Source organism: bacterium (assembly GCA_035307765.1).
Lineage (GTDB): Bacteria > Sysuimicrobiota > Sysuimicrobiia > Sysuimicrobiales > Segetimicrobiaceae > Segetimicrobium.
In genome coordinates, this window is record DATGHU010000018.1 from 1 (window position 1) to 57671 (window position 57671).

A 57671-nucleotide genomic window follows, 5' to 3' on the forward strand; every position below is an offset into this window, starting at 1 on the left:
CTCTACCAACCCTCCGTGAAGCTCCTCCGCAAGCAGCGCGTGGGCGCCCGGATCTGCCGCCAGTATGATCGCCCGCAAACGCCCTTCGATCGGCTCCTGGCCTCAGGGGTCGGCGACCCGGCCGCCCTCCGCGCCTTGCAGCATCTGCGCGCTCGCCTGGATCCCTTTGCCCTGGCGGCCGCCATCGACCGCAAACTCCAGCGGATCTATCGGCTCGCCAATCGTCGGCACAGCCCCCGCGCGACCCTGCCGCCCCCTGCCGTCAGCGCGCGCTTCACCCCACGCCCCCGTCACTGGAACAACGATTGGCTCTTCCCTGCCCGCCCGCACCGTCGCAGCCGCGCTGGGGCCCCGGTAAGAATTCAAATGACGCGACGATCCCCCTCCCGGTTAGATTCTTAAATGAGTTGACACGGCAAGTGTACTGGTCCAGTAGATCCGAAAGACTTGGCCTCCTCATGTGCGAGTCGGTTGCTGGCGCGCCTGCCAGCGGCGGAGGTACTCGTTCGGCGTGAGGTAGCCGAGCGCCTGGTGTGGGCGAAAGTTGTTATAGGTCTCTTCCCAGCGCCTGAGTAAGGCGTTGTGCTCCGCGAGGGACGCCGGGATCTCCGTGAGACCACAAAACTCTTCCTGGTGCGTCCGGTGCGCCCGCTCCACGTGGCCATTGAGTTGGGGCGAGCGGGGGGGCAGCACGAAGAGGGCGATCCCCCGCTCGGCGCAGGCCGCTTCAAACACCGCCTTAAACTCGGAGCCGCCATCGATCTGGAGGGCCCGGACGGGAAACCCAAAGCGGCCAAACTCGTCGCGGAGCACCCGTTCGGCCGCCCGACTCGTCAACCGCGTGGGGGCGGCCAGCACATCCTTGCGGCTCACGATATCCCGGGCGGTGAAATGGACGCGCCGGAGGCCGGGCAGCACTTCGATCGGGGTCGCGTCGATCTCGACCAGATCCCCCGGCTGCGCGGCGGTGTACCCCCACGGCAGCCGCTGCGCATAGGGCCGGGCGCGCCGGCGGCGCCAGCGGGCCTGTCCGGTCCGGACCACCGCCGGCTCCACGAGCTGGCCGTGAGCCCGCAGCCGCGTCAGCGTCCGGCCGACGGTCGACGCGGAGACCGTCCAGCCCTCGCGCCGCAGGATCACGCCCAATTTCTCCTTGCCCCACCGCGGATACCGTTCGCGCACCGCCCGAATCGCCGCCACAAGAGCCGGGGGCATCTGGGGCTGCCGGACGGCATGCGGCCGACGGGTCCCCCAATCGTCTTCCAGACGCTCCAGCCGACGGGGCGCATAGCGGTGCCACCAGCGGTAGAACGTCGCGGAACTGATCCCGAAGTGGCGGTAGGTCAACTAATTCCGGCCGTGGCTGAGATAGTACTCGATCCAGCGTAACCGCCGCGTGGCCGCACGGGAGACCGGAGGCGCCACCCGCATCCGCTGACCGCCTCGGAGCCGGCTCTGCACGATGTACATGGGGCCAGTATAGCCATGCCCCAGTGGCCGGTAGTGGCGTCCTCGCCGTCCCACCACTCATGTAAGGTCCTCCGGATCTATCTGAACCTGTACAGCAAGGCCGAGGGATAGGAGATAGACTAGCCCCAAACGCTCCCTACCTGTCTCGAGAAGATGGCTGGATATCAAAACATCCGCCTCGTGTTGTGGACAACGAGTGAAAGGGCCGTTGCTTGAACGGCACGAAAGGCTCTTTACAGGCGGGCATTCTACTTGACACTGGGAGATATTTGGATACCTATATCTCCGGAAGAATCTTAAAGTAGGAAACCCCCTCTTGCATCAAGCGACTCGGCCTTCGGCTACATCTCTCCAAGGAATCGCGCCTAAGGGCCAGCTCGCACGCGACTTTCATTAGCCGCAGACCTGATCGCGGGTTGCGATCATGCCCCCGCGTGCCAGCAGCATCGCTGTCGCTGACGACGTCCGCCCAGCGATTGACGTTCGCCTGCCAACGTTGCCCGATGACACTCGCCGGTCGGGGACGCTAGCATGGATCCCCGTCGCCCATCTGGCCAAGCGTTGTGAAGCAACATCAGGTGCTTTCTAGTTTGACTGTAGTTCCATCTTTGCACCAACCATCTTATTGGCTACGGACATCGTACGCGCAGGGCAACTATTTGACTTCGATGCTCGTCACGCCCGAGGCGTGATCTCAGTCACAGTGCTCACACGGTTTTGCCTCTGGTCAAGCACTCGCAAGCGGCGGGCTGACTGCCCGGTGGCACACCAGAGTCGCTCACTCGTAGGTGCCACAGCCGCCTCCGGGCGCCGCGGCCTGCGGGACCGTAAGGCCGCCAAAAACCGCATCTTTGATGAGCCACTTGTCATTGACCTGAGAGAGAGTGGCCGTGGTCGCCTCCTCTGCTTTTACTTCCATCGTCGTTAAGTCGACGTAGTAGGATTCGAAGTACAGATGGGCTTGCGTGCCTTGGACATTAACGCGGATCGTTGGTGAAAATGTCAGCGCTATCCAGTGATCTGTCGTGAAGGCTCCGTAACGCGTCGCAAACCAGCCTCGGATCTGACTCTTGCCCCTGTATCGATAGATATCGCCGACGGAGAGTGTTGCGCCGTCAGCCCAGATGGACATCATCAGATCCAGATTCTTGGTACTCGCAGCGCGATCGAAGGTGGCCTGCACGTCACAAATCTGCGCAACATGCCCAAGATCTGTCCGAGCAGCAGCAACCCCGAGGAGAGGTACGCTCACTACGGGATCACCACGCGCTACTACCGGGTCCATCAAGGTTGCTGACACGCTAATCGCCGCAACCGTCGCAAAGAACAATACCGTTACATACCGACTCATCTTTGTCCGCCTCCTCGCCCGTCACGAGCCGGGTATGAGTGTGTGATGAACGCCGGCTCGCGCCCTGACCGCGCCGCGCCAAACGGATTGAATACGGCGATAGTCTGAATAATGGCGTTTGGGAACCACCCTAAGATACGAAACGCGACGCCTCGGTCCTCATACACGAGCCAATAGGCGGTCACTTGAGGATACCGAGGATCCTCGTAGATCCGGGCCGGTCTGCCAAACGTTCGCAAAACCGGCCCAGCGAATAGACCAACCTGAATCTTGTCGGAAATGAGACAGCCGCCACCCCAGTTAGTCTGAAGCGACATCGCACGTCCGGACGGGTCGTAGGTGGCGCTGACCGGACATAGCGCTGTGCGGTTGACCGCATCAATCACAGGCCGACTCATCCCGACGAGTGCACGACCAATCCGTAGGCTTGGCACAATGAATTGCGGGTTTTGGCCCGGTGATAGTGTCGCGCCAGCGGGGGTTGATACTACAAGCGCAAGGATGAAGCTCACCAGAAGACGCATCTGCGCGCACCCCCCTTCCGTGCTCCCCTCTGAGACTAAGGGACGCCGGGAGGCGCGCCATCCTGGAGACCCTATATAGGATGTGGGTTCTTGCGAGAAGTACGAGAAGCTAACGATCGCTCGTTGAGGTATGAGGTGACGGCGAAGGAATGCGTAATCCGTGCTCGACCGCCCAGGCGGCGATCTGTGCCCGCGAGTTGAATCCCAGCTTGTTGAGAATATGCTGCACGTGAGCCTCCGCCGTACCCTCGGTGATCGAGAGATGAGCGGCGATCACTCGATTTGTCTTCCCTTCGGCGATGAGGGCCACCACCTCTCGCTCGCGGGGGGCAAGAACGCCGCGACGAGTTGATTCCATTTTCAGATGCCCTGGGGATCTTAGCGACTGTGTTTTCTCTGCCCCAACCGCGTATTCGATCGCGGCATCGAGGCCCATCCTTCGGCCCTCTGCCCAGTGACTCTCAAACAATTCCTCGCCTAGTGCCACTCGCGCGGCGGCCTTTTGCCGTTCGTCATCAGCTGGGTCGAGGCGCCAACGTATCAGGTGAGGCCCGAGTGATGCCTCCGCGGCACCGAACAACTTGGCCGCCCTTTGATAGTCTTTTTGGGAAGATGCCAGGCGGGCCAGGCCATATAAGGGAACCGCGAGACGTGGCTTATCTCCGACCTCCTGTCGTAGCGTGATGCATTCCCGGTACAATCTCATTGCGCGCCCTACGTGTCCCTTGGCCGACGCTACATCCGCTAATCCGCAGAGCAGAGTCGTTATATGGTATTTGTCGCCCACCTGCTGCGCCATTTCCAACGCCTCATCCAGAAGTGCTGTGGCTTTGTCGTAGTCACCTCGTCTTCGCGCAATGGTTCCGAGGCTGTCTAGCAGATAGGAAAGCGTGTGCGTACTGCCGGCTTCTCGGCAAAGGGACAGGCTTTCTTGGAGGAGTTTCATTGCACGGCCATCGTCGCCCTGAAGAAGCGCGCCGTCACCCGCGCACATGAGTGACCAGCCGATTCCCCAAGTATCGCGCGCCGCCCGGAAATGAGCCACACTTTCTTCGAACATTTCGGTCGCCCGAGCGAAATCGCCCTGCCCTTCCAGCACGTGCGCCAGATGATGGAGCGCGTAAGCAGTCCCTGGGGGATCTTGCAATTGTCGAAACAAGACAAGAGCGTCCTGAAGCAGCCCCTTCCCGGTAACGTCACCTAAACGCCACGCAAACATCCCGGCCCCGCAAAGCGCCCACGCACGTTCAGGCAGCAGCGGTGCGCGGGTGGCGGCGAGCGCTCCTTCCAGCCATTCGCGGCCCTCCGCAAAATAGCCGCGCATAAACCAAAACTGATGTAGGGTGACCGCCAACCGAAGCCGCACGTCAGGATCCGCGGCGTCAATTTTACCAAACCCCAACGCTACACGAAGGTTATCATGCTCTTTCTCTAGCCGCTCCAGCCATGTGATTTGTCCCGGACCGTGTAACTCGCTATTGGCCCGCTCCGCGAAACGGAGGTACCAGTCTCGATGCCGTCGCTGCACCTCGGTTTCTTCTCCCGATTCTGTGAGACGATCGTGGCTATATTGGCGAATAGTTTCCAGCAATCGATACCGTGCAATGCGACCACGCGTTTCCGCAGTCACAAGAGACTTATCCACCAATTGCGTCAGCAGGTCCAGGATGTTCGAGGCTTCGACGCCACCACCCGTGCAGATCGCTTCAGCCGCCTCCAACGCCCACCCGCCAGAAAACACGGAGAGGCGACAAAGAACCGCCCGCTCTGGTTCGGAGAGCAGATCGTAGCTCCAGTCCATGGTTGCGCGCAAGGTCTGCTGGCGGGGCAGGGTCTGTCTCGTCCCCGCCGTGAGCAGCCGGAAGCGATCGTGCAGCCGCGCCGCGATCTGCTCGACCGAGAGCATCCGTACTCGGGCCGCTGCAAACTCGATGGCGAGCGGCATGCCGTCCAGCCGCACGCAAATCTCAATGATGGCCGGAGCGCTGCGCTCTGTCACAGCAAACCTGGGTTGACTGAACGTCGCTCGCTCGGTGAAGAGCCGAATAGCATCGTACTCGGTGAGTTGCGCTGGAGATAGCGGGCGCTGAACATCGGGGTGGCGGAGCGGCGGGACGCGGTATGTCAACTCGCCCTCACCCCCCAATGCTTCCCGGCTTGTCGCCAATATTCGAGTAGTGGCGCACGCCCGCAACACAGTCTCAATCAGGCGTTGGCACGCTGCCCGGAGGTGTTCACAGTTATCCAGGAGCAGAAGTACAGTTTTGGTCCGCAGGAAGCTTGTCAGAGTTTCGATCAACGGGCGTTTGGGCTGCTCAGGAACGTCGAGCGCCGAAGCCACAGCCTTTGGAATGAACGCAGGGTCCGAAAGGGAAGCCAACTCGACGAACCACGCGCCATCAGGGTATTGCTCAACGAGATCGGCCGCGACCTGGAGAGCCAGTCGCGTCTTGCCGCACCCACCTGATCCTGTCAGCGTGAGCAGACGCGTCGTGCCGAGCAATCGTTTGATCTCCGCGGTTTCCTGCTCGCGGCCGATGAAGCTAGTGAGCTGGGTCGGGAGGTTGTGACCATGCTGGACAGGTGGCGGGGGCATAGACACATCACGCCGACTGGGCTTCGGCTGCTTCTCTGTCGACTTCTTCGCGACCCGCCTCTTGGGCCGACGAGCCATTCGTCAGCCTCCGTGAACCAAGAATCACCCTCAACGTTGGACTTTGCGCTTCGGCAGATAGGCAGCGCGGTCCTTGCAAGTCTACGCGACCACGATTAGAGCGTGCGACCTGGCGGGTCGTGTTGACCTGTTGACCTCAGAAGTAGTAATGTCTGACTATATTATCGAGACTTTTCGTCAGGGTTTTGTGTCCCCTTATCTCCTAATCCCCGGTCTTGGTGCCTGCAGGCTGTACTGCTGTACTACAGTACCTGGCTTGAGGGTGTGTGACAGCCTTCTGGCAAACCCGGCAGACATGGGTGCCCCTGCGCTTTCGCTCCTCCAGATAGAGGAAGCAGCCCCCGAGATCATCCTCGGGACATGCGATGTACCATTGTCGAAGTGATTCCGGGTCCGGGCTACCGCTAAAGCGGACAGCGCTGTTTTGTGACTGGGCCGTGGTGTGGCACGCCTCACGCGGATGCGCTCGACCGTCTTTAGATCGAGCCCAACCTTTCTAGCGATCTCTCTCGGTGAGAGGTCCCGCAGCGCGGGCAGAACCTGGGCTTCGAACGAATCGCGGCGAGGGTCACGGTACTCTGTGAGCACTTTGTCCGAATCATGGACAAGCCCAAAGTCACGCTCCTCCAAGTAATTGGATTAGGAGATGGGAGGTCTCGAAAACTCCTATCCGTCACGTGCGATTGAGAGCCGCACGGGAACATCCCCGAGCTGGACAACTGGCGAGTTGATCCCGGAAGGGAAACTCGCTCTCCTCGAAACGGAGCGCCGTTCATTCCAGCGCTTGAACTACGGCTCAAACAGATCCCCCGCTAAATACTTCAGCCCGGTGTCGACGGCAACGGTCGCAACGACGCGCCCCGGCCCGAGCTCCTGGGCCAATTGGAGTGCCCCCGCGACATTCATCCCCGTCGAGGTTCCGGCAAAAATGCCTTCGTCTCGTGCCAACCGTCGCGCTGTGCGTCGTGCCTCCGACTCGTCAATTCCTCGTGCTTCGTCATAGTAGTGGGCATCGAGGAGAGGCGGGAGAAACCCGGCCCCAGCGCCCTCGATCCTGTGCGACCCAGCGATCCCTGTCGAGATGACCGCGGAGGTGGCTGGCTCAAGAGCGACAATTCGCGTCGGGCTGCCCGACGTGCGCAGAGCTCTGGCGACCCCCATCAGCATTCCCGCCGTACCTACGCCACCGCAAAAGGCGTGAATCGGGCCTCCGACCTGCCTCAAGAGTTCCTGTCCTATCTTTTCATAGCCCTTGCGCGAATCGCCGTTGTGGAACTGGTCGGTCCAATAGACGTTATCCGAGGCCCCGAGGTCCTTAGCCCTACTGATCATGCTCTGGATCAAGTCCTTGGTAATTTTCCCCCCCTCACTCCGGACGATTTCCAGGTCTGCGCCGAACGCTCGCATTGTCTGGAGTTTCTCTCGGGCAAAGGCGTCGGAGGAAACCGCCTTGAATGGGTATCCCTTCACCGCGCAAACCAAGGCCAACGAGGAACCAGTACTCCCGCCCGTGGCTTCCACGACCGTCATCCCCTGGTGGAGATCGCCTCTCGCCTCGGCCTCCTCAATCATCGCCAACGCCAAGCGGTCCTTGTAGGACCCCGTCGGGCTAAAGAATTCAAGTTTCACCAGGACTTGGGCACTATTTGGCGGCACGATCTTATTCAGGGGGACGACCGGTGTATTGCCAATCGCGTCGAGAACCGATGGGCGCGCGTTTGGGTGTCGATCCGTCATCAGAGATGGCCTCCTTGAGATTCTGCAGGCAAGCTTCTTCTCCAAATGGCAACAGTGCCCTTTCAACTCCTCCCATGCGTCGTGATTGCAGCCGGCAAATCACGCCACTGAATCCAAACAAGCCGGAAAGGATTTGAGCCGTGGCCGGAACTCTTCTGGGAGCGTTGCGTTTCCCATGACGATGGGGGGGTGTGCCGATCTATCTCAAGCAAGATTGGGGATCAGTGACTCGGAACTCTCCGAAGCATGCCGATCCGACTAAGTCCCGATCGCGCGACCTCTACGGTCCGCCGCCAGCATCATCCTTGGTCATATGCCCGACGCAAGCCCTCGATGTCAATCTTGTTCATTTGAAGCATAGCCTTCATGACGTTCTTTGACTTCTCAGCATTCTTGTCCCGCATCATCGCGCCCAACACAGAAGGGATGATTTGCCACGACAGCCCATATTTGTCTCTCAACCAGCCGCATCGTTGCTTTTCACCGCCCTCAGAAAGCTTCTCCCAGAGCCCGTCGACTTCTGCTTGCGTCTCACAGTTCACGAAAAATGATATGGCCGGCGAGAAGGTAAACTGCGGTCCACCGTTCAGTGCGGAAAATTCCTGCCCATCGAGCTGGAATGTCGCGGCCATGACCGTGCCCTTCGGCCCCGGTCCTGCCTCACCATATCGAGTCAGGCTCGTGATCTTTGAGTTTTTGAAAATAGAAACATAGAAGTTCACCGCCTCTTCGGCGTTGCCGTCAAACCAGAGGAACGGGGTAATTTTTTGCATGCGGCTCTCCCCCTTTACCGTTCGGACTGACAGCTGTATTTGACCAGGGCGGGCAGAGCGCCCACGAACACGGATTAAGGCTGGTTGGGGAATTCACACCTCAGAAGAACTTCCATAGTCCGTACACGAAATAGTCAGCCATCACCCGCGTCAGGTAGAGAATGATCTTCATGAGAATGTAGCTGAGTATCAACAGCCCCAAGAAGAACTTGACCCTGAACCGCAATTCGGAAGCAAGACCCTTCATTTGACTCATGAAGCGGGGCCGCTAAACTCCCGCTTCGTGCCCCGCGCTTCGTCGCGGCCGGGCCATTGAGAGAGGCATGGGAGGACCACCCCGACCGCCGTTACGCATGAAGGTCCCGCGGTTGGTGCTCCGCCGGACGCAAGCGTGGCCCGTCATGCCTATTTGTGCAGTTCCGAGATCTTTGACCCCACGAGGGTCAGATTGTACATGAGACCCTTCTGCCCCACCACAAACCCGACGATAGGCTCATTGAACTTCGTGGTATCGATGGACGCTTGCGCCCCCAGATTGACCGGGCACGTCACAGCCTGATGAAGCCATGCTGCCTCTTCGCGCCGTCTTGATAGCCACCGGCGATCTGACCGCTGCTGTTGATCCCCGCCGCCTCCACTCCGGCGGCGTTAGAGATGTCAATCGGCGTTAACGCTCCTCCGTCAAACTCAAACGCATGCTCCTTTCCAGATGGATCGACACTGTACCCCACAATCTGTACGGTGTTGTTGATCCCGAGGAGCTCGGTTCCGGCGGCGCCGGCGATGTCGATCGTTCTGAACGTGCCGGCGGAGAGTAGGAACCCGTGCTCCCTGCGCGATGGGTCCGTGAAATACCCGACGATGTCGCCTTTGGCATTGATCCCCATGGCTTCCGTTCCTGTGGCGCTGGGGACGTTGATGGGGCTAAAAGTTCCCCCGACCAACACAAAGCCGTGCCGCCTACCGTCATCATACCATCCTACGACATCGCCGTGATCGTTGATCCCGTGGGCGAGGGTCTGAACGGCCCCGGGGAAGTCGATCGTGCTGAAGGCACCGCCGCTCTGAGCGAACCCGTGTGCTCCCTTCGCGTCCGAATAGGCCCCCACGACGCGGCCGCCGTTGTTGATCCCGAAAGCCGCCTCTCTCAAGGTGGGGCCGGGAACCGGAACGGTGCTGAAGACTCCCTGGGTGAGCACAAACCCCCGCCACTTCCCCGAGTTGTCGATAGTGAATCCGACCACCTGGTTCGCGTCGTTGAGCCCGGTCACGATCGTATCCCTGGCATTGGGAACGTCGATTTGAATAACGGGACGGGACACGGCCGATGAAGCCGTCCGCATACCGGATCCGGTCAGGCACAGCGCCAGGAGCAACGATCCTAGCGCCAGACCGCCGCGTCCACCCAGAATCCTGATGCCGTTCGTGGTCATTGACGGCGCCTCCCGCGCCTCGTCGTCGAGGCGTCGGATGTACAAGCTGCTCTCTCTTGGGATGCCCGCAGGGGCAAATTTTCCGAACTTGGGCGGCGGACTCCTGCATCCGGACGGCGATCCGGCCGGCGGGGGTCCGCGCACCCCCGCCGGCCAGAGGAACGCTGGCCCTCCAACGGATGGACGGCACCCACCAACGTTGCGGCGACGGGAATGGACCACGCCGGCGCGCGTGGTGATGTCCTCACCACTCCCCGACTTGGGTATATTTCTACTGGCGGCTTGGGAACCGGTTGGCCTTCACCGATTCCTACTTTGTGCATCCTGCTCAGCGACACTTTGGGTGCCAGGATAGGATCAACGGGGGCGAATTAATTCGCCCGGGGCCACCTCAGTGGGTTCTAAACCCACCCCCGGCCGCCTAGCCCTCACCGCTCGCCTGTTCCTGCCGACACCTCCACTTCCCGCTCTCGGCCCGCTGTCCCGCCTCTGTGGCAGCGGAGACGCTGCGCCGGCGAGCACTGCGCAACTCGAGATCTTTCCCCGTTCCGTCCGAGGCAGGACTCTTCGAGCCGGCGGTCCAACCCCTCGACCATGATCGTCGGCGCCGCGGAGCCCCGCGGGAGGCCCGCGGGGCGGGTGCAGCTGGAACCCCTGGTTGCGGTCGTTCTCTGGGGCGGGATCTACGCGGGGGCTAAGCTTGGGTTGGCGGAAATCCCGACCCTGACCTTCACCTACCTCCGGGTCCTGCTGGCTACGTTGGTTTTCGCCGCAACCGTCCGTGGGTGGACCGCCCTCATCCGGCCGACTGTATGGAAACCCCTCCTCGGGGCCGGTCTGGCGCAAACGGCATTCCAACTCATGCTGATCGCCGGCCTGCGGCGGACGACCGCCGGGACCAGCGCGATCCTGCTTGCCGCGGCCCCGCTCCTGACCGTGGGATGGCTCGGGATCACCGGTCGGGAGGGGATCGCGGGGCGCCAGTGGGCCAGCCTGCTCGTCGGGTTCGTCGGCGTGGCACTCGTCGTCCGGGGAGGAATGAGCGGGCTGGACCGAGTGCACGTGGCCGGAGATGTGCTCGCGCTCGGCGCGGCCGGCGCGTGGGTGTGGTACAGCCTCGCGATCGGTCCCGTGGTCGGTGAGCTCGGCGCGATGCGCGCGACCGGGGGTGCGATGGCGGTCGCGGCGGTATTCCTCACCCCGGTCGCGCTCGCGGGAACCGGCCACCTTCGATGGCAGGCGGTCACGTGGCCGGCGTGGGCGGGCCTCGTGTACAGCGCGACCGCGGGGATGGTCGTCGCGATGGCGTTATGGAGCAGATCGGTCCGGCGGTTGGGACCGCGCCAGACCATGGTGTACGTCTATCTTGAGCCGGTCTCCGCCGTCGCGATCGCCGCCGTGCTGCTCGGCGAAACCCTGACCCCGATCCAGATCCCGGGGACGCTCCTGACGTTTGCCGGCGTATGGCTGGCGTCGAGCTAGCCGCGCCGCCCGCAGCCCGATCGGAGGACTCCTGACACGGCCGCATCGAAGGATGCGCTGCGCGGTCGCACGGGATCTGAGCCAGAGCGGAGGAAGCCGATCATGCCGCACGTTGCCCCCGGAGTCTACAACATCACGGCCACGCCGCTCGATCCGTCCGGCGAACTGGACCTTGCCGGACTGCGCAGGCTGGTGGACTTCCAGGTGGCGCTCGGGGTCACCGGCCTGAGCATCCTCGGGAACCTGGGTGAGGTCCGCTACCTGACCGACGCGGAGCGGGACGCGGTGGTCGACACGACGATCGCGCAGGTCGCCGGGCGGGCACCGGTGATCGTCGGGATGGGGTTCAGCGGGCCGCAGCCACGCTGCGGCGATGGTGGCGCTGCCGGCTGGCGTCCGGGGGCAAGAGGCGATCGTGGACCACTATCGCCGCGTCGGCGAAGGCATGCCGCTCCCCATCGTCGTCTACGATGAGCCGGTGTCAAGCGGGGTGGCGATGCCCCCGGCCCTGCTCGCCCGCATCGTCGAGACCGTCCCGACGGCAGCGGTGATCAAGTTGGAGGACCCTCCGACGCCGGCGAAGCTCACGCAGATCCGTCGGCTCCTCGGGGACAGGGCCCAGATCTTCGGCGGACTTGGGGGGACGTTCTTCCTCGAGGAACTGGGGCGCGGGGCGGTCGGGACGATGACCGGGTTTGCCTACGCCGAGATTTTGGTAACGATCTACGCTCGGTTTACGAGCGGAGATACACCCGGCGCCCGGTCGGTGTTCGAACGCTACCTTCCCCCTCATCCGCTACGAGGCTCAGCCCGGGATCGGGCTCGCCCTACGGAAGGAGATCCTCCGCCGCCGTGGGGCGCTGCGGACGGCTGTGGTGCGGCCCCCGGCCCAGCCGCTGGACCCGGAGACGCTGACCGAGCTCGACGCCACCCTGGCCTCGGTGGGACTCGCCGGCAAAGACCCGGTGCTCAACGTCCGCTGAGCCGCGTTTGCCCCGACGTCGATAGAGGCCCCGGCCCCCCTTACCTCGCCCCACGAATCTTCCAGACGAAGACCGAGCCGAGGGTGACGTAGACGATCGCCAGGGCGAACGCGACAGAGTAGCCGAGATTTGACCCACCGCGGTTGAAGGCGTCGATCACCGGCCCGGCCAGGATCGGCGCCACCACCTGCGGCAGCGTGTTGGCGATCGCCCAAATCCCGAGATCCTTTGCCGCGGACCGGGTCGGCGGCAGCACGTCGATCGCCAGCGCCCAGTCCACGCTCGTATACGCGCCGTAGCCAACCCCAAACAGAACGGCGATCACCTTGAGGGCGGAAAGCGGCGGCTGCATCAGGAGCCCGAGGCTGGTCAGGGCAAGGAAGAAGCCGGCCGTCGAGACGATCCCCTTCCGCCCAATCCGATCCGAGAGCACCCCGGCGGCAAGGGCCACGAGCGTTGCGGCCGCGATGGTGATCGCGCTGAGGACGCTCGTGGTGCGCGCGGCCTCCCGCACCGACAGATGTAGCGTGTCCTTCACAAAGAACTGAAGGAAGCTGATCAACGTGTAAAACCCGAGCATCACGAGCCCCCGTGTCAGGAACAGCCACCCGAAGTCCGGATAGCGCCGCGGGTCGATCCAGAAGGAGCGGAGGAAATCGGGCAGCCGTATCGGCGGGGCGGCGGGCAGCCGTTCTTCTCGGATCTGCGAGGCCATCATCGCCGTGCACACCAACAACACACCGATGTCGATGCCGTACACCAGGGGAGTCTGTCCACGCCCGACGAGATCCCCGGCGACCAATACCGCCGAGATGGTGCCGATCATCATCATGAACCCCATCACCCCGGACGTCATCCCCCGCTGCGAGGGAGGGATCTTGTCCGGGATGAGCCCGTTGAACGCCCCTCCCGCGAAGTTCGTCGCGGTCTGGACGATTACCACGGCGCCGACGTACCAGGCGTAGCCGGTCGCGTAGCGCATCGCCAAAAGGCCCAGACAGCTGACGAGCGTACCGGCGATGACGAACGGCCGCCGCCGCCCCATCGACAGCGTGGAGCGGTCGCTCAGCGCCCCGGAGATCGGCGAGATCACCATCGCCATCACCGCGCCGGCGGCGAACAACGCCCCTAGGTAAGCGCCCTTCTGCGCCTCGGGGACGAAGCGGAGGACCTCCGCCGGGATGACCACGGTGAGCAGCGCCCCCCAGTGGAAGCTGATCGCGAACCAGTACAGGCCCAGCCAGCCGACCTCCACGGGGCGGACGAGGCGGGTGGGGGGTCCGGCGCCTGCCACGGGGATCATCTAGACGTCTTCGTCGGCCTTCTCCGCCACGGTCTCGCGAATCTCTCGCCGGAGGACCTTCCCGATGGCGCTCTTCGGAAGCTCGGTGACGATCTCGATCCGGCGCGGCACCTTGAACGACGCGAGGCGGCTCCGGCAAAACTCGACCAACTCGCGCCGTACCTGCTTGGGATCGTCGGTGACGCCGTCCTTCAGCACGACCTGCGCCACGAGGAGCTCACCCCGCACCTTGTGCGTGACGCCGGTGACCGCCGCTTCCTTGACTTTGGGGTGTTCGTGGAGCAGTTCTTCAATCTCCCGCGGATATACCTTGAGTCCGCCGACGTTGACGAGATCCTTCTTGCGGTCGATGATGAAGAAGTACCCCTCCTCGTCCATGCGGGCGATGTCGCCCGTATGCAGCCAGCCGCCCCGCAGCGTTTCGGCGGTCTCCTGCGGAGCGTTCCAGTACCCCCGCATCACCTGAGGGCCGCGGATGACCAGCTCCCCGCTCTCGCCCAGCGGGAGCTCGCGCTCCCCGGTATCGAGGTCGACGATCCGCGCCTCGGTGTCCGGCAGCGGCAGACCGATGCTGCCCACCTTGTGCTGTCCGTACACCGGGTTGACGTGGGTCCCGGGCGAGGCCTCACTCAGCCCGTACCCTTCCAGCACCGTGGCTCCGGTCAGCCGTTCGAACTCGGCCTGCACCTCGCCCGACAGCGGTGCCGACCCACTGACGCAGACCTTGATCGAATGGAGGTTGTACCGCTGGACGTCCTTCAGGTGATTGATCGCCAGGTACATCGCCGGCACACCGGGGAAGATCGTCGGTCGGTGGCGTGCGATCATCGCGGCGACCACCCGAGTGTCGAACAAACCCATGACGACACAAATCACGGTCGAAGCCACACTGATCGCGGTGTTGAGCGCGACCGTCAGCCCGTAAACGTGAAAGAACGGCGCGACCCCGAGGAACCGCTCTTTGCCCTCCTCAAGCGTCGTCAGCCAATGCCGCATCTGGGTGCAGTTCGTCACAAGGTTGCGGTGGGTGAGCATCGCCCCCTTGGGCGTCCCGGTCGTGCCGCCGGTGTACTGGAGGACCGCCAGATCGTCCGGGGCCACTCGGACCCCGGGCGCGCGGGGGGATGCGCTCCGAAGAAGCGACACGAGCCGAAGTCCCTCCCCCGGGTTGGCGGTACCGCGCAGTTTGTACCAGGCCAACTGCTTCCACGGAAATGGGAAGAAGTCATAGGGCTCAGTCACAATCAGGGACTCGATTCGAGTTTCGGCCATCACCTCGGTCAACCCGGGGACGAACCGCGAGAGCGTGAGGATGATCTTCGCCCCGGAGTTCCCGAGCACCGTGGCGAGGTCGCGGGACTTGTAGAGCGGGTTGATGGGGACGACGACGGCGCCCGCCTTGAGTGCCCCGTAGAAACCGACGACAAACTGGGGGAAATTGGGGAGCTGGATGGCCACACGGTCGCCGGGCTTGACTCCGAGCCAGAGCAGCGCGTTCGCGAACCGGTTGGCAAGCTGGTCGACCCGACGGTAGGTGAACACCGAGGAAAAGGTCGGCGCCGCGAGGAGGATTGCGGCGTGGCGCGGGGACCGCCGGGCGTGCTCCTCGAGAAAATGGTGCACCGGCACCTTCGGATACGATAGGGTCGCCGGCACCCCCGCCTCATAGCTCCGCAGCCAGATGCGGTCCATCGCCCTCCTCCTGTTCGCCTTGCTCACCCAGCCCCGCCATTCCACCCACGGGCGCCGCGGCGGCGCCCCGTTCGCGCCGAGGAAACGAAGAGAACGGGCCCTCTCGGGAAACACAGGTGCCGCGATGAGCACCGGTACCGAAGAGTCCGGGCGGGGAAGAGCGGACCGCCCTATGCTCCCCTCCACTCTGCCGGGAGCTCAGTGAGGACCACCCGAATGCCGGATTCGTCCGCCGGCTCGGCCCCCGGCGGGGCGTTGGCTCAGCCATTCGGTGGATGCCCCCGCCCCCCTGCTGTCGGGTTTCTCGCCTGCCCGGTTGCCGGGTGGCGGCATGGGCGGCGCTCAGGTCCGCCGACCCGGGACCGGAGGAAGGGCGTGCTTAGTCCGGGGATCGATGCCGTCACCCCGGGAAACTGTTCTCGATTCTCATTTTCCCAGGATGCCGCGGGCTCCGTGGCGCGTCTTGGCTCTGCGGGGTATCATTCAGTAGATCTGCTTTCTCAACTCCTCGGGTTTCAGCACAGTGACCATCCCCCGATGGCGGCGGACCCATCCCTGCCGGGCGAAGATCCCCAGGCACTTGTTGATGCTCTCCCGGGTACCGCCCACCAACTCTGCCAATTCCTCCTGGGTCAGCTTGGGGGCGCTGAGGCGTCCATCCGGGCCCTCGATCTTCGCCCCGGCGAATTGGAGGAGTACCTTGGCCAGCCGGGCGGGGATGTCCAGAAAGACGGCATCGTGCACCTGGTCAGTTGTCCGCCGCAGACGGCGGGCGAGAACAGACAGCAGGCTGGCGGTCGCGCGAGGGTGTTCCTCGAGAAACCGGAGCAGATGGTCCCGATCGAGCGCCCCGAGTTTGCAGTCCACTCTGGCCACCGCCGTGGCGGAGCGGGGCTCACCATCCAAGAGGCTGAGCTCGCCAAAGAACGCCCCCTGCCCGAGCAGCGCGAGGGTGGCTTCCTTCCCCCTCCCCGACATAACGGTCAGCTTTACCTCGCCCGTTTCGATGAGGTAGAGGGTCGTCCCCGGGTCGCCTTGGTGAAAGATGATGGACCCCTTGGGATAGCGACGAAGGCGGATGAACGTGGAGAGGGCGTCGAGTTCGCTCCGGGAAAACTCGGCAAAGAGAGGAACTTGTGCCAGAAGGCTTGGCATACTCCCCCCCTTGTCCGTTAGTATACACCCGGCGGGCGCGGGGCTGCGCCGCCGGACCTTTGCAAGGGAGCGCGGGCGACCGGCGTGCGGAAGCATCGGTAACGCGCGCTCCCGGCCCGAACACTCGGGGCCGGGAGCGGCGGTGGTGGCGTGGGATTCGAAGGCAGGACTAGGCGAGGTGAATCACGACCATCTTCAGCTCGGTCATCTCCTGCACCGCGTACTTCGGCCCCTCCTTGCCGAAGCCGCTGTCCTTGAGCCCGCCGTAGGGCATCAGGTCCGCCCGCCACTGCGGGCCCCAGTTGACGTGGAGGTTACCGGATTCGACCTGCTGCACGAACTTCATCGCCCAATCAATATTCTGCGTGAAGATCCCCGCAGACAGGCCGTAGTTCGTGTCGTTCGCCATCGCGATCGCTTCGTCGATGGTGCCGACGGGGGTGACCGCGACCGTCGGGCCGAACACCTCGCTCCTGGATACGCGCATCTCGGGCTTGACGTCCGCCAGCACCGTGGGCGCGTAAATCGCCCCGTGACGCTCTCCACCCGTGACGAGCTTGGCCCCCGATGCCACGGCCTCGCGCACCCATTCGTCGACCCGCTGCGCGTCCCGCTCGCGCACCATCGGTCCCATCTTCGTCTTCTCGTCGAGGGGATTCCCGGTCGCCAGCGCGGCCACTTTTGGCTTGAGCGCGTTCAGAAGGTCGTTGTAGATCGGTTTGAGTGGAAGGATCCGCTGCGCGCTGATGCAGACCTGGCCGGCGTTGCTGAACCCGGTCGCGGCCACCGCGGCCGCGACCTTCTCGATGTCGGCATCGGGCATCACGATCAGCGGCGAGTTACTGCCCAATTCCATCGTCACCTTTTTCAGACCGGCCACCTGGCAGATCCGCTCGCCGACATCTCGGCTCCCGGTGAACGTGATCTTGCGCACCCGCGGGTCCCGGCAGAGCGCCTCGCCGACCTCCCCGCCGCTCCCGGTGATGCACTGAATACCCTCGGGGGGCGTGCCGGCCTCGAGCATGATCTGGGTGAGCTTGAGCGCGCTGAGCGGCGTGTCGGTCGCGGGCTTCACGATCACGCTGTTGCCGGCGGCGAGCGCCGGGCCCACCTTGTGGCAGACCAGGTGGAGGGGGAAATTAAAGGGACTGATTCCCAGGACAACCCCGCACGGGACCCGGACGGTGAACCCGAACTTCTGCTGGGTGACCCCCGGTGCGCCGTCCAGCGCGATCGTCTCGCCGTATTGACGCTTCGCTTCCTCGGCCGACAGGGCGATGATCTCGGTGGCGCGCGAGACTTCGAACCGCGCCTCCCCGATGATCTTGCCTTCCTCAAGGGTAATCGTGCGCGCGAGATCCTCGGTGCGTTGGGCCATCAGGTCCGCGGCCTTCCGCAGGATCTGGTAGCGCTCGTATCCGGTCAGCCGCCGCATCGCGCGCGCGCCGCGGGTCGCGGTGGCCAGCGCCCGCTCGATGTCGTCCGCGTCGGCCTTGGGGACGGTGTCGACCTGGGAACCGTCGAACGGATTGGTCACGGCGATCGTTTTGGGCTTGTCGACCCATTCGGTCCCGACGTACATCTTCATAGGCGTCCCACCTCCATCTGAATCTCCCCCGAGCGTCGCGATCCCTCTGACGAGTCAGCCTACGGACTATCCCTAGCGTACTCTCTGGGACGGAGGAACTCCAGGAGAAATTCTCGCGCGAATCGGTCGCCGCGAAGGAACCTCTGTTCGAGTGTCGCCGGCAGGGCACGGCCGCTCCGCGCGTAAGTTATTTAGCCGATGGAAACCCAAAGGCGGGGCCGGCGCATCCGCCGGGCACGGGTGTCCAAGGAGGAGGCGTGGGAATGCGGGTTGCGGTGATGGGTGCCGGGGGAACGGGGGGGTTCTACGGAGGCCTCCTGGCGCGGGCGGGGGAGGACGTCACGTTCATCGCCAGGGGGGCGCACCTGGAAGCGATCCGCGCCAGCGGCCTCGTGGTGAAGTCCCGGCTCGCGGGCGATTTCACCGTCCGCGCCAGCGCCACGGACGACCCCAAGGACATCCCGCCGGTCGACCTTGTCCTGTTCTGCGTGAAGACGTACGACACCGAGTCCGCGGCGGCGCTGATTCGGCCGATCGTCGGTCCGGACACCGTGATCCTGTCCGTGCAAAATGGAATCGACAACGACGAGCGGATCACGCGGGTGGTCGGGCGAGGGACGGCGATCTCCGCCGCGGCCCAAGTCAACGCCCACGTCGAAGCGCCGGGCGTGGTTGGGCAGCCGGCCGGGCCGGGAAGGCTCATCTTCGGAGCCAACGCGGGGGGTCTTGGCGCGCGGGTCGAGCACCTCTTCCAGCGGTTTGTGAAGGCCGGGGTCGCCGCCGAACTCCAGCCCGACATCAACACCGTCCTGTGGAGCAAGTTCCTGTTCATCTGCGGGTTCAGCGGCGTGACCGCGCTGACCCGGCTGACGATTGGCCCGATTCTGGCGTGCGAGGAGACCCGCGAGCTGTTCCGGGGGGCGATGCTTGAGGTTGAGGCGCTGGCCCTGGCGTCGGGCGTCGCACTGCCCAAGGGCATCCCCGACCAATCGATCAAGTTTTCCGGCAACCTGGAGCCCTGGGCCAAAGGGTCGATGGCGCACGACCTGTCGCTGGGGCGGCGCATTGAGGTGGAGAGCCTGAACGGAACCGTGGTCAGGCTCGGGCGGGCCCGCAAGATGATCACCCCGATCAACTTCGCGATCTATGCGGCCCTCAAACCTTTCGTGGACGGGCCTCCCCCGGATCCCAGACCACAGGCGTGAGGGGGCCGGGCTAGTCCTCCCAGGCGCCGAGGAGGCGGCGCAGCACCAGCAGCTGCCCCAGATGGTACGCGTTGTGGTCCGCCACCAGCAGGAGCTCGTGCAGCAGGGTCGGCCCGTCGGGGTCGGCCGGCACCCTGGCCAGGAGATCCGTCGCGGGAGCCGCGGCCATCGCTTCGAGCGTCTTGAGGTCGGCCTCGAACCCCCGCACGCTCTTGGCCCAACTTCCTCTGGCCGGCGGTGCCGCGGCCGGCCAGTAGCCGCCGGGCCACGGCGGCGAAACGTGATCGGGATTTCGGATATATTCGAGGATGTCCCATTGGCAGATCCGCAGGTGCTCGAGTTGCTGCCACGGGCTGTAGGGGGCGCCCCGCGGCTTCTTCCCCTGCAGCCCCTCCGGCATCTTGGCGAACGCCTTCTTAAACCCGACGTGCGCGTGGCCGCCGCGCAGCAACCACACCACCTCTTCACGCAGCGCCGCCTGGCTCGCCATAGCGATCTCCCCTCCTCGCGGATCGAGTTGGCGTTCCTTGTTTAGGTGTGTGCCTCACGCCCGGCCCGCGATCCGGGACACCAGCGCCCGCTCCTCCTCGCCGAACCACGGAGGCCCGCCCGCCGCGGCGTTTTCTGTCATCCGCCCGGGCGAGGAGGTGGCGGGAATCGCCACGTGGCAGCGCGGGTCGCTGAGAACCCACTTCAGCAGGGCCTGGGCCCACGTCTCGACTCCGAAGGGCCGGAGGAGCCTCAGCTCCGCAGCGGTCGGCGGGTGGCGCATCAGCCCGCCCTCAGCGAACGGGCGCATGACCACGACCCCGAGCCCGAGATCGGCGGCCAGGGGGAGGATCTCGCGCTCCACCTCGCGCTGCAGGGGATTGTACGGCACCTGGATCGCGGCGACGCGCCCGGTCCGCATCACCTGGCCCAACTCACCGAACGCCGCGGCGTTCCAATGGGTGGCGCCGATCGCGGCAACCAGACCCTCGTCCCGCAGCCGTTCCAGCATCGAGAGGTGCTCGCGCCACAATACCAGATTGTGGACCTGGTACAGGTCGACGCGGTCCCCGAACAAGGCGAGCGCACGCTCGGCCTGGTTCCGCCCCTCCGCTGGCGTCTGCGCCCAGATCTTCGTCGCGATCAGCGCCGCGGCGCGGCGTCCCCGTAGGGCGCTTCCCAGCACCCGCTCAGCCTCCCCATACATCGGCGAGCTGTCGATAAAACCGGCGCCGACGGCAAGCGCTTCGTCGACGATGGCATGCGATCGCCGCTCGGGCTCCTCCCCGCGGACGTCGAACGTCCGCCACGTGCCCATGCCGACCGCCGGGACCCGCAGGCCCGTCTTCCCGAGCACCCGATGCTCCATCGACGGCACGGCCGCCATGTCTACCCCGTCCTACCCGGCCGCCCGCGGCGCGCCGGGACGGAAATGTGACCCCCTTCGCCCGAACGCGCCGCGGCGCGGACCTTGCCGGCGAGGTGACGGTGCGGGTCGATCCCGTGGGGGACCAGCCAGTGGTGGGCCCAGTGCTCCAAGTGCTTGACGGCATCCTCAAGCGACCTGCCCTTCTCCGTCAGCGTGTAGGTCACGTGGATGGGGGTGCCGGTTTCCACGCTCCTCTCGATGAGGCCCGCCTCTCCGAGCTCGCGGAGACGCTGGACGAGCGCGCGCGCGGAGATCGCCGGCACCGCGCGCTCCAGCTGCGAGAAGCGCAGCGGCCCCGCCAGCATCGCGCGCAGAACCGCCCCTGTCCAGCGGCGGCCGATGAGCTCGGCCGCGCGTTGGAAGTATGGACAAAATCCGTCGGCGGGTCTCATCGTCCGTCGGGAGTGTGCTTCCCCGCAAAGACCCGATCCACCCACGCTGCCAGGACGTCGAGAAAGGCCGGATCGATCGTGTGCGGGACCGGCGACTCGTGGTAGAGGACCTCGGCCCCCGCCCGCTCCAGGAGCTCGCGCGCCCTCCGGGCAAATTCGACCGAGATGATCGGGTCGTGGGCACCGTGGGCGATCGCCACCGGCGGGAGCGGGCGGCCGAAGTCGAGCTCGAAGCCCGCCACGGTGGGGATGAACCCGCTCAGGGCGACGACCGCGGCCGGCCGGGGCAGGCTCGCGCCGAGCCCGAGCGCGTAGCTCATGACCGCCCCTTGGGAGAACCCACCGACCACGGTGCGCTCGGGGGGAATTCCCGTCTCCTTGGCAAAGGCGTCGAGCCACGCGCTGACGCGGCGATACGTCGCGTGGAAGGTCTGCGGTTCGGGGTACCCGACCCGGCCGACCGCATACCAGTGCGCCCCCCCGGGTGGGAGGGCCAGCGGCCCGCGGAGCGTAACCCCCAGCAGGCGCCGCTTGGGGTCGAGCGCGTCGAGGAGAGGATAGAGGTCATTCTCATCGGCGCCGCGCCCGTGGATGAGCACGAGGGCTCCTTGGGGCTCCGATGCCGGAGGCCGAAGACGGTGCACCAGAGTGCGGTCCGTGGACGTGTTCACCGCGCCACCTCCTCGCCCTTCGATCCCGCCGGCCTCCGCAGGCTCGGCAGCGGCGTCAGGGTCCGCTCCAGCTCCGCACGCAGGTGCTCGAACTTCGGCGGCAGGGCGAGCGACTCGCCGAGGTGCTCGGATGGCTCGTCGGTCGCGAATCCGGGACCGATCGTCGCGATCTCGAACAGGACGCCGCTTGGTTCCCGAAAGTAGATCGAGCGGAAGTAGTACCGATCGATGATCGGGGTGGGCCGACTCCCCCCCCGCGTCACCTGCTCGCGCCAAGCCTGGTGGTCGTCCATCATTGAGGCCCAGGCGACGTGATGGACCGTGCCCGCCCCTCCGATTCCAGACGCGCCGGCGCGGTCGTACGCATAGATCGCCCCGCGCCGCTGCCCCCTCACCTCGTAGCCATCAACACCTTGGACAAAGCCGAGCGTCTGCTCGAGGAATCTGTGGCTCCGCTCCGGATCGCCCGCATAGGCGCGGACGCCGTCGAAACCCTGGAGCGCGAGGGGGGAGGGAATCTCCGGATGCCGGGCCATCAGCGGCGCATCCGCGGTTTCGGCGACACGGATCTCGAGCCCCAGGCCCTCCGGGTCCTCGAAGCTGAGGCCCCCCGCCGTCCGACCGACCGCGGTGCCCTCACGGCGGAGACGCTCCTCCCAGAAGGTCAGAGCTTCGGGCGATGCGACGCGCCAGACGATCCGGTGCACCATCCCCGCCCCGGTGCGGCCGCGTTCGGCGCCCGGGTACTCGAAAAAAGTGAGATCGGCGCCGGCGCTCCCTTTCTCGTCGGCATAGAAGAGGTGATAGACGGTCGGGTCGTCCTGGTTGACCGTCTTCTTCACCAGACGCAGTCCGAGCACGCGGGTGTAGAAGTCAACGTTCCTCGGCGCGTCGCCCGTGATCGCGGTGATGTGATGGATGCCTTCAAGCTTCATCCGCCTGCCTCCATTATGGGTTCGGACTAATAACCTAATACGGTTTAGTAACCTAATTTATTCCCCGGGAGAACCACCCCGCGCGGAGCACCGGGGGCAAGGAGCGATCCGTCGGCTCCAGTCCAAGCGTTTCTCCTCGAATCGCTTCGGACCTGGCGAGGCCGGGGGGACGGGTCCGCTCTCGGACACCTCGGGTGCCAAGCGTCCCGTCGGCTGTGGCCCCGCCTCGCAGGAGGTGGACGCGTGAGCGTTGAGGCAGGACTCGTTCCTCAGCCGAGCGAACTGGCTCGTGTGGAGTTGGAACTGCGTTCGTTCCATGTGCACACGGCGGATTGGGGCGACCACCTCGCGCTGATCGATGGGCATTTGCGGGTCCCTCGCGCCGCTCTCGTGACACTCGTGCTGCAGGACCCCCGCCTGGTGAGTGTCGATCCTGTCTGGGTGCGGGCGGGGGAGCACACCCGGGTCATCCACGTCCTCGACGCGGTGGAACCGTGCGTCAAGCCCGAACCGACGACGGCCTTTCCGGGCTTTCTCGGACCACCGGACGTGGCCGGCACCGGTCGCACCGACCGCCTCACCGGAATCGCCGTGCTGACGGCCGCCGACATCCCCGATCAGGCAGACAGTCAGGGGCCGAAGGAAGCCATCCTCGACATGTGGGGGCCCGGGGGGACCTACCACCCATTCTCGGGTTTGACCAACCTCGTCTTACAGTTCGCCTGTCACGAGAGGGTAAGCATCGCGGAAGCGGTCGCGGCCGGCCGCCTGGCCGCAATCCGCGTCGCGTCCTATCTAGCCGGCGCGGCACACACCGCGAACCCCGATCACGTCGAGCGGTTGGCGTTGGCGCCCCGAGCCCCGGATCTCCCGGGGGTCGTCTATGTCTGCCTGGCCATGCGCGAGGGCGAGGTGCACGGGACCTATCTGTACGGGAAGCTGGTGGAGAGCCTCCCGGCGCTGCTGCACCCGAACGAGGTGTTGGACGGGGCCGTGGTCAGCGGAGACTACTGGATCGCCTGCCATCGCGTCCCGACGTATTACTATCAGAACGATCCGGTGATCCGGGCGCTGTACGCACGGGACGGCCGGGAGATCGCCTTTCTGGGCGTGCTCGTCTGCCGCTGCCTGATCCCCGCGCAGGCCGAAAAGCATCGCCAGGCGGCTCAGACCGCAAAGGTGGCGCGGATGCTCGGCGCGGCCGGCGCGGTGGTGACGATGTCCAACGGCGGCCACGCCTACGCCGATCAGATGCTGATCTGCCAGCACCTCGAGCGGGCGGGGATCCGCACGGCAATCTCGGTGGACGAGTACGCCGACCGGGACGGTTCGGACTTTCCTCTGGTGACCGTCGTGCCGGAAGCTGTGGCCATCGTCAGCAACGGCAACCAGGAGCAGGTGGTGGATCTTCCGGCTGCCGAGCGGGTGATCGGCGGCCGCGACTTCCGCGCGGGCAACACGTACGAGGCCGCGTTCAGTCGTCGGCCGGACGAACCGCTTTCGGTGGCCCTACGCCAAGTCTACTGCGCAACGAGCCAGAGCGGCTTCGGACGCTTGCGCTGCGTAGCGTATTAAACGCAGCGGAACCCGCCGGCACGGTCCACCGGCGGTCGATGAGGGACAAGGGGGAACACGGATGCGCATCGTCCACTACCTCAACCAATTCTTCGCCGGACGGGGCGGCGAAAGCGAGGCCATCCTGCCGCCGGGGATGCTGCCCGGCCCTGTGGGACCGGGCCGGTTGCTGAAATCGCACCTGGACGGAGACGCGGAGATCGTCGCGACCCTCTACTGCGGTGACAACTACGCGACGGAGCGGGAGGCGGAAGCCGGCAAGAAGCTCGCCGAATTCCTGGCCGAGGCGAAGGCGGACGTCCTCGTGGCGGGTCCGGCGTTCTCCTCGGGTCGTTACGGGCTCGCGTGTGGCCTGGCCTGCAGGTTGGCCGCGACCCTCGGGATTCCGGCGGTCGCCGCCATGCATCCCGAGAACCCGGCCGTCGAGATCTACCACCGCGAGGTGCTGATCGTGCCGACCGCGGCCGACGCCGTCGGCATGGACGAGGCCCTCAGAGCCCTCGCCCGTTTCGCGGCCCGTTTGGGCAATGGCATCGAACTCGGACCCGCGGACAAGGAAGGCTACCTTCCCCGCACCCGCCGGAATGTCTTCGACGGGGACACCGGCGCCGAACGGATGGTGGCGATGTTGTGCGATCGTCTGGGGGGGCGGGCCTTTCAAACCGAGTTGCCGCTCCCGGCCATCGATCCCGTGCCCCCGGCTCCGCCCATACCTGATCTGAGGACGATCAAGTTGGCCGTCGTGACCACCGGGGGGGTCGTTCCCCCCGGCAACCCGGACCACCTTGAGTCGTGGCGGGCCAGCCGCTGGGCGAAGTACCCCCTGGACTCCGTCGAGAGTTTTACCTGCGTGCACGGCGGTTTCGACAATCGGTTCATCCGCGACGATCCCCGGCGCGTCGTGCCGGTCGACGCGCTGCGGGAATTGGAAGCGGAGGGGCGGATCGGCTCCCTCCACCCCGAACTCTTCGTGACCGTCGGCAACGTCGAACCGGTGGAGCGAGCGCGCCGCTTCGGACGCGAGATCGCCGCGGAACTACGCGCCGCCGAGGTGCAGGCGGTGGTGCTGACGGCGACCTGAGGGACCTGCAATCGTTGCGGGGCAACGATCGCAAAAGAGATAGAGCGAACCGGCATCCCCACGGTCGTCGTTTCGGCTTTGCCGGTCATTCCACTGGCCGCGGGGGTGTATCGAGTCGTGGCGGGCAAGGCGGTGCCGCACCTGATGGGTGATCCCCTGCTGTCCCGCGACGCCGAGCGCGCCTATCGCCGGTCGCTGACTGAGTTGGCGCTGACGGCCCTGACACGCAAGGTGGACGCCCCGACGTTGGTCGCCGCCGACGTGTGAACGGATAACACGCCGGGGTGGACGAGAGATCCGTAGCCGCTGTCGTCAGGTTCGGCACCAACGGTGTGTGATGAGGCGGGGGTCAAATAGCCGACGTTTTGTTGGCGGAGGGTGCTCTATTCTCTCGCTATTTGAACTCCTCAGAGTGCGGGTCACGTTGACCCTTCCCAAGTAGATTAGGGGCCGCCGGCGGACGCCGAAGTGTCCGAGCGCTCTACCCTGCTCCCATCATTCTAGCCTCCCGTTCGTCTGACACCACAAATAGAGGGTTCCTCCCCAACTACCAGTATAGGGACTGAAGATAATCTCGCATAACCTCGGACCTCAAGCGCAATCCTGACGACATGTCGGGCGTAAGGGGAAAGGATGTGGAGTCAACGTCGAGGAGGATACGCCAGGTCACAGAAGAGATTGTCCACACCAAGATCCGATATCTTAAGGAGCACACGGGACATGGCCCCGAAGGTATCGGACGTACGCAATAGACGACATGATCTCATCCGCTTGTTCAAAGTCCTGACGAAAGTGGAATACGAGCAAGCACAAACCCCTGAAGGCGAGAGGGCGATCAAAGAGAGCCGTGCGCGGATGACTCAGGACCTCCGGCCCTCCTTTGAACAGCTCTTCAAGGATTTAGGTGGGGGCGAACGTGGTCAGCATGCACACCGATGTCAGCACAAAGACGGGTGAGCGCCTCACCGTGTTCGTGTTCGACCGCAAGTTAACAGATCTGCCGGAGTAGCCGAACGATGCCCTGTGGACATTCTTTTTCACAATACACTTACGCTCGACCGCTAGCGCGCCTTTAGGCGGCTGGTATGCGGGGCAGCCGCGTCGTTGACCCTGACTGCTGCCCCACCTTACCAGCCGCATGCCGGGTGGGGCCACTCCCGTCTCCACCCGGGGCCACCGAGAGGTATGCTCAGAGACTTGTGAGTATCTCAAGCCTCCCCCTCCAGCCAAGATTCTGTTTATGCCCACTTTTTGAATAGTTAGACTGTCGAAGTTCGGACAATGTTCGGAGAAGACTCTTGCACGTCAAGACATACGGCTGGAGTTCGAAGTCGAGGCATCCCCGTCTTTTTGCTGGCGGAGGGGGAGGGATTTGAACCCCCGATGGCCTTGCGGCCATAGCGGTTTTCGAGACCGCCCGATTCAGCCAGGCTCTCGCACCCCTCCGCGCAGGCCATCCCCTATTCTACTTCCCGAGGAGTTTACTGCCTAGGACCGCTCGGTGAGGAGAGGGAGGCATCTCTGTAAGGCCCCCCTCCCGCTCCGCAGGAAGGAATGTGGCTCTCCCGCTGGAATTCCGCGATCACTGTACATCGTGTTTCGGGAAGGGCTTCGCGTGCGACGCGACGGCATCGGGCAATCGTGGTCTCGCCCCCCTGAATCTTCGAATCGGGTTGGGCACCTTCTCTCTTCTGAGTGGCTGGGCCGAAGTCACGCACTTTGCCGGGGGCGCGGTGTGCCGACGCCGCCCGCTGCGGAAATTCCACGGCCTGGAGATTTGTGATGGTAGCCATGCCCCTCCGGCAGGCCCCCGCACGGGGTAAGGCACGCGTCACCTACGGTATCAAACTGGATACGGTTGGATCGGCCGTTCTCCCCTCAGCGACCATGGGCCATTCCGAGCCCATGAACTATGCCTGACGCGTCGGCCCAACCGCTCCACGATTGGCAGAACTTCTACCTCCTAATCGGCGGAGCGTCTGCAACCCTGGTCGGTCTGATGTTTGTCGCGATCTCGGTTGGCGCCGGGCTGTTTGCCAAGCGAGCCACCCCGGGGCTCCGGGCGTTCGTCAGCCCAACGCTCATCCATTTCGTCTACGTCCTGGTAACCGCGTCGGTGGTTCTGATTCCGACCGTGACACAAATGGTGCTCGGCGGCCTGCTCGTGGTCGTCGGCCTGATCAGTTTCGGGGTTACGCTCAGCAGGTTGCCGTTCTTGCATCAGCAGTTCCGCAAGGAAGAGATCGATAAAACAGATTGGGTCTGGTATTTCGTCGTTCCTTCAGTCGGTTATCTCCTCTATGTCGGAACCGGCGTTGGACTGCTCAAGGACATCAAACAGGCTCTCGATGGACTGGCGTGGGCCAGCATCTTGCTTCTCGTGACCGGCATCCGAAACGCGTGGGACTTGGTCGTCTGGATGGTGCTGAGCAAAAACGACATCCCCACCGATCAACGTAGCGGGGAACCCCTCGGTCAAGGTGCCAGTGGAGCGACCCCCGAACGCCAAGTCGATCCGGCGGCTCAGGCCCCGAAGGAACCCAAAGAACGCCCCGCCAGCCGCGCACTCCCTCCGTCGCACCAAGCCGATGTCGCCCGTGCTCTCCAGGAGGCGGGGCTCAATCCCAGTACGTTCACTTGGGCGCTCCAACCTAATCGACACGCCCTGATCGGCCCGCTCATTTCCGCTTTGGTCCACACGCCGACCGGTTGTTTCTTCAGATTTGAGTTCGCCGACGATGCTCGCGGGGAAAATCGCGTTTCTGTGTTCGTCCCCGGCAAGGGGACACCCGAGGTCACGCAACGGGCGGGGTCCTGGGAAGAGCAACTGGGGCAAATTCGCACATGGCTGAATTCCCTGAGCAACGCCCGGAGGTAGGGACGCTTCGTTTCTCGCCACCCTGGAACGATGGTTCCGATGGCATGTCGGAGAAGAACCGAAGGACCCCTTCCGGTCGAGAACCCCGGCCAAGTGGAGCGGGAACCCAAGGCAAAAGACTCGCCGCGTGACCTTCCCACATCCGCGGGCCCAACCGAACAACACCGATGGGAGGACCTCCACCTGAGTGGGTACCCCCTGTCCGGCACGTTCCACCACCTTCATCCACGTGTCACTCTCCGCCCCATGGGAGGGCTGAGCGCAACGAGCCCGGGGAGGAGAGGGCAACGACGGCATAAAAGCGTACACAGTAACACTTTGGACTCGCCTGGGGCTAGGCATCATCGCGGTGCGAAGAGGGGGCAAGATGATGAAGCGCGGATTCGTACGACCGTCTCTGATCCTTGCACTCGCGTTCGTGGTCGGACTGACGCTGGTCGGCGTCCCCCGAGGGGGGCAGGCGGCAGCCCCGACATCGCTCAAGATCGCTGTGGGAATCGACGCGGACACGCTCGATCCCGAGGGACAGACCACCACCACCGTGGCGAACATGGTGGAATACATGTTCGACTCCCTGTTGTGGCCCAACGACGAACGATCGGGCGTTCAGCCGGGGCAGCCTCAGTACACGAAGCTCGTGCCGATGCTCGCCACCTCCTGGACGGTGAGCAAGGACGGGCTCACCTATTCGTTCAAGCTGCGGCAGGGGGTGAAATTCCACGACGGGACCGACTTCAACGCTGAGGCGTTGAAGTTCAACATCGAGCGGTGGGTGGACCCGGCCGTCCGCAACCCCAACCGATACTACTTCACCGACATCGACCTGACCAAAATCGAGATCCCGGACCCCTATTCGATCACCCTGCACCTCAAACAGCCCAGCCCGACACTGCTCGAGCGCCTGGCCGCCGGCCCCGGCGAGATCCTTTCGCCGACGGCGGTGAAGAAAATCGGGAACGACAAAATTCCGCTCGGACCGGTGGACGCCGGCACCGGGCCGTATCGGTTCAAGGAATGGGTTCACGGCGACCACATCACGCTGGTGAAGAACCCCAACTACTGGGGCAGAAAACCGACCTTCGACGAGGTCACGTTCCGGATCGTCCCGAACGCCGGCACCCGCGAGGCGATGCTGCGCGCCGGCGACGTCCAAATGGCGTTTGAACCCCCGGCCCCCGACGTCCCCAGCTTGCGCAAGGATGCGAACCTCACCGTGGTCCAAGGGCCGAGCGACCGGGATGTCTTCATTGGCCTCAACACTCAATGGGGACCGTTTAAGAACGTCAAGGTCCGCCAAGCGATGAACTACGCGGTGAACAAAAAGGCAATCATCCAGAGCATCCTGTTCGGCCTGGGGACGGTGCTTGAGTCGCCGACGACCCCATTCCTCTTCGGGTACTCGAAGGTCGAAGCGGGCGGGTGGCCGTTCAACCCGGTAAAGGCCAAGCAGCTCTTCGCCGAAGCGGGCTTTCCCAACGGGTTCGCGACAACGTTCTTCACCCCCACCGGCCGGTACATCCAAGATTACCAGGTCGCGCAAGGCGTGGCGGCTCAATTGGCCAACGTCGGCATCAAGGCGACCATCACCACCACCGATTGGCCGACGTACGTTCAGACGATCCTGACCCCCCTCGACCGCACGCCGTTGCAGATGTTCGTCTTGGGGTGGGCCACGCAGTACCTCGACGCCGACGGTGAGTTGTTCGGGCAGTTCTACTCCGCGCAGTGGCCGCCCAAGGGGCTGGCGCCGATGTTCTACAAGGACCCCAAAGTGGACGAGCTCTTGCTGTCGGGGCAGACGACCGTCGATCCGAAGAAGCGGGAGTCGGACTACAAAGTGGCGCAGGAGATGATCTGGAACGACGCCCCGTGGATCTTCCTGTGGAGCCAGGACTTCTACGTGGTGACGAGCAGCCACCTCCAAGGCGTGACCACCACGCCGAACGAGAAGTGGGCGGCGATCTACGCGACCTGGAAGTAGCGAGCCCCTCCGAGCGAGCGACGGGGCGGCGGGAACAGTTCCCCGCCGCCCCGCACCATCCGTAAAGCCGTGCTGACACCCGGTCCCGAACCCATGTCCCCCGCCCCGCCGGTGGAGCTCACGGGCCCGGCACTCGCGTTCGACGAAGTCAGCCGCCACTTCACCGTCCCAGGAGGGACGATGTATCCCGCCCTGGAGCGGGTTTCCTTCACCGTCACGCGCGGAGAGTTTCTCGCGATCGTCGGGCCGACCGGATGCGGCAAGTCCACCATCCTGAACCTGGCAGCTGGGCTGCTCCGCCCGACGAGTGGACGGGTGTTGAGCTTCGGCGCACCGCTCCTGCGGATCAACCGGCACGCCGCGTACCTCTTTCAGCAGGACGTCCTGCTCCCGTGGAAAACCGCGCTGGAAAACGTGATGCTCGGCCCCCTCCTCCACCGCTGGCCGCGGCGACGCGCGGCCGATGAAGCCCGGCGGTGGCTCGTCCGCGTGGGGCTCGGGGGGTTCGAGTCCCGCTACCCGCACCAACTCTCCGGCGGGATGCGCAAGCGGGTGGCGCTCGCGCAGAGTCTGATCGTCGGGCCCTCGATCCTCCTGATGGACGAACCGTTCAGCGCGCTCGACGTCCACACCCGTGAACTGATGGAGAACGACCTGCTGGCCCTGTGGCAGGAAGAACGGAAGACGATCGTCTTCGTCACCCACGACCTGGAAGAGGCGATCGCCCTCAGCGACCGGGTGCTGGTCCTCGCCGCCGGGCCGGGGTCGGGGGTCATCGGGGCGCACCCGGTCGCGCTCCCCCGCCCGCGGGACGTGACCGAGGTGCGCCTGCACCACGACTTCCGCGAAATCTACCGGACGATTTGGGGGCAGCTCCGCGGGGAGGTCCTCCGGGCCTACGCCGCCCAAGGCCGATCGCCCGCCGCGGAGGAGGAGGCGTGATCTCCCGCCGCTTCCGGCTGCTGCCGTATCAGCTCGGCCTTCTGGTGGGGTTGGTCCTGACGTGGCAGGTCACCACCCGAAAGGGGGGGTGGGTGGATCCGTTCTTCTTCAGCCGCCCGTCGGAGATCGCCGCGCGGGTGACGCAGTGGTTCGCGACCGGGTCGATCTACCGGCATCTCTGGACCACCGCCCTGGAAACCGTGCTGGCCTTCCTCGTCGGCGCCGGGCTCGGGGTGGCCTTCGGCTTCGTGCTCGCCCGCAACCGTGCGCTGGCGGGAGTCTTTGACCCGTACCTGAAGATCGCCAACGCCATGCCGCGGGTGGTGCTGGCGCCGATCTTCACCCTGTGGTTCGGGCTCGGGGTGCTGTCGAAAGTGGCCTTTGGCGTGACCTTGGTCTTCTTCATCGTCTTCTTCAACACGTACCAGGGCATCCGGGAGGTTGATGCCAACCTCCTAAACAACACCCGGATGCTCGGCGCGACGGAGCGGGACCTGACCCGGCACGTCCTGCTGCCCTCCGCGCTGGTGTGGATCCTCAGCAGCCTGCACACCAGCGTGGGCCTGGCACTGGTGGGGGCGGTCGTCGGCGAGTACCTCGGCTCGGGGCGCGGGCTCGGCTACGTCATCTCGCAGGCCGAGGGGACGTTCGATACGACCGGGGTGTTCGCGGGAATGACCGTCCTCGCCGTGTTCACCGTCGTCGTGGATCTCATGGTCACCTGGGTGGAGCGGCGGTTGCTGGCCTGGAAGCCGGGGACCGTCACCGCGGAGCGGGCCTAGCCGGGGGAGGACGCCCGGGCGAACGCGGGCGGGTTACGCCAGGTGGGCTCGCTTGGCGACGGCGAGGATTGTGTCGAGCATGGGGCGGAGTGGGGCACGCACCCTAGACGCCGCGGCGGCACAGGCGGCCCCGATCAGGATCCCGGCCGCGACGTCCGACGGGTAGTGCACTCCCACGACCACCCGCGCCGCCCCGATTAGTGCCGCCCCCAGCAGCCCGAGCATGCCCCAGCCGCCCTGCCCGCCCAAAAGGAGCATGACCGAGACCGCACCCGCCACGGCGGTGTGATCGCTCGGGAACGACGCGTCGCGCGGAGGTGAGGGGACGAGCACATGGGCGGGGAGCACGAGAAATGGCCGCGGTCGAGGAAAGGCGGCGTTCACCACCAGGTTGACGCCCACGGCCAGGACCGCCGCCAGCAGGGCGAGCAGGAGCGTCCCGCGCCGCTCGTCGGCGTTCCGGCCGCCCCGCCACAGCCATACCCCAATCGCTGCGTAGAGCGCGAGTCCGAACCGGGCCACCAAGACCGCACCCGGGCCGACGCCCGGGATGCTCGCCGGAAGCGCGTTGAGGAAGGCAAATCCCATTTGATCCATGAGCCTGGGAGGGACTATCTTCGATTCGGAGCGGGGCCTCCTCCTCCACCGCGCCTGGAAGGAGGCCCGCCGCCTCCGCCCGTATCTTTCCGGGGATGGGGACCTGCTGCCCGCGTGACGGAATCCGGAGGTGCAGGATGCGCAGAGAACTCGCCTTGATCGGAACGATCGGCGTGCTGCTTCTGGCCCTGGCCGGGAGCGGCAGCGCCCAGGTGGAAACCCCGAAGCTCACGGTGGCCGTCGGGGGACAGCCCCTGTACATCTATCTGCCGCTGACCCTGGCGCTACAGTTAGGGTACTTCAAAGAAGCGGGTGTGGATGTTGACATCGTGGATGTGGCCGGCGGCGCGAAGGCGCTCGAGGCGCTGCTGGGCGGCAGCGCGAGTGCCACCTGTGGATTTGTCGATCACACCATCGAGATGCAGGCCCAGGGGAAGAACATCAAGATGTTCGTTCTTTATGATCGGTACCCGGGCCTCGTCCTCGGCGTGACGAAAGCGGGCCAGACGAGAGGCATCAAGAGCATCGCCGACCTCAAGGGGGCCAAGATCGGGGTGACGGCTCCGGGGAGCAGTACCCAGTTCTTCGCGGAATATCTGCTGGCAAAGTACGGGATCCCGGTGGACCAGGAATCCTACATCGGGATCGGCACCGCCACAACCGCGGTGGCGGCGGCGCGGCGCGGGGTGGTTGACGCGCTCGTCAACGTCGATCCGACGATGACGATCCTGACTCAAAGCGGCGACGCGCTGATCCTGGCGGATACGCGGACCACCCTCGGCACCCTCAGGGTCTTCGGGGGGCCCTACCCCGCCGGCGGGCTGTACGCCAGCCCGACCTTCATCGAGCGGAACCCCAAAACGATCGAGGCGCTCACCGTCGCGTCGGTCAAAGCGCTCCACTGGATCAAGACGCACACGTCCGAGCAGATCGCCGATGAGATGCCCGCGCAATTCTACCAGTCGGAGAAAGCCCTCTACGTCGCCTCCCTCAAGGAAAACCTGGAGATGTTCTCCCCGGACGGCCGGATCCCGCTGGTCGGCCTGCAGACGATCGTCAAAGTGCTGTCGAAATTTGACAAGGTGTGGTGGCCAACGCCGGCAAGATCAATCCCCCCGACGCGTTCACGAACGCATTCGTGGACGAGGCCCACAAGATGCTGAAGTTCTAACGCCGCCGTCGATGCCAGGGCCGGCGCGCGAGCGCCTCGCCGAAATGGCCCGGCAGGCCGGCACCGAGCTGCCGCTGGCCGAGGGAGCGCTCCTCATCGCCGCAGAGGAGTATCCCTCGCTCGATGCGGCGCGCTACCTCGCGCTCCTGGACGCGCTGGCTCAGGAGGTCCGCGGGCTGGTGAGCCCCGGGGGCGATTCGGCGACCCGGATCCGGGGACTCTGCGAAGGGCTGTTCAAAAACCTTGGGTTCCGCGGCAACGCCGAAGAGTACGACGACCCCCGGAACAGCTTCCTCAACGACGTGCTGGACCGCCGGCTCGGCATCCCCATCTCGCTCGCGGTCGTCACCCTCGAGGTCGGCTGGCGCCTCCGCCTTCCGCTCTACGGCGTCGGCATGCCCGGACACTTTCTCGTCGGGTGCGAGGCCCCCGGCGAGCCGCTGTATGTCGATGCGTTTCACGGAACGATGCTGACGGCATCGGGGTGCGAGCACCTCTTCCGCCGGATGATGGCAGGAGGCCATTCCTTCCGCGAGGAGTACCTGACCCCCACCCCGGCACGGTACATCCTGGTCCGGATGCTGCGGAATTTGAAGGGGATCTACCTGCAGCGGGAAGATTTGGACCGGGCCGCCGCCGCGATCGAGCGGATCTTGCTCCTCGCCCCGGATCTTGGGGGGGACGTCCGAGACCTTGGGTTGATCCACTACCGGCAGGGGATGCTCGTGGAGGCGCGGGAGCTCCTCGAGCGCTATCTTCGGTCCGCGCCCGGGGACGCCGCGGACCGGAGGACTACGGAAGGATACCTGGCTCAGATTCGCGGGTTGCTTGGCCGCCTCAACTAACCGCCCGTGCCCCGGGGACCCTCGGTCGGCCCCGAACGTTCCCCCGCCCTTACCACCACAAGGCGGTCGAGGGACCGTAGAGATCCCTCAGCCCCCGGGGGGTGAAGGTCCGTTTCTGCTCCTTGAAGGACAGGTACTCCGCATGCATGCGCCGGTGCCGCTGATCTGACGTGCGCAGACGCCGGTGCGGCATCTTGATCAGCGCGCGCTCCACTTCCCACACGTTGTGCCGGCTCAACCGCCAGTCGCAGCGAACCAACTCGGTCAGGTCGCCGAGACCGTAGCCAACGATCCTCCCGGTCTCGTTCACGTAGGGGTCGACGTAGCTCATCACCAGATCCCGGATCGTCCTGAACACCGGCGGACGCCCGAAGAGCCCCGGATCGCGGGAGCTGGCGACCGCGCCCCACCGCCTCCCCCGCCGGAACACGAAAAGTTCGTGATCCAGGTCGTCCTGGGATTCAAGATCCACCACCAGCGGTGGGTAGCCGTACCGCTCAAGGATCATCGCCGCCGTCAGCAGCGCCTCGAGGCAGTGGGCCTCCCAATGACGGACCACTCCTCGGAAGGTCCGCAACGTCTCCCCGTGCCGCTCCCAGTTGTAGGGCACTGAACGGACCAGGGCCTGCACCTGACGCGGGGTGCGGTGGGCGCGAACAACCTTTCGTTCCTTGGGGGTGAAGGCCTGCCAGTTGGGCGTGCCGAGGGACATTATCCGAGAACGCGTCCGGGGGGCGGAGCGGCACGGCGTCGGGGCGGCGCCACGAAGGTGCGATGGCGGTCAGCGCTCCGCGCGCGACCCGATGGGCGGCGCACCGCGGCTAGCGTGGCCGCTCGTGCATACCGCCGGCGGCCGCTCGGCGCTGTGATGTCCCGCGCCCGCCCGCGGTTTTCCGCTGACCCTGGGCGAGTTCGACGCTGCGCTTGAGGGCCTCCATAAGATCGATGACCTTTCCCGGTGCCGCGGCCGGGGGGGCTTCGACGGCTTGGCCCTCAGCCTTGGACTTCAGCATCGCCAGCAATTTTTCGCGGTACTCGTCCCGGAACTCCTCGATGTGGAACTCCATCGCCAAATTGTCCACGAGTTGGACCGCCATCTTGCGCTCGTTGGGATGGACCTTCGTCTGCACCGGGAACTCGTCGAGGGCCGAGAGTGCCCGCACCTCGTCGGAGTAGAAGAGGGTGGCCATTACCATGGCTCCCTGATAGGGGCGCAGCGCCACCGGGTACTCTTTATCGCGAATCACGACCTGGCCCACCGCGACGCGGTTGACTTCCTCGAGCGCTTCTCGCAGCAGGAGAAACGCCTTGGCGCCCCCATCATCGGGGGCGACGTAGTAGGAGCGCTCGTAGTAGAGCGGATCGATCTCCTTCAGTTCTACGAATCCGGAGATGTTGACGCTGTGACTGGTATCCAGCGGGATGCCCTCGAGTTCCTCATCGGCAACGGTCACGAACTTTCCCTTGCTGACCTCAAACCCCCGCACGACATCCTTCCACTCGATCACACGATCGTGGTGGGGACAGTACCGTTGGTTCTTGATAGGGGTCAGACACTCGCTGTGGAGCAGCCGGAAGCGCACGTCCTTTTGCTCCGTGGCGGTGTACAGCTTGACGGGAAAGGTGACGAGTCCGAAGCTGATGTGCCCTCTCCAGTACGGCCGCACGTGGATTCCCTCCGTTGCGATCGGCTGAGCAATCGGGTCAAGCGACTGCCGCGCGGAACCCCCCCGCCCGACGGTAAAACGGATTGTATACCGATTGGGAGCTCTCCCGCAAGACGCGGCGAAACGGTAGGCGCACACACGTTCGATAACGATGCTCGAGCCGTCTCCACTCGCGGCCGCAAATCATTTAGGTAGGAGGGTGGCGCTCAGCGCGATGGATCGAAATCCGTAGAGCGGAATTTGAGTGGGGACGGTGGGATGCAGTGGGATAAAGCGGACGCGGTATTGGGCATGTCCTGCGCGGGACGCGGCGCCGCCCGTCAACTTTTGCCGAAAAGGGCTAGCGTGAAACCCGAGGGCCGACGGCCGCTTCGGCCTGGAGCCCCATGAGGTCGGCGAGGTGCAGGTCCGCCACGACGTCGTTGGGCTTGACAGCGCGTAGCGCCTCAAACGCCTGCTCATGATACCCGACCGCTTCCTGATATTTCCCCCCCCGGCTCGCCAGCCGGGCCAATTCGTGATAGATCGTCACCAACTCCGGCATCATCCCCGACGCTCGGCACTGTTGCGCCGCCAAGAGCATCTCCCCCTCCGCGCGCGCCAGTTCTCCCGCTTCAGCCGCCAGGATCCCCACCACGATTCGCGCCCGCGCCGCCTCGTCCGGGAGTCCCACCGCTGCGCTTCGCGCGATCGCCTGCCCCGCAGTCGACGCCGCCCGCCCCCGGTCCCCGGTCACGAAATACGCCCGCGCCAGTTCCGTCAGCGTCCGGCATTCTCCGACCCCATCCCCCAGTCGCTGTTTGATCGCCAGGCTCACCCCGAAATGCTCCAACGCCTCGGACGCCCGCCCGGTTTGCAGCATGAGGATCCCCAAGCTGTTTCGCACGTAGGCAACGTCCTGCAGATCCTCGTACTGCTCGAACAGCGCCCTCGCCCGCTCGTACAAGCCGAGCGCCCCCGAGAGATCACCGTTCGTGCTCAGCACATTTCCCAGTCCCATCAACGCTTCCCCCACCCGCTCCGGGTGGGCCGCCCCTTCGAACAGCGCCTGCGCCTCCGTATACGCCGCCACCGCGTCGTCCATGTGCCCCATTCGCCCCAGCACCGTCCCCAAAAACAGGTGGATCTCCCCCGCCAGCACCGGCTCAGCGCCCGCCAGCCGCGGGAGCACCCCGACTGCCTCCTTATATAGCCGCACCGCCTGAGGAAAGTGGCTCCCCCGGTGCTCCACCGTCGCCAACCCGTGCAGGGCGCGGCACTCCACCCCGGCGTCCTCCGCCGCCCGCGCCGCGGCCAGCGCGCGCTCGAGGTGCCGGCGAGCTTCTTCCAGCCGCCGCAGTCCCAACTCCGCCTCCCCCAGCCCCACCGTCGCCTGCCGCGCCATCCCCACGTGCCGGCACGCCCCCGCCAGCTCCGCCAACTCGGTGAACACTGCCCGAGCGGATTCGTACTGACGGCGCGCCAGCTCACCCCGCCCGCGACTCGCCAGCACCTCCAGCGCCTTCCCCGACACCGCATCCTGGCCGTCCAGAAACGCCGAAACCGGCTGCCCCAGCCGCTCCGCCAGCCGCACCAGGGTTTCCACCGACGGCTTCGCCCGGTCGTGCTCCAATAAGCTGATGAACCCTTTGGTCAACCACGGCGCCCCCAGCGCCTCCTGGGTCAGCCCCGCCGCCGTCCGCGCCCGCTTCAATCGCTGCCCCAACGTCAGTCTGGGCATCGGAGTCCTCCGTCACCATTGCTGGGTTTATAGCGCTCAACTCAGCCTGGAATTCATTAACTATCCCCGGGGAACTTCCTGCTTCCCTTCGCGGCCCGCGGCCTCTGCCAAGATAAACAGACGGCGGAGAGCGCGTACCGCCCTCCGCCGTTTGTTCCGCTCTGACGTGGAAGGAAAGGGTAACGACCCTACGGTGTCGGCGGGTGGTACCCGGCCGGCCACACGACGAACGCGCCGGTCTGCCCGCGGGACGCGTGGTTGTAGAGAGCGCAGATGAAGCCGTATTGTCCGCGGCCCTTCGCGACGAAGGTCAGCTCGCCCTTCTGGCCGGGCTCGAGCTCAACGTACTTGGTGCCGTCTTTCGTCACGCCTTGCTTGGCCTGTCCGGACACCGAGAAGTCCACGGTGGACAGATAGGGCGAATCGAACGAGTGCGGACGCTCGGGATCGATGTTCTCGAGCTGCAGGACGACCGTCTCCCCTTCGTTGACGAAGAACAAGTTCGGGTCAAACTTGTACGAGCTCAAGGCGATCTTGATCACGTGCCGAGCCTGCGCCGGCGATCCGACGCTCAGGCCGAAGAGCAACATCATCACGACCGCTGCGGCTGCCGAAAGTCGTAGCCTCACCGTTTTCCCTCCCTCTGAGCGGATCAACACCTGCCGACGGAGGCCACTATACTATGGATCGGTAAAGAACGTGTAAAATCCTGAACGCGCGGGGCACGCTGCGGGCACCCGGCGTCAGATCCGGACGGGGTCGGTCACCCGCTCGTCGGGCGCCGGAGTCTGCTCCGCGCTTTCGGCAAACCAGGCGATCGTCCGTGCCAACCCTGCCGCCAACGGCACGCGCGGATCGAAGCCGAGCACCCGGCCGGCCTTCGCCAGATCGGGGCGGCGGCGCTTCGGGTCGTCCTGGGGCAGCGGGCGGAACACCATGGGGGATCGGCCCCCGGTCATCCTCTGGATCGTTTGGGCCAGTTCGAGGAGGGTGCACTCGGCCTCGGACCCGAGGTTGACGATCTGGCCGGCGAGATCCGGGTAGGCCGCGAGCCGGTAGACGCCCTCCACAAGATCGTCGATGTAACAGAAACTCCGGGTTTGGGAGCCGTCTCCGAAGACCTCGATCGGCCGACCGGCGAGCCCCGCGCTCACGAACGCCGGGATCGCCCTCCCGTCGTTCCTCCGCATGCGGGGCCCATAGGTGTTGAAGATGCGGACGATCCGCACATCGAGCCCATGCACTCGATGGTACGCCATCGTCACCGCTTCTCCGAACCGCTTCGCCTCGTCATAGACGCTGCGCGGCCCGACCGGGTTGACGTTCCCCCAGTACTCTTCGCGCTGTGGATGCTCGAGCGGATCTCCATAGACCTCCGAAGTGGACGCGAGCAGATACCGGGCACCCTGCGCTCGAGCGAGGCCCAGCGTGTGGAACGACCCCAACGAGTCCGCCTTCATCGTGTGGATGGGATGCGCCAGATAGTCGACCGGGCTCGCCGGGGAGGCGAAATGCATGATGAGATCCACCCGGCCGGTGACCGCAACGGGCTGGGTCACATCGCCCGGCACCAGGCGAAATGCCGGATTCGAGACCAGGTGGCTCACGTTGCGCCGGGCACCGGTGAGAAAGCTGTCGATCGCGGTGACCTCATACCCCTCCGCCAGCAGCCGCTCGCAGAGATGGGAGCCGAGGAACCCGGCGCCGCCGGTGATCAGCGCGTGCCCGCGGGTCATTGTCCGTGCCTGACGGATCGGGTTGCATGCATCCTGCCCCTGATTCGGCCCCCCGCAATCGGCCCCCTCCCCTCGCCCACCCGGCCGGGGTCTCATGTTCGGCGACGTCGGGGGATGGGGATGAAAAGGAAGACCCGAATGCCTGAGGCCAGACTGCCCGCGCGCCCCCACCTCGAGGATGAGGAGGGCCGTCCGCGCAGCCGTGGGTCAGGGGGTGAGAAACTCGGTGACGGGGACAAAAACAATCCCGGCGCGGCGAAATTCCGGGAGAAGGCGGGCGACCACCTCGGGGGCTCCCGTCGTGATGTGGGCCCCGGCCACCACCGCGCCCTGCCGCCTGGCCGTCTCGATCAGGGCGCGCACCTTCCGTTCGATGTCGACGGGAGGGTCGTCGAGGTAGGTCGTGACCAGCACCGTCCGCACTCCGAGACCTCTCGCTACGTCCGATGCTACGGAGTCCGCTGTCGTTCGGTTCTCCTGAAACCACAGCCCGTGCGCCTTGATGGTCCGGAGCACCACGGCCATAACGCGGCGGTCGGCCGTCGCCAACGATCCCGCGTGACTGCTGACCCCGACGACACCAGGGGTGCTGGCCAGGTCATCGTCAACCACGCGCGCGATCTGCGCATCGGACATGCGCACCTCCACGACCCCGCTCACCGGCCCCACATCCGCGGGGTGTCGCGCCTCGAGCGGAAGATGCAGCAGGGGGGTCAGGCCGTGCGCCGCCGCGTCGCGGACGATTCTGGCCGAGTAGCGCTCGTGCGGGAAGATGCCGAGCCCAAAAGGCTCGTGCATCGCATAGATCGGGGCCAGCTGCGCGACGCTCGCCCCCGCGTGCTCGAAAACGATGGCCACGCGTGGAGGCGTCGCCGGGGCGGCGGGATGCACCGCCCAGAGGGCGCACGCCGCCACAAGAACAGCTCGACAGAACCACGGGAATGCGCGCATCACCTGAATATTATACTATGGAGCGAGAGACCGCTCGGGAGGGACGGATGAGCGTCGAAGCCCGACAGGCCCTGGAGCTCAGGGTCGGGCGCATCGTGAGGGCCGAGCCGCACGACCAGGCTCGAACGCCCGCCTACAAGCTCTGGATCGACTTCGGCGCATCCGGGGTCAAAGCGTCGAGCGCCCGGCTCACCGAGCTCTACACCGTCCAGGATCTCATCGGACGGCAGGTCATCGCGGCCGTCAACCTCGGCCCGCGCCGCATCGGCGGGTTCATCTCCGAGGTCCTCGTGCTGGGCGTTCCAGATGAGGCGGGGCGCGTGGTGCTTCTCGCCGTCGAGCGCGACGTCCCGGTGAACGGCAGGGTCTTCTAGCTATCGGCCAGTTTGGCCGCAAGACCCGGATAGACGACGAATCGGGGATGCCGTAGCGTAGGAAGCGGGAGGAGAGCCGATGGGACGAAACCTGCAGGTGACCAGCAGCGCGGGCACCAGCCCCCAGGACCGCCAGTGGCAATCGGTCCTGGACCGGGATCCGACCGCGGACCGTGCGTTCGTGTACGCCGTGCGATCCACGAGAATCTACTGCCGCCCGACCTGCGCGGCCCGCAAGCCCCGCCGGGATCAGGTGGTGTGTTTCCCCACCTCGGTGGCGGCGGAACGGGCGGGATACCGTCCCTGCCGACGGTGCCGCCCAGGAGACGCGGCCGCCGGCGTCCCGAACGTCGATGCGGTGCGGCGCGCGTGCTCGTGCATCGACGAGCGACTGGAGGATAGGATCTCGATGGCCGAGATCGGGGGGCAGGTCGGGCTGACCCCGCACGGGCTGACCCGGGCGTTCAAGCGGGTGCTCGGGATCACGCCCCGTCAGTACGCCGACACCCGCCGTCTGATGTGGTTGAAGGGGCGACTTCGAGAGGGGGAGACCGTGACGCGAGCGCTATACGATGCGGGGTACGGATCCAGCAGCCGCCTGTACGAGCGGGCACCCGACCGGCTCGGCATGACCCCGGGGACTTACCGCCGGGGCGGGCAGGGGATGCGGATCGGGTACACGATCACCGACTCTCCGCTGGGCCGCCTGCTGGTAGCGGCGACCGAGCGCGGCGTCTGCGCCGTGTACTTGGGGGATCTCGACCGGGGCCTCGAGACCGCGCTCGCTGAGGAATACCCGGGTGCGGAGATACGCCGGGAGCACGGCGATGCCGACCGCTGGGTCGGCGCTCTGGTGCGGCATCTGGAAGGCCGCCAGCCCCACCTCGACCTTCCGGTGGATATCCGGGCCACGGCGTTCCAATCGCGGGTGTGGGAGGAGTTGCGGGCGATCCCCTACGGCAGCACACGCACCTACGGCGAGATCGCGCGCCGCCTCGGAGAACCGGGGGCGGCGCGCGCGGTGGGGCGGGCGTGCGCGACGAATCCCATTTCGTTGCTGGTGCCCTGCCATCGGGCCGTACGCGGAGACGGTGGACTCGGCGGTTATCGCTGGGGACTCGGGCGGAAGGAACGCCTGCTCGCGCGCGAGCGCGATTTCGCCGGCCCCGCCCCAGGGCACAAGGAAGAGGTCAGGACGCACTCCTGATCGTGTAAACGGAGTACGGGTCCCCCTTCCGCAGGCACTGCTCGCGCTGCATGGATCGGCCGAAGAGCGCTTCCAACCAACGGTGCACCGTGTCACAGACCTGGGGGTGCGCCGCCGCGAGGCGCATCACCGGACAGTTATGCTCGTACAACCGCGTTCCCCCGCGGCTCCGCTCGAGCCGGGGGAGGAACCCTCGCTCGGTCAAGATCTCCATCACCCGCTCCATGCGCGTCCGCCCCGTCAGTCCTTCCAGGCGCGGGAGATCCCGGGCGATCCATCGATCGCCGATTCGCCTCAACACGGCGTCGAGGCGGCCCGTTCCTTCGCGCTCGAGCTCGGCGAGAACGGATCCGGCGAACTCTTCGTAGGATTTGGGGAAGACCGCTTCGGTCGCGGGGGTCGCGACGTAGACGACGCTGGGCCGCCGGCTGCCGGGGCGCAACCCGCTGCGCGCCACCAGCCCGCGTGTCTGCAGCACCGCGAGGTGGCTGGTGACCGCCGTCCGGGTCAGCCTGAGACCACGAGCCAGGTCCTGAACGGTCTGGCCCCCGCGAATTCGCAGCATCTCAATGATCCGGAGCCTGGTCTCCTGCATCTCCCCCTTATCCTATCGCCCGCCGCGATGGCCTGTCAATTACATCAATAATAACCGAACTATTGACATCATCAGAGCCCCGGTGCTATCGTGGGGCCGATCGGCATCGCGAGACACCGGAGGTGTAGAGATGCAAAAGCTCGCGCCCACCGCGACGGCTCTCATTCTGGCCGCCGCGCTACTCGCTCCGCCCGTCGGGGCACAGGGGACGCCCTCGATCACGATCCTCTCGCCCAAGGACCGGACGACCGTCGCCGGCTCCCAGCTCGTCATACAGACCACCGTCAAGAATTTCGCCCTCGACCCCGTCGCCATCGGCACGGCTCCCAAAGCCGGCGAAGGCCATTGGCACCTCTACGTCGACGGAAAGCTCGCGGGGCTCTCCGCCGACGGGGTGATCTCGATCCCGAACGACGCCTACCCGACGCTTACGGCGGGCTCGCACGTCATCAAAGTGGACCTGCACAACAACAACCACACCTCCGTCGAGGGAGCCAAGGGCGACCAGATTACCGTGCGGGTCGCCAAAACGCTGTCCGCGATGGCGATGGGGGGCCACCCCGGCGTAAAGTTCCTCTGGCCGACCGACGGCGCGACCGTGCCCGCGCACACGATCGTGCGGGTATCGGTTACTGGACTCAAACTCGACCCCGTCGCCGTCGGCACGGCCCCCAAGGCCGGCGAAGGCCATTGGCACCTCTACGTCGACGGAAAGCTCGCGGGGCTCTCCGCCTCGAGCGTCGCGGACGCGACCCTCACGCCGGGATCCCACGTGTTAAAGGTCAGCCTGCATAATAACGACCATACGCCCGTGGCGGGCGCGTCGAGCAGCGAGATCACGGTGCACGTGAAGTAAGCAGTGAGCGCCCGCGTCACGGCGACCCTCGGGTTCGCCGCTGCGGTCGGCCTGGTGGTGGCCGCGGTCGGGCAGAGCACACCCCCGACCGCGGCGGCCCCCGGGCGCGTCACCATCTCGATCATCCAGCGAGTCCCGACAAAGCCGCCGACGTGGGGGTTCGTCCCGGCGTCGATCACCATCCCGCCAGGGACCATCGTCACCTGGAGGAATGTGAAGGGCAACAGCGAGTTCCACACATCCACATCGTACGAGGACGTGTGGAACTCCCCGGTGCTCAACCCCGGCGAGAGCTGGTCGCTGACCTTCACCAAGCTCGGCCGGTTCCGCTACCACTGCACCCCCCACCCCTGGATGACGGGGGTCATCACGGTCGCAGCGGGGGCGCCCCTTCCCCCGCCGGGCCCCAAGTAGCACGCCGCCTCTCGCCGGCTCCGACCCCGCCCTCTTCCCCCGGCCGTCGTCTAAGCCGTGAAGGTTCTGGGCAAGATTTTGATGGGAAGAAGAATCGGGCACCGGAGAGAGATCGCGCTATGCAGGGTCGATCCACGTTCATCGGACGGTTCGCCTTCGTCAGCCTCGCGGTGACGCTGCTCATCGCGTGGGGGTTCGGGTGGCTGCTCAGCCGTTGGATGATCCACACCGCCTTTGACGACACCGTGCGGGGGACGGCGGAGACGGTCTCCACAGCGATCACCCCGCAGATCGCCCCCGAGGACCTCGTCGATCCAACCCCGGCCAGCGTGGCGGCATGGGCGCGGCGGCTGCGCCAGGTGATCGGCGGGGACATCGCCCGGGTCAAGGTCTGGAACGCCGAGGGCCAAATCGTGTACTCGGACAACCCCGCGCTCGTCGGCCGGATCTTCCCGCTGTCAACGGAAGACCAGCTGCGCGAAACGCTGACAACGGGGCGCCCCACCAGCGACCTCAGCGTGCTGGCCAGGGCGGAGAATGAGCGCGAGCGGACCTCCGGGCGCCTCCTAGAAATTTACGCGCCGGTCACGCTTGCGGGCGGCGTCAAGCCCGTCGGGGCTTACGAAGTGTACCGCCAAGCCGCACCGCTCATCGCGAGGATCGGGGCCATCAAGCAGTTTGTCTGGCGAACCTCAGCCGCCGCGTTCGGGCTGCTCTTCGCCTCGCTGTTCTTCATCGTGAACGCCGCGAGCCGCCCGATCATTCGTCGACAAGAGGACCTGCGCCACGCATTCGTCGGCACCGTTCGCGCCCTGGTGAGCGCGGTGGAATTCAAGGACGCCCACACGGCGAGCCACTCCATTCTGGTCGCCGAGTACGCAACGATGACGGCGCGCGCGCTCGGGCTGAGCGACGAGACCTGCGAGGACATCCGGATGGCGGCGTACCTGCACGACCTCGGGAAGATCGGCGTCCCGGATAGCGTGCAGCGGAAACCGTCGGCGCTGACCCAGGAGGAAGGACGGCAGATCCGCCGTCATCCCGCGATCGCCGCGAACATCATCGAAGCCGTCCCGTTCTCCCAACGGATCAAACTGGCGGTCCGGCACAGCCACGAACGTTGGGACGGCGCCGGGTATCCGGACGGCCTTGAGGGCGACGAGATCCCGATCGAGGCCAGGATCCTCGGTGTCGCCGATGCTTTCGAGGCGATGACCTCCCACAGACCCTACCGACGCCCCGTGGATTCGACCTCGGCGATGGACGAGCTGACGAGCCACGCCGGCACCCAGTTCGACCCCCGCGTCGTCGACGCGTTCCTGCGCGCACTCGGAATGCAGCGGGACGGAGAGCCGGTTCGCGGCCCGCTCCCCGCCCGCCACCCGCACCCCAGCTCCGCGGTCTAAAGGCTCCGGCGTGCCGCGGCCGCCCGCGCTTGTGCGCCCGTCTTCGATCTGCTACGATGATCGCACCGTGGAAATGACCTGCGACCTCAGCCAACGCCCGCGCGAGTGCATCTGTCCTCCGCGGAGGTAACGCGCCTCCGCATCCAATCGTCATCCCGCAGTTCGACAATTGAGGAGGGTTTCGATGAGGACGGCAGAGCCTCGCCTTGGCGTTGTCTTTGAACATCCCGTATGGTTCACCCCGCTCTTCGCAGAGCTGGATCGACGGGAGATTCCGTACGACAGCATCGATGTGAGCGCCCACGGTTTCGATCCCGGCGTGCGCGCGCTCCCCTGGTCAATGGCGCTCAACCGCATGAGCCCATCGGCGTATCTGCGCGGCCACGGACAGGCGATCACGTACACCCGCGAGTACCTTCGCTACCTCGAGGCGGCCGGCGTCGACGTGGTCAACGGCGCCGCGGCCTTCGAATTGGAAACCTCAAAGGTCTCGCAGCTCTTGCGGCTCGCCGCCCTGGGGCTCCCCACGCCCCGGTCGCGGGTCATCAACGATACGTCCCTTTTGCCCGCGGCGGCGGAGGGACTGCGCTATCCGGTGATCGTCAAGCCCAACATCGGCGGCAGCGGCGCCGGCATGCAGCGGTTTGAGACCCCCGAGGCGCTCCGCGCCGCGGCGGCCGACCGCACCCTTACCTTGGGCGTCGACCACACCGCACTGGTCCAGGAGTTTCTGCCCGCTCGCGGGGGACACATCGTCCGCGTCGAGTTCCTCGACGGCCGGTTTCTGTACGCGATCAAGATCTACCCGACACTCGCCGCCGGGTTCAATCTGTGCCCGGCCGATATCTGCCATCCGGACGGCCGCGTCGTCGCGGCCGGGGCAGACCTGTGTCCCGTCGACCTCCCCAAGGTCGCGCTCCGGGTCGAAGGCTGCACGCCGCCGGCCGAGGTCATCGGCGACGTCCTTGCGATCGCAAGGGCATCCGGCCTGGACCTCGGGGGGGTCGAATATCTCGTCGACGATCGCGATGGACGCGTGTACTACTATGACATCAACGCGCTGTCGAACTTCGTCACCGACGCGGTGCGCCTCGTGGGCTTCGACCCCTATGCGGTGTTGGCGGACTACCTTGTCGCCCGCGGCCGGCTCCGAGAGCCCGCTCGGCTTCGCTCGTAGCTGCGCCCGGCGGAGCCGGGGGGCGCATCAGCCGGCGACGAGACCGGGGAGCCGCCTGCGGATGATCCGCTCGGCCTCGGCGACGATCTCGCGGACGATCTGGGCGGCGGGGATGATCGAGGTGATCAGCCCCGCCGTCTGCCCCATCTGCAGGTTGGACTCGTCGGGGTCGCCCCGATCCCGCGCCGAGAGGAGTTGACGGCCGATCTCGTAGCGCCGCTGGCGCACTTCCCACTCCCGGCCCGCCCAGCGCTCGATGAACCGGTTGCGGGCGACGCGCGACATCGCGCCGGGCCAGACCCGGCCCGAAGCAATGTCCGCGATTTCGGTGAGCATCGTGTTGTGCCCGTCGCTATCGAGGATGGCCTGCTTGTAGGCCTGAGCGATGGGCGCCTCGGGCGTGGCCAGGAACCTCGTCCCCAGCAGCACCCCCTCTGCGCCGAGCGCCAGCGCCGCGGCGAGGCCGGCCCCGTCCGCAACCCCGCCCGCGGCCAGCACCGGGACCGGGTCGACGGCGCGGACAACCTGCGGGACGAGGGCGATCGTGCCCATCCACCCGACGTGGCCGCCCCCTTCCGTTCCTTGAGCGACGATGATATCCGCTCCGGCCTCGACCGCCCGGACCGCCTCGGGCACGCCCGACACCATATGCATTACCAACGACCCGGCGTCATGCGCGCGACCGAAAAACGGGCGGAGGTCCTGATCCGACCAGGGCCACGCCGTCGACACGACCCGCGGCCGGGCCTCGAGGGTGGCGGCAAACCGGTCCTCTGTCGCGAACGCGAGCAGATGATTCAGCCCGAACGGCCCCGGGGTCAGCTCCCGGATCCGGCCGACGCCGGCCCGCTGCTGGTCCGGAGGGAGGAAGGTAACGCCCAGGGTTCCCAGCCCACCGGCGCCGGTGACCGCGGCGACGAGAGCGGGGTTCGTCCCCGACGCCATCCCGCCGAGAACCACAGGGTGGTCGATCTTCAACGCTTCGCAGATCCTGGTCCGCAACATTTAGGGCTCCTCCTCCATCGACCGGGGCGGCGTTCGGGGTCAGGGGGCCGCGAACAGCTCCTGCCCCCCGAGATCGTTGAGCCGCAACTGCGGTACGTCCGACGAGATCGTCAGCGCCGCGCCTTGATGTTCTCCCGCACCGAAGAGGACGAGGCCCGTTGCCCCGCTGCGGGCGACAAACAGTCCCAACCGCTCCTTCTCCGTCCCATCGTAGAGCCTCAGCACAGAGGCGCCGTCCCGGGTCATCCCTATGCGCAGGCGGTGGTGACCCGCCCCATCCACGATCTCGAGCCCCTGACCACGCAGCACCCGCCGATACGTGGTGAGTTCTTTGAGGGTAAGCACGAGCACGCTCAACAGGATCGCCGCGAGCACCCAGGCGGCGGTCGACAGCTTCATCAACCGCTCCAGCTTCCGGACGCGGATCTGCAGGGCACCAATCGCCTCGCCCTCCATGGGAGGACACCTCCTTGCCGCACTGCCGGCAGGAGATGCCCCTTCGCCCGGCGCCCCGCAAATCCTCCGGTGCGGGTATCTGCGGCGACAGCGGGAGTTACCCTAGAGTTCCAGGAATTGTACAGGGGGTGGGTCCCCGCCGCGATCGGGGGCTTGCCGTGGTGAGGTTCGGGAGGCCTGCCGATGCGGATCACGAGGGTCGACGTCTTCGGCTACGATCTGCACTACGTGCACGGCCGCTACGTCATGTCCGCCGGCCGCGCCGTCGACGCGCTCCCGAGCACCGTGGTGCGGGTGGCCACCGATAACGGGCTCAATGGCTGGGGGGAGGTCTGTCCGCTGGGCCCCACCTATCTCCCGGCGTTCGCGGCGGGGGCGCGCGCCGCACTGCGGGAACTCGCTCCTGCGGTCATCGGGTGCGACCCCAGCAACCTGGGGCTGATCAACGATCGGTTGGACGCCGCCCTGCGCGGCCACGGATACGCAAAAAGCCCGATTGACATCGCCTGCTGGGACCTGTTTGGCCGATCGGCGGGGGCGCCCGTCGCCGCGCTCCTGGGCGGTCAGCGGCAGCCCCGCTATCCGCTGTACATCGCGGTGCCGCTGGGGCCGGCGGGCGAAATGGCGGGCTACGTGCGGGCGCGGCGAGCGGAAGGGATTCACGCCTTCCAGCTCAAGATCGGCGGGGACCCGCACGTCGATCGAGACCGCGTCGAGGCCGTGCTCGGGGTGACCGACTCCGCGGACATCGTGATCGCCGACGCGAACGGCGGCTGGGCGCTCCAGGACGCGGTGGTCGCCGCCCGCCTGCTCGACCCGTTCCAGCGAATCTACCTCGAGCAGCCGTGCGCCACGCTCGAGGAGTGCCTCGCCGTGCGCCAGCATACCACCCTGCCGTTCATCCTCGATGAGGTCGTCACCGACGTTCCCTCGCTTCTCCGCGCCGTCCGGGCCGGGGGGATGGAAGCGATCAACCTGAAGATCAGCAAGGTCGGTGGGTTGACCAAGGCGCGGCTGATCCGCGATCTGGCTCAGGCCCTCGGGGTACGGATGACCATCGAGGACACCTGGGGCGGGGATGTTGTCACCGCGGCGATCAGCCATCTCGCCGGCAGCACCCGCCCCGAGATGCTGTTCACCGTGTCGTTCATGAACGACTGGGTGCGGGAACACATCGCCGGGCACAGGCCCCGATCGCAGGATGGAATCGGGACGACGCCGGACGCCCCCGGATTGGGCGTTGAGGTCGACGCCGCGGCACTGGGGACGCCGCTGTTCAGCTGTCCCGCATGACGGACGACACCAGGCGAGCGGTCGGGCCCCGCCCCGCGTGGCGCGCCAGATCCCATCACATCATCCACCGCCGCACCTGGCGGCAGTTCTTCCAGCGAATGGGACCGGGGATCGTGTCGGGGGCCGCGGACAACGATCCGGCGGGAGTCGTGACCTACATCCAAGTCGGCGCGACCACGGGAGTGGGCCTGCTCTGGCTCATGTTCCTCGCGACGCCGATGCTCTACTATCTCGAAGAGATGTCGACCCGGCTGGGGGTGGTGACCAAGCGGGGGATCGGACGCGTCCTCCGCTCTCACTACGGGCCCCGGGTCGCCGCGGCCGTGGTCGGGCCGGTCGTCCTCTCCAACGTGCTCACGATCGGCGCGGACCTCGCCGGCACCGCCGCCGCACTGGCACTGCTCACAGGGATCGCCTGGGAGTGGTGGGTCGTGCCGCTGGCGGCGCTGCTGGCCAGCACCCTCATCTTTGCCAGCTACCGGACGATCAGCCGGTTCCTGCTGCTGCTGACGCCGCTGTTTGTCCTGTACATCATCACGGGCGTCATCGTCCACCCGGACTGGAACCGAGTGCTGCGGGCGACGTTTGTGCCGACGATCAAGTTTACGCCCACGTACTTCACGGCCGCGCTCGGCCTGTTGGGGGCGACACTCACCCCATACATGTTCTTCTGGCAGACCACCGAGGAAGTAGAGGCTCGCCGCAAGGTCGAGGACTTATCGGGTGAAAACGTCGATGTCGCGGCCGGCATGGTCTACGCGAACCTGGTCTTCTACTTCATCATCCTGGTGGCCGCGGTTGTGCTCTTCGGGCGGGGGGTCAACGTCCAGACCGTCCAAGACGCCGCGCTCTCGCTGCGGCCGCTGGCCGGCCCCGGCGCCGGTCTGCTCTTCGGGCTCGGCATCATCGTCAGCGGTACCCTCGCCGTCCCCGTGATGGCCGCCTGCACCGCGTACAGCCTGGCCGAGTTGTTCGGGTGGGCGGAGGGGCTCGACAAGAAAATCTGGCAGGCCCGGGGGTTCTACCTCCTCCTCGCCGGGGCGCTCGCCGTGGGGGGTGCCATCGCCCTGCTGCACATCTCCCCCGTCACCTTGATGTTCTGGTCGCAGATCGTGAACGGGTTCCTGCTTGCGCCGCTGTTCTTCGTCCTGGTGCGCCTGGCGAACGACCCTCGCGTCCTCCGCGGGCACACCAACGGACGAATGTCGAACATCGTCGGGTGGGGCTCGGTGTTGCTCACGCTGGCGCTCGCGCTGCTGACGCTCCAGCAGCTCGTTGGCGGCGGCTAAAGGATCCCGGCGCGCCCCCGGCGCCACACCTCACCCTCCACCCCATCGAGGAGGTCTGGGATGGCCGACGCCGTGTGTGAGTGGGCCTCCGGCGGTGCTGCCGAGGGAGCGCGCGCGCCGGTGTGCCCCCGGCACCCTTGCCAGCGGCCGGCATGAGCTGGTTCTGGCTCGCGCTGCTGAGCGCCGCGGCGACCTCGGTCGTCGGCATCGTCGACAAGATCGTGGTCGACCGGGTCCTGCGCGACCGCTGGAGCTTTCCGTTCTTCATCTCGCTCTTTCTCGGTCTCTACGCCGTGGGGCTCCTCGTCGTCCGCGGCGCCTTGGGGCTCTTCCGGATTCCGCCGGCGCCCGCTCTGGCGATTGCGCTGCTGCCCGGGATCCTGCAGTATCTGGCGTCGGTTCTCTACACGCGCGCGCTGCTGAGGACCGACGCGGCCACGGTGGCCGCGATCACCCAGACGGCCCCGCTCTTCTCGGTGATCTGGGGATGGCTGGCCTTCGGGGAGGTCTTCAGACCCTTGGGCTACGTCGGGATCGTGCTGAGTGTGGCGTGCTGCGCCCTGCTCAGCATGGAGCAGGGGCAGCGGCCGCGCCGGGCCCTCAATCCTCTGCTGGCGATCATCGTCGGAAGCGCCGTGCTGCGGAGCCTGGGAGACCTGTTTGTGAAGGTGACGCTCGGGGGCCAGGACTACTGGAACACCTTCGGCCTCAGCCGTGCCGCGCTCGTCCCCATCACCCTGGTCCTCCTGGCCCACCCCCCCCACCGGCAGCTGATCGGGCGCTCGCTCCGCGCCCGAGGCGCCGTGCTGCTCGGGGGGATGGCGGCGCTGGAACTCCTCGCCATCGTGCCGCTGGTGCTGAGCACGATGGCGTACGGTCGCGGCCCGCTGGCCCTGGTCTCGGCCGTCCGGTACATCTCTCCCCTGTTCGTGCTGGCCCTGACCGGCCTGCTCAACCGCGTGCACGCCGGGCTTGTGCCGGATCGGGACGGGACAAACCCCTTCCCGCGGCGCGCGGCGCTGACGGTCGGGATTCTCGCGGGGGTGGTGATGCTGCGCGCATAGCCGCCCCACACGGGGGGGGTCGGGGGAAATCTCCGGCGGAACGGGCCGGGGAAAACCGACGGTCCTGGACGGATCCGTGCTACGCGCCCCCGGCGGCTCGGCGCCCTCGGGATCGGGCCGAGCCGCGCGCCTCAGCCGGCGATGTCGCGGAAGACCCTGAGAAAATTCAACCCGAGCAGCTTGCGCAGTTCCTGCTCGCCGAACCCCCGCCCCGCCAGGTGCACGGTCAGGTTCGGCCAATCGGCGAAGGTATCGTACCCCCTGAGGCGTCGCTCGGGGGTGAGGCGGTGCTCCGTGAGCCGGAACCCCGCCCAGTCAAATGAGCCGGGCCGGTGCCGGGGCATCGAGGCCGGGTACTCGACGATCGACTCGGTCCCCGGCCCCGTTCCCGCCTTGTCCGTGCCGATCCCCACGTGGTCGATCCCACAGATATCGACGAGGTGTTCGACATGCCGGGCGAAGTCGTCGAGCGTCGCCTCCGTCGACTCCGAGATGAATCCGGGAACGATGACGACGCCGAAGTATCCACCGCGGTCGGCCACCGCCTTCGCCAGCTCATCGGTCTTGCCGCGGTCGTGGTAGCAGACGGCCTTGCTCGCCGAATGGGACACCACCACCGGCGCCGTCGACACCTGCAGGGCGTCCCATCCGACCTGCTCGCTACAGTGGCTGACGTCGACGAGGATCTTCCGCTCGTTGAGACGGCGCACCACCTCCCGGCCGAAGTACGAAAGGCCGCCCTGGTGGGCCTCGGTGCACCCATCGCCGACCAGGTTCCGGAGATTGTACGTCAGCTGCACCATCCGGACGCCTAGTTGATGGAAGTAGTCGACCCGGTCGAGGTCATCGCCGAACGGGGTGGTGTTCTGAAAATCGAGGACGATGCCGATCTTGCCGTCCCGGTACGTCCGATCGATCTCGTCGGCATGCCGGCAAATCACCAGCGAGCCCTGGAGCGCGTCCGCAAAGGCATAGGCCCTGGCGATCGACTCGCAGGCCCGCTCAAATGCCCCCCCCATCCGGTGAGCGCCGGAAAACGTCCCGCAGGCCACGGTGACGCCGGACCGGCGCCACAGGTCCAGATACTGTTCGCGGGCCGCGGCGGAATCCTGGATCTCCCGGACCGCCATCACGGACATCTGCGGAGCGACCTCGTCGCGTCCCAGCCCCTGCCGGGCGTGTTCCGCGACCGCGGCCTTCATCTTCTCCGTGTACAGGAACCCGTTGATCGCCGGGGGTTGCTGGCTGTCGATCACCAACGCCTCGTAGTGCAGCTTTCGAGCTTCCTCCGGCGTCAGGCTCGGCTTGCGCCTCTGGGCCATTCGCTTCCTCCGCAACACTGGGACGGCTAAACACCAGAACGAGTACGGTGTTCCGATTCCGCCCGGGATCGGCCACCTCCTTGCACCGCCACGTGCCCCAGCCGTCGAAATCTCCAACTCATCAAGCTCTGCCGGGGGGCGGGGACCTCGCCGGGGCAGCTCATCGTATGAGAGGTTTCGGGGGTTTCAGGCGATCCGGCAGTGGGGCCCCGCGCAGAGGCGGTGGGGTGCCCGCGGGGATCTCCCCGCCCCTACAATCCCTGGGTCACGGCGCCGGGGGGCTTGAGCGACCCACGATCGTCATGTACGCTTACCTTCGTGGCGGACCAAGCCCCGAGGCGATCTCGTCGATCGGCCCAGCGCCCGGCTCCCGGCGGCCATCCCACGAGCGTTTACGCCGAGCGCCGGCGGGTCGCGGCGCCGCCTCACGATGGAGGTTTTAGAGTGGCCCGGATCACGCTCACGCTCCTGCTCCTCACCCTGCTCATCAACCCGCTCGGCGTCGTGGCGGCGCCGGCCGATCTGGCCGTGGCCCGGGAGGCCATCGCCACCCTGGAGAGCCATCATTGGAACCCGCACCTCGATCTCCCCGCCATCATCGGGGCCGGGGTTGGCGGACTGCGCCTGGCCCTGCAGCACGCCGGGATCGATGCGACCGACCTTCAAGAACTTCCGGCGGGGCTGGACGAACCGGCGGCGCTCAACGCCTTCGGCGACCGACTCGATCGCGCCGCGGCCTTGGCCGGGGGGAAGATCCCGGAACGTACGCTGCTATACGCGGGCCTCAGGGCTATGCTCAAAGCGGTGGGGGGATCGCACACGGTGTTTCTCACCCCGACGCAGCGAACGGTCGCGGAAGCGATCCTCCAGGGGAAACCCTACGACGGCATCGGGATCAACTTCGTGAAATTGGACCAGCACTGGATTTTGAGCGCGGTCATCCCGGGTGCCCCCGCCGACCGCGCCGGGGTGCGCCGGGGGGATCGGGTCGTGCAGATCGATGGCGTCGCGGTGGACGGAATGGACAGCCCTGAGATCCAAGGTCTCTTCCTCGGCCCGCCCGGCACCGTCATGCAGATGACGGTCCTCCGGGGCACCGCTCAACTGCCGTTCGTGATCGGGCGGGCGGCGGTCACCAGACCGGTGGCCGACAGCCGGATGATCAACGACGAGATCGCGTATCTCAAACTCTATGGGTATTCCCTGGGATCGGGGAAGATCATCCGGACAGAGCTCACCCGGCTGCTGGCGGCCCGTCCACGCGGGCTGATCGTGGACCTGCGGGAGGACGGAGGCGGGCTCATCACCGAGTATGTCGAAACGATGGGCCTGTTTCTCCCGCGGGGGACCGTCATTTACCGGGAAATCGGGCGTGACGGCGTGGCGAAGGTCGGGAGGACAGCGGGCGATCCGATCGTGCCGCCCATACCCCTGGTGGTGCTCATCGATTCCGGTGCCGCCTCAAACGGCGAATTGAGCGCCGCCGCGCTCAAAGAGCACCTCGGTGCCTCCCTCGTGGGCGAGCACACGGCCGGCGAACTCGAATATGCCACGCTGCTGCAGCTCATGGATGGATCCGGCATGAACGTCGCATTCGCCCGCGTCCTGACGGCCAAGGGGATCGAGCTCGAGGGCCACGGATACCCACCGGATGTCGCGATCCCGCTCGATCCCGGCAGCACGCGCGATTTTCAATTGGAATGCGGAGTCAGGGTGATGGTGGAACGCCTGCTGGGGGTTCCATCCAAGGCTTTGGGGTGCGACCACTCGGGGCTGGCGTCGCTGCCGCGGGCTTCGTAGCCGCTGCCGATTACCCTCCCGCGTCGACGCGCAACCGGAATTCGGACCACATCTCGTCCACCGCGTCCGGCCGGTACATCACGTCCAGGGCGGTCATCGTCAACCCCTTCGCGGCCAGGACCATCGCCTCAAACCCCCTGGCGGAGCCCGCCGCTTCACGGAACTCGGGGGTGTGCCCGGAAATGTCGGCCGAGGTGATGCTGAGATACGGGTGGATCGTCGGCACCACCAGGCTGACGTTGCCGATGTCCGATGAGCCGACGCCTCCGCGCGTCGGCGGTTGATCGCCCTCGACGCCGAGGCGCCGGAGGTTCTCGCCGAACAGGCCGGCGAGCACCCGATTGTTGTTGCGCTCCGCGTAGATGAGGCCTTCGGCAAACTCGACGCGCGCCCCCGTCGCCGCCGCACCCCCGTCGGCGCAGCGCTTCACCCGGGCCATCACTTCCGCGAGCGCCTTCTGGGTGCCCGCCCTGACGATGAACTGTCCTTCCGCAAAGGCCGGGACGACGTTGGCCGCATCACCGCCGTGGGTGATGATGCCGTGGATGCGCACGTCGCTGGTCACGTGCTGCCGCAGGGAGTCGATGGCGTGAAAGGTCTGGAGGAGGCCGTTGAGTGCGTTGACCCCTTTCTCCGGCGTGGCCGCGGCGTGCGACGAGCGGCCGCGGAACCGGATCGTCAGCGACTGGGCGGCGAGCGCCCCGCGCGTCCATAGATTCAGTCGCGCGGGATGGAACATCATCGCGGCGTCGACCCCCTCAAAGATGCCCCGCTCGACCATGGTCACCTTCCCGCCGTCCCCTTCCTCGGCCGGCGTCCCGAGCACGGTCAGCGTGCCGGGCAGGCGCGGCACGGCACGCCGCAGCGCCACGGCCGCACCCACACTGGCCGTGCAGATCAGGTTGTGCCCGCAGGCGTGCCCGAGTCCGGGGAGCGCATCGTACTCGGCGAGCAGGGCGATGCACGGCCGGTCCTGCGTGCCGCGGACTTCGGCGCGGAACGCGGTCTGGAGGCCCGCGATCCCCGGCTCGACCGCGAACCCTCCGTCCGTCAGGAACGCGCCGAGCCAGCGCATCGCCTTGTGCTCCTGAAACCCGATCTCCGGGTTGTCGTAGACCTGCTTGCTCAGCGCTCCAAGCGCGGCCCGCATCGCGTCGATCTCTCTGCAGACGCGGTCCTTGAGCGCGGTTAAGTCTTCCATGGCGTGGGCACCTCGCGGGGGACGGACGTCGGGTCGATGGCTGGCGGGTTCTCCACCCCCACCCCTCTGCCCTGCCGATGGAGCAGGATCCTGGTGGAAGATTGGTTCATCCCCGGTCGCGGGCGAGGCCCGCCCGCCCGATCGGAGGGTGGTACCGCTTCCCGGCGCGCACCACCGTGGTCGGCACGAGCCGCCGCCGGCCGAGGCGGTGCCGGCCGTGGGAATCGATCAGGTCGAACCGTCCCTCCTGGAGATCGCACACCACCGCGTCCCCCCACGCACCCACGCGGAGCGTTCCGATCCGATCCGCCATGCGTATCACCCCGGCGGGCACGGCGGTCACCCTGCGCAGCGCCTCCTCCAGGGACAGGCCAAGGTGCAGGAATTTGCTCAACGTCGTGGCGAGGTCGTACACCGGACCGTCGACGTTGTACCGGTGCAGGTCGCTCGAGATGGTCTGGGGCAGCACCCCCTCCCGCAGCGCCTGCTCGGCGACCTCCCAGCTGAAGCTCCCCTCGCCGTGGCCGACATCAAAGACCACTCCCCGCTCCATGGCCTCGCGCACTGACCGGCGGACCTTTCCCTCGGGGTCGAGGATGCCGTGCGTATGCGCGTGGAAGCAGTGTGTCAAGATGTCGCCGGTGCGCATCACGGCGAGGATATCGTCCAGCGAGTCGCACCAAGCGCCCTGGGGATGCACCATGATGGGGAGGCCCACCGCGTCGGCGGCCGCCCGGGCCAAGTGCAGGGGCCGGATCCCCGCCGCTTCGCCGACGATCGCGTTTCGGGTCAATCGAACCTTGACCCCCAGCAACACATCGCGATGCCGTTCGATCGTGGCGATGGCTTTGGGCATGCTGGCGTACTTGATATCGTCCAGCTCGCCGACCTCCCGCGACAGCATCCCCTGCGAGGAGATGTTCAGGTGGGCGAGCAGTCGGGTCGCGGCCACGTCGATCACGTACTTCCGAAACCCTGGGAAGGTATCGGCCCCGGCCGACCCGGCGTCGACCGCGGTGGTCACCCCTTTGGCGACGCAGTGCGGATCGGCTTCGATCCCGTAGTGGCTCACGCCGTAGAACACGTGGACGTGCAGGTCGATCATCCCCGGAGCGATCACCCGCCCGGCGCAGTCGATGAGTTCGGCCGACCCGGCGGGTAGGGCGTCGGCAACGGCGGCGACTTTGCCGCCGGCGAACGCGACATCCTTCCTGGCGGAAATTCCCTGCGCCGGGTCAATCAGCGTCCCGCCCTGGAGCACCAGGTCGAACGCCGCAGGCGCGTTGGCGTCGGAGGTCATCGAGCGGTGCCTTCGCGACCCGGCACCGGCGCGCCTCCTCCCGCGCACAGGAAATTCCTTCGTGGCATGGAAACCCTCCGCACAACCCGGGGGTTCGGAGGGTGTCGATGGCGGGGCTTCACGCCGCGCTGGACCGCAGCGCGGATGCGCACCTAGGCGAGGTGGAGGCGATCGCCGCGATCCCCGCTCCAAGCTTCCAGG

53 protein-coding genes and 1 tRNA gene (1 of these 54 running past the window's edge) are annotated in these 57671 nt (G+C 66.2%); 24 read left to right on the plus strand and 30 right to left on the minus strand.

The window, feature by feature from the left end:
* Nucleotides 1-402, plus strand: a 402-nt coding sequence (locus VKV57_06105) for a hypothetical protein (protein ID HLW59486.1), incomplete at its 5' end; no start/stop codon positions are given.
* Nucleotides 403-456: 54 nt separating this feature from the next.
* On the opposite strand, the gene VKV57_06110 is transcribed toward VKV57_06105, so the two are convergent.
* The 7 genes from VKV57_06110 to VKV57_06140 form a co-directional block, all read right to left on the minus strand.
* A complete protein-coding gene (locus tag VKV57_06110) occupies nt 457-1347 on the minus strand; it encodes an integrase core domain-containing protein (GenBank protein ID HLW59487.1) in 891 nt (296 codons plus the stop codon).
* Between the two features lie 901 nt (nt 1348-2248).
* Nucleotides 2249-2821, minus strand: coding sequence for a nuclear transport factor 2 family protein (locus tag VKV57_06115; GenBank protein HLW59488.1), 573 nt, complete (start codon nt 2819-2821; stop codon nt 2249-2251).
* A 633-nt stretch (nt 2822-3454) separates the two neighbouring features.
* Nucleotides 3455-6019, minus strand: coding sequence for a tetratricopeptide repeat protein (locus tag VKV57_06120; protein HLW59489.1), 2565 nt, complete (start codon nt 6017-6019; stop codon nt 3455-3457).
* Between the two features lie 789 nt (nt 6020-6808).
* Complete coding sequence (locus tag VKV57_06125) at nt 6809-7756, minus strand: cysteine synthase family protein (protein HLW59490.1); 948 nt, start codon at nt 7754-7756, stop codon at nt 6809-6811.
* 299 nt (nt 7757-8055) lie between these two features.
* Nucleotides 8056-8529, minus strand: a complete 474-nt coding sequence (locus tag VKV57_06130; GenBank protein ID HLW59491.1) for a VOC family protein — start codon at nt 8527-8529, stop codon at nt 8056-8058.
* A 100-nt stretch (nt 8530-8629) separates the two neighbouring features.
* Nucleotides 8630-8776: a hypothetical protein gene (locus VKV57_06135; protein ID HLW59492.1), complete on the minus strand. Its 147-nt coding sequence runs from the start codon at nt 8774-8776 to the stop codon at nt 8630-8632.
* Nucleotides 8777-9077: 301 nt separating this feature from the next.
* Complete coding sequence (locus VKV57_06140; GenBank protein ID HLW59493.1) at nt 9078-10007, minus strand: hypothetical protein; 930 nt, start codon at nt 10005-10007, stop codon at nt 9078-9080.
* A gap of 594 nt (nt 10008-10601) precedes the next feature.
* On the opposite strand from VKV57_06140, the gene VKV57_06145 reads away from it, so the two are divergent.
* Complete coding sequence (locus VKV57_06145; GenBank protein HLW59494.1) at nt 10602-11444, plus strand: DMT family transporter; 843 nt, start codon at nt 10602-10604, stop codon at nt 11442-11444.
* A 102-nt stretch (nt 11445-11546) separates the two neighbouring features.
* On the plus strand, nt 11547-11918 hold the full coding sequence (locus VKV57_06150; GenBank protein ID HLW59495.1) for a dihydrodipicolinate synthase family protein: 372 nt from the start codon (nt 11547-11549) through the stop codon (nt 11916-11918).
* A 549-nt stretch (nt 11919-12467) separates the two neighbouring features.
* Here VKV57_06150 and VKV57_06155 read toward each other — a convergent pair.
* The 4 genes from VKV57_06155 to VKV57_06170 form a co-directional block, all read right to left on the minus strand.
* A complete protein-coding gene (locus tag VKV57_06155) occupies nt 12468-13730 on the minus strand; it encodes an MFS transporter (protein ID HLW59496.1) in 1263 nt (420 codons plus the stop codon).
* Entirely contained in the window at nt 13731-15422 is a 1692-nt protein-coding gene (locus VKV57_06160) for a long-chain fatty acid--CoA ligase (GenBank protein ID HLW59497.1), read from the minus strand.
* Nucleotides 15423-15905: 483 nt separating this feature from the next.
* Complete coding sequence (locus VKV57_06165) at nt 15906-16577, minus strand: Crp/Fnr family transcriptional regulator (protein ID HLW59498.1); 672 nt, start codon at nt 16575-16577, stop codon at nt 15906-15908.
* Nucleotides 16578-16746: 169 nt separating this feature from the next.
* Nucleotides 16747-18165 (minus strand): aldehyde dehydrogenase family protein, encoded by a 1419-nt coding sequence (locus tag VKV57_06170; GenBank protein ID HLW59499.1) that lies wholly within the window; start codon nt 18163-18165, stop codon nt 16747-16749.
* Nucleotides 18166-18428: 263 nt separating this feature from the next.
* On the opposite strand from VKV57_06170, the gene VKV57_06175 reads away from it, so the two are divergent.
* A complete protein-coding gene (locus VKV57_06175; GenBank protein HLW59500.1) occupies nt 18429-19370 on the plus strand; it encodes a 2-dehydropantoate 2-reductase in 942 nt (313 codons plus the stop codon).
* A gap of 10 nt (nt 19371-19380) precedes the next feature.
* Here VKV57_06175 and VKV57_06180 read toward each other — a convergent pair whose 3' ends face one another.
* Genes VKV57_06180 through VKV57_06200 form a run of 5 tightly spaced genes read right to left on the minus strand, consistent with a single transcriptional unit; the run spans nt 19381 to nt 22785 of the window.
* Nucleotides 19381-19860 carry a DinB family protein gene (locus VKV57_06180; protein ID HLW59501.1) on the minus strand — a complete coding sequence of 160 codons (480 nt, stop codon included), beginning with the start codon at nt 19858-19860 and terminating at the stop codon, nt 19381-19383.
* A gap of 54 nt (nt 19861-19914) precedes the next feature.
* Nucleotides 19915-20745, minus strand: a complete 831-nt coding sequence (locus tag VKV57_06185) for an aldo/keto reductase (GenBank protein ID HLW59502.1) — start codon at nt 20743-20745, stop codon at nt 19915-19917.
* A 2-nt stretch (nt 20746-20747) separates the two neighbouring features.
* The gene (locus VKV57_06190) at nt 20748-21179 is read right to left on the minus strand and encodes a helix-turn-helix domain-containing protein (GenBank protein HLW59503.1); all 432 of its coding nucleotides are present in this window, start codon (nt 21177-21179) and stop codon (nt 20748-20750) included.
* On the minus strand, nt 21176-21850 hold the full coding sequence (locus tag VKV57_06195) for a phospholipase (protein HLW59504.1): 675 nt from the start codon (nt 21848-21850) through the stop codon (nt 21176-21178). Before VKV57_06195 ends, VKV57_06190 begins: the two co-directional genes overlap by 4 nt.
* Entirely contained in the window at nt 21847-22785 is a 939-nt protein-coding gene (locus VKV57_06200; protein ID HLW59505.1) for a VOC family protein, read from the minus strand. The genes VKV57_06195 and VKV57_06200 overlap by 4 nt, the downstream gene beginning before the upstream one ends.
* A gap of 243 nt (nt 22786-23028) precedes the next feature.
* On the opposite strand from VKV57_06200, the gene VKV57_06205 reads away from it, so the two are divergent.
* The 3 genes from VKV57_06205 to VKV57_06215 all read left to right on the plus strand — a co-directional run bounded on the left by VKV57_06205 (nt 23029) and on the right by VKV57_06215 (nt 26450).
* Nucleotides 23029-24360 carry a glycine/sarcosine/betaine reductase component B subunit gene (locus tag VKV57_06205; GenBank protein ID HLW59506.1) on the plus strand — a complete coding sequence of 444 codons (1332 nt, stop codon included), beginning with the start codon at nt 23029-23031 and terminating at the stop codon, nt 24358-24360.
* A 61-nt stretch (nt 24361-24421) separates the two neighbouring features.
* A complete protein-coding gene (locus VKV57_06210; GenBank protein HLW59507.1) occupies nt 24422-25708 on the plus strand; it encodes a glycine/betaine/sarcosine/D-proline family reductase selenoprotein B in 1287 nt (428 codons plus the stop codon).
* Between the two features lie 637 nt (nt 25709-26345).
* On the plus strand, nt 26346-26450 hold the full coding sequence (locus VKV57_06215) for a Na-translocating system protein MpsC family protein (GenBank protein HLW59508.1): 105 nt from the start codon (nt 26346-26348) through the stop codon (nt 26448-26450).
* Nucleotides 26451-26795: 345 nt separating this feature from the next.
* On the opposite strand, the gene VKV57_06220 is transcribed toward VKV57_06215, so the two are convergent.
* Nucleotides 26796-26887, minus strand: a tRNA-Ser gene (locus VKV57_06220).
* A gap of 553 nt (nt 26888-27440) precedes the next feature.
* On the opposite strand from VKV57_06220, the gene VKV57_06225 reads away from it, so the two are divergent.
* The 4 genes from VKV57_06225 (at nt 27441) to VKV57_06240 (ending at nt 32024) form a co-directional block, all read left to right on the plus strand.
* Nucleotides 27441-28319 carry a hypothetical protein gene (locus VKV57_06225; protein ID HLW59509.1) on the plus strand — a complete coding sequence of 293 codons (879 nt, stop codon included), beginning with the start codon at nt 27441-27443 and terminating at the stop codon, nt 28317-28319.
* A 370-nt stretch (nt 28320-28689) separates the two neighbouring features.
* Nucleotides 28690-30300: an ABC transporter substrate-binding protein gene (locus VKV57_06230; protein HLW59510.1), complete on the plus strand. Its 1611-nt coding sequence runs from the start codon at nt 28690-28692 to the stop codon at nt 30298-30300.
* 180 nt (nt 30301-30480) lie between these two features.
* A complete protein-coding gene (locus VKV57_06235; GenBank protein ID HLW59511.1) occupies nt 30481-31242 on the plus strand; it encodes an ABC transporter ATP-binding protein in 762 nt (253 codons plus the stop codon).
* On the plus strand, nt 31239-32024 hold the full coding sequence (locus VKV57_06240) for an ABC transporter permease (GenBank protein ID HLW59512.1): 786 nt from the start codon (nt 31239-31241) through the stop codon (nt 32022-32024). The genes VKV57_06235 and VKV57_06240 overlap by 4 nt, the downstream gene beginning before the upstream one ends.
* 33 nt (nt 32025-32057) lie before the next feature.
* On the opposite strand, the gene VKV57_06245 is transcribed toward VKV57_06240, so the two are convergent.
* Nucleotides 32058-32612 carry a phosphatase PAP2 family protein gene (locus VKV57_06245; protein ID HLW59513.1) on the minus strand — a complete coding sequence of 185 codons (555 nt, stop codon included), beginning with the start codon at nt 32610-32612 and terminating at the stop codon, nt 32058-32060.
* Between the two features lie 146 nt (nt 32613-32758).
* Between VKV57_06245 and VKV57_06250 the strand changes: the two genes are divergently transcribed.
* Complete coding sequence (locus VKV57_06250; GenBank protein ID HLW59514.1) at nt 32759-33784, plus strand: ABC transporter substrate-binding protein; 1026 nt, start codon at nt 32759-32761, stop codon at nt 33782-33784.
* 19 nt (nt 33785-33803) lie between these two features.
* Nucleotides 33804-34637 (plus strand): tetratricopeptide repeat protein, encoded by an 834-nt coding sequence (locus VKV57_06255; protein ID HLW59515.1) that lies wholly within the window; start codon nt 33804-33806, stop codon nt 34635-34637.
* Between the two features lie 49 nt (nt 34638-34686).
* Here the strand turns inward: VKV57_06255 and VKV57_06260 are convergent, their stop codons facing one another.
* The 6 genes from VKV57_06260 to VKV57_06285 all read right to left on the minus strand — a co-directional run bounded on the left by VKV57_06260 (nt 34687) and on the right by VKV57_06285 (nt 40711).
* Nucleotides 34687-35349, minus strand: coding sequence for a hypothetical protein (locus tag VKV57_06260; GenBank protein ID HLW59516.1), 663 nt, complete (start codon nt 35347-35349; stop codon nt 34687-34689).
* A 109-nt stretch (nt 35350-35458) separates the two neighbouring features.
* Nucleotides 35459-36304, minus strand: coding sequence for a Ku protein (locus VKV57_06265; protein HLW59517.1), 846 nt, complete (start codon nt 36302-36304; stop codon nt 35459-35461).
* A 340-nt stretch (nt 36305-36644) separates the two neighbouring features.
* The gene (locus VKV57_06270) at nt 36645-38024 is read right to left on the minus strand and encodes a tetratricopeptide repeat protein (GenBank protein ID HLW59518.1); all 1380 of its coding nucleotides are present in this window, start codon (nt 38022-38024) and stop codon (nt 36645-36647) included.
* 188 nt (nt 38025-38212) lie between these two features.
* On the minus strand, nt 38213-38653 hold the full coding sequence (locus tag VKV57_06275) for a cupredoxin domain-containing protein (GenBank protein ID HLW59519.1): 441 nt from the start codon (nt 38651-38653) through the stop codon (nt 38213-38215).
* Between the two features lie 114 nt (nt 38654-38767).
* On the minus strand, nt 38768-39760 hold the full coding sequence (locus tag VKV57_06280) for a UDP-glucuronic acid decarboxylase family protein (GenBank protein ID HLW59520.1): 993 nt from the start codon (nt 39758-39760) through the stop codon (nt 38768-38770).
* Between the two features lie 207 nt (nt 39761-39967).
* Entirely contained in the window at nt 39968-40711 is a 744-nt protein-coding gene (locus VKV57_06285; protein ID HLW59521.1) for a divergent polysaccharide deacetylase family protein, read from the minus strand.
* Between the two features lie 47 nt (nt 40712-40758).
* On the opposite strand from VKV57_06285, the gene VKV57_06290 reads away from it, so the two are divergent.
* Together VKV57_06290 and ada are read left to right on the plus strand one after the other, a co-directional pair.
* A complete protein-coding gene (locus tag VKV57_06290) occupies nt 40759-41085 on the plus strand; it encodes a tRNA-binding protein (GenBank protein HLW59522.1) in 327 nt (108 codons plus the stop codon).
* A gap of 79 nt (nt 41086-41164) precedes the next feature.
* The gene (ada, locus tag VKV57_06295) at nt 41165-42292 is read left to right on the plus strand and encodes a bifunctional DNA-binding transcriptional regulator/O6-methylguanine-DNA methyltransferase Ada (GenBank protein ID HLW59523.1); all 1128 of its coding nucleotides are present in this window, start codon (nt 41165-41167) and stop codon (nt 42290-42292) included.
* Here ada and VKV57_06300 read toward each other — a convergent pair.
* Nucleotides 42276-42887: a helix-turn-helix domain-containing protein gene (locus tag VKV57_06300; protein HLW59524.1), complete on the minus strand. Its 612-nt coding sequence runs from the start codon at nt 42885-42887 to the stop codon at nt 42276-42278. The genes ada and VKV57_06300 overlap by 17 nt on opposite strands.
* A 130-nt stretch (nt 42888-43017) precedes the next feature.
* Here VKV57_06300 and VKV57_06305 point away from each other — a divergent pair, with 130 nt between their 5' ends.
* The 4 genes from VKV57_06305 to VKV57_06320 all read left to right on the plus strand — a co-directional run bounded on the left by VKV57_06305 (nt 43018) and on the right by VKV57_06320 (nt 46740).
* The gene (locus VKV57_06305) at nt 43018-43743 is read left to right on the plus strand and encodes a hypothetical protein (protein ID HLW59525.1); all 726 of its coding nucleotides are present in this window, start codon (nt 43018-43020) and stop codon (nt 43741-43743) included.
* A 3-nt stretch (nt 43744-43746) separates the two neighbouring features.
* A complete protein-coding gene (locus tag VKV57_06310; GenBank protein ID HLW59526.1) occupies nt 43747-44157 on the plus strand; it encodes a plastocyanin/azurin family copper-binding protein in 411 nt (136 codons plus the stop codon).
* Between the two features lie 119 nt (nt 44158-44276).
* Nucleotides 44277-45563 carry an HD-GYP domain-containing protein gene (locus VKV57_06315; GenBank protein HLW59527.1) on the plus strand — a complete coding sequence of 429 codons (1287 nt, stop codon included), beginning with the start codon at nt 44277-44279 and terminating at the stop codon, nt 45561-45563.
* Nucleotides 45564-45747: 184 nt separating this feature from the next.
* Entirely contained in the window at nt 45748-46740 is a 993-nt protein-coding gene (locus VKV57_06320; protein HLW59528.1) for a hypothetical protein, read from the plus strand.
* A gap of 27 nt (nt 46741-46767) precedes the next feature.
* Here the strand turns inward: VKV57_06320 and VKV57_06325 are convergent, their stop codons facing one another.
* Complete coding sequence (locus tag VKV57_06325; protein ID HLW59529.1) at nt 46768-47745, minus strand: nitronate monooxygenase; 978 nt, start codon at nt 47743-47745, stop codon at nt 46768-46770.
* Nucleotides 47746-47784: 39 nt separating this feature from the next.
* Complete coding sequence (locus VKV57_06330; protein HLW59530.1) at nt 47785-48201, minus strand: hypothetical protein; 417 nt, start codon at nt 48199-48201, stop codon at nt 47785-47787.
* 183 nt (nt 48202-48384) lie between these two features.
* On the opposite strand from VKV57_06330, the gene VKV57_06335 reads away from it, so the two are divergent.
* The 3 genes from VKV57_06335 (at nt 48385) to VKV57_06345 (ending at nt 51847) form a co-directional block, all read left to right on the plus strand.
* Nucleotides 48385-49494, plus strand: a complete 1110-nt coding sequence (locus VKV57_06335; protein HLW59531.1) for a mandelate racemase/muconate lactonizing enzyme family protein — start codon at nt 48385-48387, stop codon at nt 49492-49494.
* Nucleotides 49491-50783, plus strand: a complete 1293-nt coding sequence (locus tag VKV57_06340) for a divalent metal cation transporter (GenBank protein HLW59532.1) — start codon at nt 49491-49493, stop codon at nt 50781-50783. Before VKV57_06335 ends, VKV57_06340 begins: the two co-directional genes overlap by 4 nt.
* A gap of 122 nt (nt 50784-50905) precedes the next feature.
* Nucleotides 50906-51847, plus strand: a complete 942-nt coding sequence (locus VKV57_06345; protein HLW59533.1) for a DMT family transporter — start codon at nt 50906-50908, stop codon at nt 51845-51847.
* Nucleotides 51848-51978: 131 nt separating this feature from the next.
* Here the strand turns inward: VKV57_06345 and VKV57_06350 are convergent, their stop codons facing one another.
* On the minus strand, nt 51979-53169 hold the full coding sequence (locus tag VKV57_06350) for a membrane dipeptidase (protein ID HLW59534.1): 1191 nt from the start codon (nt 53167-53169) through the stop codon (nt 51979-51981).
* Between the two features lie 444 nt (nt 53170-53613).
* Here VKV57_06350 and VKV57_06355 point away from each other — a divergent pair, with 444 nt between their 5' ends.
* Nucleotides 53614-54969 carry a S41 family peptidase gene (locus VKV57_06355; protein HLW59535.1) on the plus strand — a complete coding sequence of 452 codons (1356 nt, stop codon included), beginning with the start codon at nt 53614-53616 and terminating at the stop codon, nt 54967-54969.
* Nucleotides 54970-54979: 10 nt separating this feature from the next.
* On the opposite strand, the gene VKV57_06360 is transcribed toward VKV57_06355, so the two are convergent.
* Nucleotides 54980-56170: a M20 family metallopeptidase gene (locus tag VKV57_06360; GenBank protein HLW59536.1), complete on the minus strand. Its 1191-nt coding sequence runs from the start codon at nt 56168-56170 to the stop codon at nt 54980-54982.
* Between the two features lie 106 nt (nt 56171-56276).
* On the minus strand, nt 56277-57470 hold the full coding sequence (locus VKV57_06365; protein HLW59537.1) for an amidohydrolase/deacetylase family metallohydrolase: 1194 nt from the start codon (nt 57468-57470) through the stop codon (nt 56277-56279).
* A 107-nt stretch (nt 57471-57577) separates the two neighbouring features.
* Between VKV57_06365 and VKV57_06370 the strand changes: the two genes are divergently transcribed.
* On the plus strand, nt 57578-57671 hold the start of the coding sequence (locus VKV57_06370) for a M20/M25/M40 family metallo-hydrolase (protein HLW59538.1). Its footprint extends 1031 nt past the window's final position; the window shows 94 of its 1125 coding nt (coding positions 1-94); its start codon is at nt 57578-57580; its stop codon lies off the right edge, out of view.

Bases quoted from the DNA above. Each gene is read 5' to 3' on its own strand.
- VKV57_06115 (HLW59488.1), bottom strand. From the start codon at position 2,821: ATGAGTCGGTATGTAACGGTATTGTTCTTTGCGACGGTTGCGGCGATT.
- VKV57_06120 (HLW59489.1), bottom strand. From the start codon at position 6,019: ATGGCTCGTCGGCCCAAGAGGCGGGTCGCGAAGAAGTCGACAGAGAAG.
- VKV57_06125 (HLW59490.1), bottom strand. From the start codon at position 7,756: ATGACGGATCGACACCCAAACGCGCGCCCATCGGTTCTCGACGCGATT.
- VKV57_06130 (HLW59491.1), bottom strand. From the start codon at position 8,529: ATGCAAAAAATTACCCCGTTCCTCTGGTTTGACGGCAACGCCGAAGAG.
- VKV57_06135 (HLW59492.1), bottom strand. From the start codon at position 8,776: ATGAAGGGTCTTGCTTCCGAATTGCGGTTCAGGGTCAAGTTCTTCTTG.
- VKV57_06150 (HLW59495.1), top strand. From the start codon at position 11,547: ATGCCGCACGTTGCCCCCGGAGTCTACAACATCACGGCCACGCCGCTC.
- VKV57_06155 (HLW59496.1), bottom strand. From the start codon at position 13,730: ATGATCCCCGTGGCAGGCGCCGGACCCCCCACCCGCCTCGTCCGCCCC.
- VKV57_06160 (HLW59497.1), bottom strand. From the start codon at position 15,422: ATGGACCGCATCTGGCTGCGGAGCTATGAGGCGGGGGTGCCGGCGACC.
- VKV57_06165 (HLW59498.1), bottom strand. From the start codon at position 16,577: ATGCCAAGCCTTCTGGCACAAGTTCCTCTCTTTGCCGAGTTTTCCCGG.
- VKV57_06170 (HLW59499.1), bottom strand. From the start codon at position 18,165: ATGAAGATGTACGTCGGGACCGAATGGGTCGACAAGCCCAAAACGATC.
- VKV57_06175 (HLW59500.1), top strand. From the start codon at position 18,429: ATGCGGGTTGCGGTGATGGGTGCCGGGGGAACGGGGGGGTTCTACGGA.
- VKV57_06180 (HLW59501.1), bottom strand. From the start codon at position 19,860: ATGGCGAGCCAGGCGGCGCTGCGTGAAGAGGTGGTGTGGTTGCTGCGC.
- VKV57_06185 (HLW59502.1), bottom strand. From the start codon at position 20,745: ATGGCGGCCGTGCCGTCGATGGAGCATCGGGTGCTCGGGAAGACGGGC.
- VKV57_06190 (HLW59503.1), bottom strand. From the start codon at position 21,179: ATGAGACCCGCCGACGGATTTTGTCCATACTTCCAACGCGCGGCCGAG.
- VKV57_06200 (HLW59505.1), bottom strand. From the start codon at position 22,785: ATGAAGCTTGAAGGCATCCATCACATCACCGCGATCACGGGCGACGCG.
- VKV57_06225 (HLW59509.1), top strand. From the start codon at position 27,441: ATGTTTGTCGCGATCTCGGTTGGCGCCGGGCTGTTTGCCAAGCGAGCC.
- VKV57_06230 (HLW59510.1), top strand. From the start codon at position 28,690: ATGAAGCGCGGATTCGTACGACCGTCTCTGATCCTTGCACTCGCGTTC.
- VKV57_06235 (HLW59511.1), top strand. From the start codon at position 30,481: ATGTATCCCGCCCTGGAGCGGGTTTCCTTCACCGTCACGCGCGGAGAG.
- VKV57_06245 (HLW59513.1), bottom strand. From the start codon at position 32,612: ATGGGATTTGCCTTCCTCAACGCGCTTCCGGCGAGCATCCCGGGCGTC.
- VKV57_06250 (HLW59514.1), top strand. From the start codon at position 32,759: ATGCGCAGAGAACTCGCCTTGATCGGAACGATCGGCGTGCTGCTTCTG.
- VKV57_06255 (HLW59515.1), top strand. From the start codon at position 33,804: ATGCCAGGGCCGGCGCGCGAGCGCCTCGCCGAAATGGCCCGGCAGGCC.
- VKV57_06260 (HLW59516.1), bottom strand. From the start codon at position 35,349: ATGTCCCTCGGCACGCCCAACTGGCAGGCCTTCACCCCCAAGGAACGA.
- VKV57_06270 (HLW59518.1), bottom strand. From the start codon at position 38,024: ATGCCCAGACTGACGTTGGGGCAGCGATTGAAGCGGGCGCGGACGGCG.
- VKV57_06280 (HLW59520.1), bottom strand. From the start codon at position 39,760: ATGACCCGCGGGCACGCGCTGATCACCGGCGGCGCCGGGTTCCTCGGC.
- VKV57_06285 (HLW59521.1), bottom strand. From the start codon at position 40,711: ATGCGCGCATTCCCGTGGTTCTGTCGAGCTGTTCTTGTGGCGGCGTGC.
- VKV57_06290 (HLW59522.1), top strand. From the start codon at position 40,759: ATGAGCGTCGAAGCCCGACAGGCCCTGGAGCTCAGGGTCGGGCGCATC.
- ada (HLW59523.1), top strand. From the start codon at position 41,165: ATGGGACGAAACCTGCAGGTGACCAGCAGCGCGGGCACCAGCCCCCAG.
- VKV57_06300 (HLW59524.1), bottom strand. From the start codon at position 42,887: ATGCAGGAGACCAGGCTCCGGATCATTGAGATGCTGCGAATTCGCGGG.
- VKV57_06305 (HLW59525.1), top strand. From the start codon at position 43,018: ATGCAAAAGCTCGCGCCCACCGCGACGGCTCTCATTCTGGCCGCCGCG.
- VKV57_06315 (HLW59527.1), top strand. From the start codon at position 44,277: ATGCAGGGTCGATCCACGTTCATCGGACGGTTCGCCTTCGTCAGCCTC.
- VKV57_06320 (HLW59528.1), top strand. From the start codon at position 45,748: ATGAGGACGGCAGAGCCTCGCCTTGGCGTTGTCTTTGAACATCCCGTA.
- VKV57_06325 (HLW59529.1), bottom strand. From the start codon at position 47,745: ATGTTGCGGACCAGGATCTGCGAAGCGTTGAAGATCGACCACCCTGTG.
- VKV57_06330 (HLW59530.1), bottom strand. From the start codon at position 48,201: ATGGAGGGCGAGGCGATTGGTGCCCTGCAGATCCGCGTCCGGAAGCTG.
- VKV57_06335 (HLW59531.1), top strand. From the start codon at position 48,385: ATGCGGATCACGAGGGTCGACGTCTTCGGCTACGATCTGCACTACGTG.
- VKV57_06340 (HLW59532.1), top strand. From the start codon at position 49,491: ATGACGGACGACACCAGGCGAGCGGTCGGGCCCCGCCCCGCGTGGCGC.
- VKV57_06350 (HLW59534.1), bottom strand. From the start codon at position 53,169: ATGGCCCAGAGGCGCAAGCCGAGCCTGACGCCGGAGGAAGCTCGAAAG.
- VKV57_06360 (HLW59536.1), bottom strand. From the start codon at position 56,170: ATGGAAGACTTAACCGCGCTCAAGGACCGCGTCTGCAGAGAGATCGAC.
- VKV57_06365 (HLW59537.1), bottom strand. From the start codon at position 57,470: ATGACCTCCGACGCCAACGCGCCTGCGGCGTTCGACCTGGTGCTCCAG.